46 protein-coding genes and 1 riboswitch (2 of these 47 only partly in view) are annotated in these 57,671 nt (G+C 67.6%); of the genes, 14 read left to right on the top strand and 32 right to left on the bottom strand.

The annotated features are described in order from the left end of the window. Together OG474_RS33030 and OG474_RS33025 are read right to left on the bottom strand one after the other, a co-directional pair. Positions 1-841, bottom strand: partial view of a pirin family protein gene (locus tag OG474_RS33030; RefSeq protein WP_405057524.1) — the 5' portion only. 167 nt of this gene lie to the left of the window's left edge; 841 of the gene's 1,008 nt are visible here — the first part of the coding sequence; it begins with the start codon at positions 839-841; the stop codon falls past the left edge of the window. After that, positions 838-1,881, bottom strand: coding sequence for a PHP domain-containing protein (locus OG474_RS33025; RefSeq protein ID WP_405057523.1), 1,044 nt, complete (start codon positions 1,879-1,881; stop codon positions 838-840). Before OG474_RS33025 ends, OG474_RS33030 begins: the two co-directional genes overlap by 4 nt. 145 nt (positions 1,882-2,026) lie before the next feature. On the opposite strand from OG474_RS33025, the gene OG474_RS33020 reads away from it, so the two are divergent. From OG474_RS33020 to fabF, 5 genes are all read left to right on the top strand, one after another. Continuing rightward, entirely contained in the window at positions 2,027-3,232 is a 1,206-nt protein-coding gene (locus OG474_RS33020; RefSeq protein ID WP_405057522.1) for a PucR family transcriptional regulator, read from the top strand. A gap of 78 nt (positions 3,233-3,310) precedes the next feature. After that, on the top strand, positions 3,311-4,234 hold the full coding sequence (locus OG474_RS33015; protein WP_405057521.1) for an ACP S-malonyltransferase: 924 nt from the start codon (positions 3,311-3,313) through the stop codon (positions 4,232-4,234). After that, positions 4,231-5,226 (top strand): beta-ketoacyl-ACP synthase III, encoded by a 996-nt coding sequence (locus tag OG474_RS33010; RefSeq protein WP_405057520.1) that lies wholly within the window; start codon positions 4,231-4,233, stop codon positions 5,224-5,226. Before OG474_RS33015 ends, OG474_RS33010 begins: the two co-directional genes overlap by 4 nt. 82 nt (positions 5,227-5,308) lie before the next feature. Next, positions 5,309-5,557 carry an acyl carrier protein gene (locus OG474_RS33005; protein WP_132170617.1) on the top strand — a complete coding sequence of 83 codons (249 nt, stop codon included), beginning with the start codon at positions 5,309-5,311 and terminating at the stop codon, positions 5,555-5,557. 106 nt (positions 5,558-5,663) lie between these two features. Further along, positions 5,664-6,899, top strand: a complete 1,236-nt coding sequence (gene fabF, locus OG474_RS33000; protein WP_405057519.1) for a beta-ketoacyl-ACP synthase II — start codon at positions 5,664-5,666, stop codon at positions 6,897-6,899. Between the two features lie 267 nt (positions 6,900-7,166). Here the strand turns inward: fabF and OG474_RS32995 are convergent, their stop codons facing one another. Further along, a complete protein-coding gene (locus OG474_RS32995; RefSeq protein WP_405057518.1) occupies positions 7,167-9,617 on the bottom strand; it encodes a right-handed parallel beta-helix repeat-containing protein in 2,451 nt (816 codons plus the stop codon). A gap of 208 nt (positions 9,618-9,825) precedes the next feature. On the opposite strand from OG474_RS32995, the gene OG474_RS32990 reads away from it, so the two are divergent. Then, positions 9,826-10,323 carry a DUF3145 domain-containing protein gene (locus OG474_RS32990; protein WP_132407265.1) on the top strand — a complete coding sequence of 166 codons (498 nt, stop codon included), beginning with the start codon at positions 9,826-9,828 and terminating at the stop codon, positions 10,321-10,323. Positions 10,324-10,557: 234 nt separating this feature from the next. On the opposite strand, the gene OG474_RS32985 is transcribed toward OG474_RS32990, so the two are convergent. The 4 genes from OG474_RS32985 to OG474_RS32970 are packed head-to-tail and all read right to left on the bottom strand — an operon-like array spanning position 10,558 to position 14,618. Then, positions 10,558-11,562: a LacI family DNA-binding transcriptional regulator gene (locus OG474_RS32985; RefSeq protein WP_405057517.1), complete on the bottom strand. Its 1,005-nt coding sequence runs from the start codon at positions 11,560-11,562 to the stop codon at positions 10,558-10,560. 43 nt (positions 11,563-11,605) lie between these two features. Continuing rightward, entirely contained in the window at positions 11,606-12,436 is an 831-nt protein-coding gene (locus OG474_RS32980) for a carbohydrate ABC transporter permease (RefSeq protein ID WP_405057516.1), read from the bottom strand. Further along, a complete protein-coding gene (locus tag OG474_RS32975; protein WP_405057515.1) occupies positions 12,433-13,338 on the bottom strand; it encodes a carbohydrate ABC transporter permease in 906 nt (301 codons plus the stop codon). The genes OG474_RS32980 and OG474_RS32975 overlap by 4 nt, the downstream gene beginning before the upstream one ends. Continuing rightward, positions 13,335-14,618, bottom strand: coding sequence for an ABC transporter substrate-binding protein (locus OG474_RS32970; RefSeq protein WP_405057514.1), 1,284 nt, complete (start codon positions 14,616-14,618; stop codon positions 13,335-13,337). The genes OG474_RS32975 and OG474_RS32970 overlap by 4 nt, the downstream gene beginning before the upstream one ends. Before the next feature lie 238 nt (positions 14,619-14,856). Between OG474_RS32970 and OG474_RS32965 the strand changes: the two genes are divergently transcribed. Beyond that, positions 14,857-17,040, top strand: coding sequence for a glycoside hydrolase family 9 protein (locus tag OG474_RS32965; RefSeq protein ID WP_405057513.1), 2,184 nt, complete (start codon positions 14,857-14,859; stop codon positions 17,038-17,040). Positions 17,041-17,046: 6 nt separating this feature from the next. On the opposite strand, the gene OG474_RS32960 is transcribed toward OG474_RS32965, so the two are convergent. From OG474_RS32960 to OG474_RS32950, 3 genes are read right to left on the bottom strand one after another with little or no spacing between them, the layout of a single operon-like run. After that, entirely contained in the window at positions 17,047-18,000 is a 954-nt protein-coding gene (locus tag OG474_RS32960; RefSeq protein ID WP_405057512.1) for a VWA domain-containing protein, read from the bottom strand. Next, the gene (locus OG474_RS32955) at positions 18,000-18,962 is read right to left on the bottom strand and encodes a DUF58 domain-containing protein (RefSeq protein WP_405057511.1); all 963 of its coding nucleotides are present in this window, start codon (positions 18,960-18,962) and stop codon (positions 18,000-18,002) included. The genes OG474_RS32960 and OG474_RS32955 overlap by 1 nt, the downstream gene beginning before the upstream one ends. Positions 18,963-18,991: 29 nt before the next feature. Continuing rightward, positions 18,992-20,026, bottom strand: coding sequence for an AAA family ATPase (locus OG474_RS32950; RefSeq protein WP_405057510.1), 1,035 nt, complete (start codon positions 20,024-20,026; stop codon positions 18,992-18,994). A gap of 177 nt (positions 20,027-20,203) precedes the next feature. Here OG474_RS32950 and OG474_RS32945 point away from each other — a divergent pair, with 177 nt between their 5' ends. Next, positions 20,204-21,034, top strand: a complete 831-nt coding sequence (locus tag OG474_RS32945; protein WP_405057509.1) for a hypothetical protein — start codon at positions 20,204-20,206, stop codon at positions 21,032-21,034. Here OG474_RS32945 and OG474_RS32940 read toward each other — a convergent pair. The 8 genes from OG474_RS32940 to OG474_RS32905 form a co-directional block, all read right to left on the bottom strand. Next, on the bottom strand, positions 21,031-21,285 hold the full coding sequence (locus OG474_RS32940; protein ID WP_405057508.1) for a hypothetical protein: 255 nt from the start codon (positions 21,283-21,285) through the stop codon (positions 21,031-21,033). The two genes, OG474_RS32945 and OG474_RS32940, sit on opposite strands and share 4 nt — an antisense overlap. 21 nt (positions 21,286-21,306) lie before the next feature. Further along, positions 21,307-21,374: riboswitch (guanidine-III (ykkC-III) riboswitch) on the bottom strand. Positions 21,375-21,395: 21 nt separating this feature from the next. Next, the gene (locus tag OG474_RS32935) at positions 21,396-22,193 is read right to left on the bottom strand and encodes an aldo/keto reductase (protein WP_405057507.1); all 798 of its coding nucleotides are present in this window, start codon (positions 22,191-22,193) and stop codon (positions 21,396-21,398) included. A 99-nt stretch (positions 22,194-22,292) separates the two neighbouring features. Continuing rightward, a complete protein-coding gene (locus tag OG474_RS32930) occupies positions 22,293-24,749 on the bottom strand; it encodes a LamG-like jellyroll fold domain-containing protein (RefSeq protein WP_405057506.1) in 2,457 nt (818 codons plus the stop codon). Between the two features lie 78 nt (positions 24,750-24,827). Beyond that, a complete protein-coding gene (locus tag OG474_RS32925) occupies positions 24,828-25,868 on the bottom strand; it encodes a lactonase family protein (protein WP_405057505.1) in 1,041 nt (346 codons plus the stop codon). Next, positions 25,865-27,421 carry a CocE/NonD family hydrolase gene (locus OG474_RS32920; RefSeq protein ID WP_405057504.1) on the bottom strand — a complete coding sequence of 519 codons (1,557 nt, stop codon included), beginning with the start codon at positions 27,419-27,421 and terminating at the stop codon, positions 25,865-25,867. Before OG474_RS32920 ends, OG474_RS32925 begins: the two co-directional genes overlap by 4 nt. A gap of 58 nt (positions 27,422-27,479) precedes the next feature. Then, positions 27,480-28,391, bottom strand: a complete 912-nt coding sequence (locus OG474_RS32915) for an oxidoreductase (protein ID WP_405057503.1) — start codon at positions 28,389-28,391, stop codon at positions 27,480-27,482. 38 nt (positions 28,392-28,429) lie between these two features. Continuing rightward, positions 28,430-29,890 carry a M36 family metallopeptidase gene (locus tag OG474_RS32910; protein ID WP_405057502.1) on the bottom strand — a complete coding sequence of 487 codons (1,461 nt, stop codon included), beginning with the start codon at positions 29,888-29,890 and terminating at the stop codon, positions 28,430-28,432. A 136-nt stretch (positions 29,891-30,026) separates the two neighbouring features. Beyond that, entirely contained in the window at positions 30,027-30,614 is a 588-nt protein-coding gene (locus tag OG474_RS32905) for a TetR/AcrR family transcriptional regulator (RefSeq protein ID WP_405057501.1), read from the bottom strand. A gap of 76 nt (positions 30,615-30,690) precedes the next feature. On the opposite strand from OG474_RS32905, the gene OG474_RS32900 reads away from it, so the two are divergent. From OG474_RS32900 to OG474_RS32890, 3 genes are read left to right on the top strand one after another with little or no spacing between them, the layout of a single operon-like run. After that, positions 30,691-32,145 (top strand): flavin-containing monooxygenase, encoded by a 1,455-nt coding sequence (locus OG474_RS32900; RefSeq protein WP_405057500.1) that lies wholly within the window; start codon positions 30,691-30,693, stop codon positions 32,143-32,145. Further along, positions 32,142-32,954, top strand: coding sequence for an SDR family oxidoreductase (locus OG474_RS32895; RefSeq protein ID WP_405057499.1), 813 nt, complete (start codon positions 32,142-32,144; stop codon positions 32,952-32,954). Before OG474_RS32900 ends, OG474_RS32895 begins: the two co-directional genes overlap by 4 nt. Positions 32,955-33,009: 55 nt before the next feature. After that, positions 33,010-34,095 (top strand): winged helix DNA-binding domain-containing protein, encoded by a 1,086-nt coding sequence (locus tag OG474_RS32890; RefSeq protein ID WP_405057498.1) that lies wholly within the window; start codon positions 33,010-33,012, stop codon positions 34,093-34,095. A gap of 52 nt (positions 34,096-34,147) precedes the next feature. Here OG474_RS32890 and OG474_RS32885 read toward each other — a convergent pair whose 3' ends face one another. The 9 genes from OG474_RS32885 to OG474_RS32845 form a co-directional block, all read right to left on the bottom strand. Continuing rightward, entirely contained in the window at positions 34,148-39,031 is a 4,884-nt protein-coding gene (locus OG474_RS32885; protein ID WP_405057497.1) for a fibronectin type III domain-containing protein, read from the bottom strand. Positions 39,032-39,468: 437 nt separating this feature from the next. After that, on the bottom strand, positions 39,469-40,305 hold the full coding sequence (locus OG474_RS32880; protein WP_405057496.1) for a M48 family metalloprotease: 837 nt from the start codon (positions 40,303-40,305) through the stop codon (positions 39,469-39,471). Between the two features lie 234 nt (positions 40,306-40,539). Beyond that, positions 40,540-41,691: a hypothetical protein gene (locus OG474_RS32875; RefSeq protein ID WP_405057495.1), complete on the bottom strand. Its 1,152-nt coding sequence runs from the start codon at positions 41,689-41,691 to the stop codon at positions 40,540-40,542. Between the two features lie 15 nt (positions 41,692-41,706). Next, entirely contained in the window at positions 41,707-42,489 is a 783-nt protein-coding gene (locus OG474_RS32870; protein ID WP_405057494.1) for a hypothetical protein, read from the bottom strand. Between the two features lie 159 nt (positions 42,490-42,648). Beyond that, entirely contained in the window at positions 42,649-44,640 is a 1,992-nt protein-coding gene (locus OG474_RS32865) for a hypothetical protein (protein ID WP_405057493.1), read from the bottom strand. Continuing rightward, a complete protein-coding gene (locus OG474_RS32860) occupies positions 44,637-47,492 on the bottom strand; it encodes an ATP-binding protein (RefSeq protein ID WP_405057492.1) in 2,856 nt (951 codons plus the stop codon). The genes OG474_RS32865 and OG474_RS32860 overlap by 4 nt, the downstream gene beginning before the upstream one ends. Further along, on the bottom strand, positions 47,489-48,067 hold the full coding sequence (locus OG474_RS32855) for a hypothetical protein (protein ID WP_405057491.1): 579 nt from the start codon (positions 48,065-48,067) through the stop codon (positions 47,489-47,491). Before OG474_RS32855 ends, OG474_RS32860 begins: the two co-directional genes overlap by 4 nt. Then, positions 48,067-48,354 carry a hypothetical protein gene (locus OG474_RS32850; RefSeq protein WP_405057490.1) on the bottom strand — a complete coding sequence of 96 codons (288 nt, stop codon included), beginning with the start codon at positions 48,352-48,354 and terminating at the stop codon, positions 48,067-48,069. Before OG474_RS32850 ends, OG474_RS32855 begins: the two co-directional genes overlap by 1 nt. A 49-nt stretch (positions 48,355-48,403) precedes the next feature. Then, a complete protein-coding gene (locus tag OG474_RS32845) occupies positions 48,404-49,495 on the bottom strand; it encodes a hypothetical protein (protein WP_405057489.1) in 1,092 nt (363 codons plus the stop codon). 646 nt (positions 49,496-50,141) lie between these two features. On the opposite strand from OG474_RS32845, the gene OG474_RS32840 reads away from it, so the two are divergent. Both OG474_RS32840 and trxA read left to right on the top strand, forming a co-directional pair. Continuing rightward, positions 50,142-51,017 carry an aldo/keto reductase gene (locus OG474_RS32840; protein WP_405057488.1) on the top strand — a complete coding sequence of 292 codons (876 nt, stop codon included), beginning with the start codon at positions 50,142-50,144 and terminating at the stop codon, positions 51,015-51,017. Positions 51,018-51,084: 67 nt separating this feature from the next. Continuing rightward, entirely contained in the window at positions 51,085-51,474 is a 390-nt protein-coding gene (trxA, locus tag OG474_RS32835; RefSeq protein WP_405057487.1) for a thioredoxin, read from the top strand. A 254-nt stretch (positions 51,475-51,728) separates the two neighbouring features. Here the strand turns inward: trxA and OG474_RS32830 are convergent, their stop codons facing one another. After that, entirely contained in the window at positions 51,729-52,994 is a 1,266-nt protein-coding gene (locus OG474_RS32830; protein ID WP_405057486.1) for an NAD(P)/FAD-dependent oxidoreductase, read from the bottom strand. A gap of 90 nt (positions 52,995-53,084) precedes the next feature. Between OG474_RS32830 and OG474_RS32825 the strand changes: the two genes are divergently transcribed. After that, entirely contained in the window at positions 53,085-54,623 is a 1,539-nt protein-coding gene (locus OG474_RS32825; protein ID WP_405057485.1) for a helix-turn-helix domain-containing protein, read from the top strand. A 209-nt stretch (positions 54,624-54,832) separates the two neighbouring features. On the opposite strand, the gene OG474_RS32820 is transcribed toward OG474_RS32825, so the two are convergent. The 4 genes from OG474_RS32820 to OG474_RS32805 all read right to left on the bottom strand — a co-directional run. Beyond that, entirely contained in the window at positions 54,833-55,414 is a 582-nt protein-coding gene (locus OG474_RS32820; RefSeq protein ID WP_405057484.1) for a DUF305 domain-containing protein, read from the bottom strand. A 118-nt stretch (positions 55,415-55,532) separates the two neighbouring features. Continuing rightward, the gene (locus OG474_RS32815; protein ID WP_405057483.1) at positions 55,533-56,546 is read right to left on the bottom strand and encodes an NAD(P)/FAD-dependent oxidoreductase; all 1,014 of its coding nucleotides are present in this window, start codon (positions 56,544-56,546) and stop codon (positions 55,533-55,535) included. Further along, positions 56,543-57,052 carry an isoprenylcysteine carboxyl methyltransferase family protein gene (locus OG474_RS32810; RefSeq protein ID WP_405057482.1) on the bottom strand — a complete coding sequence of 170 codons (510 nt, stop codon included), beginning with the start codon at positions 57,050-57,052 and terminating at the stop codon, positions 56,543-56,545. Before OG474_RS32810 ends, OG474_RS32815 begins: the two co-directional genes overlap by 4 nt. After that, a protein-coding gene (locus OG474_RS32805) for a type III polyketide synthase (RefSeq protein ID WP_405057481.1) crosses the window boundary here: on the bottom strand, positions 57,049-57,671 show its 3' portion. Its footprint extends 427 nt past the window's final position; 623 of the gene's 1,050 nt are visible here — the last part of the coding sequence; its start codon lies off the right edge, out of view — the gene reads right to left on this strand; the stop codon is at positions 57,049-57,051. The genes OG474_RS32810 and OG474_RS32805 overlap by 4 nt, the downstream gene beginning before the upstream one ends.

Below are 57,671 nucleotides of genomic sequence, written 5' to 3'. Positions count from 1 at the left end.
TGAAGTTCCACCACATGACGAGCTCCTCGGTGAACGGTTCGCCACCGAGCAGCAGGAAGCGAACTCCGTTGTCAGAGGCAACCAAGTCGACCGACTCGCGACCGGCGCCGAGGTAGGCGAGTTCACCGAAGCCCGGCGTGAGATCCCCGACGGTCAGCGCGCCGTCGACCACCAGTACGGCGTACTCGTTGGAAGGTGTCAGTGGCAGGCTCAGCGACCGGCCAGCCTGGATCGTGACGTCCGCACCGACCAACGGAGTGTAGGCCGGAGCCGGGGAGGTAACGCCGGCAACGGTCCCGATCATCACGATGATGCGCGCGCCGTCCAGGTCCAGTTGCGGAAGGTCGGCGTACGCGTTGAAGGCCGGCGGGGTCGTCGTGCGAACCGAGTCAGGCAAGGCGACCCAGAGCTGCGCCCCATGCAGTTGCAGCGGAGTGTCAGGAGTGGACACCTCGGAGTGCGCGATGCCGTTACCTGCGGTCATGATGTTCAGCTCACCGGGCCGGACCAACGCATGCGAACCGACGCTGTCGCGGTGTTCGATCTCGCCCTCGAAGAGCCAGCTCACCGTCTGCAGACTCGTGTGCGGATGCGGCGGGACGAGCATCCCCTGCTCGCCCGGCGCGTCGTACGAATCGACGCGCTGGCTCAGATCGTCGGGACCGTAGTGATCGACGAAGCACCACGCGCCGACCATTCGGCGGTTCTTGTTCGGCAGCAATCGCCGTACCTTCGTGGACCGGCCGAGCACCACCTCACGCGGTTCGAGCAGCTCGAAGACCGGTCCCTGATCGGACCCGGTGCAGACGACCTCGGCCGGGTCCTTCTCCAGATCGCTCATGATGCCGTCCATTCGAGGAGTTCGTCGCGGTCCCAGGTGTTGATGACGCGTTCTGGCGCGATCTCAGCACCCTCGGCGCGTTCGCAGCCGTAGACCTGCCAGTCGAGCTGGCCGGGAGCGTGCGCGTCGGTGTCGATGGAGAACACACAGTCCATCTCGGCGGCCAGCGCGAGCAGGCGCTTCGGCGGGTCGAGGCGTTCGGGGCGGGAGTTGATCTCGACCGCCGTGTTGAACTGACGGCAGGCCTCGAAAACCACCTCGGCATCGAAGTCGGACTCGGGCCGGGTCCCCCGATCGCCGGTGATCAGGCGGCCGGTGCAATGCCCCAGTACGTCGACGTGCGGGTTGGCGATCGCCTTGACCATCCGCTCGGTCATCGGCTCGGAGGCCATCCGGAGCTTGGAGTGCACGCTGGCGACCACCACGTCGAGCCGGGCCAGGATCTCGGAGTCGCAGTCCAGCGAACCGTCGTCGAGGATGTCGACCTCGATCCCGTTCAGGATCGTGAAGCCGTCCAGCTCCTTGGACAGCTTCTTGTTGAGCTCGGCAACGACATCGAGCTGCTGCAACCGGCGCTCCCGGGACAGACCATTGGCAACCGTCAGACGCGGCGAGTGATCGGTGAGCGCCATGTACTTGTGCCCGAGCCGATGCGCCGTACGGGCCATCTCCTCGATCGGGCTTCCCCCGTCGGACCACTCCGAGTGCAGGTGCAGATCGGCCTGCAGTGCCGCGCGCATCGCCGTACCGGCCTCGGTCAGCTCACCGGCGGAACCCTCCAGCTTGGTCAGATACGCCGGGGTCGCGCCGTCCATCGCCTCCAGGATCACGGCCTCGGTCTTCGGCCCGATCCCCGGCAACTCGGTCAACGTCCCCGCCCGCCGCCGCGCCCGCACCTCAGCCGCCGGCAACCCCTCGATCGTGTCCGCCGCCCGCCGATACGCCTTCACCCGATGCGTCGGCTGCCGATCCCGCTCCAGGTAATACCCAATAGCCCGCAACGCCTCCACCGCCGCCGCCACACCCGCACTGTCACTCATTCCCCCATCATCGCGCTATCTCGTGGGTTGACCCATCAGGTGGCGGGTTCTGGACCCCCATGAGAGTCCAGAACCCACAATCTGATGGGGGGAACCCATCAGATTGTTCGCGGTGGAGTGGGGGTCGTAGGGCTAGGGTCGGGGGGTGGGTAAGGCGGAGACCAGGGCGCATTTGGCGCGGGCGGATCGGCTGCAGGGGCAGACGGGGGCGCTGGCGACGGCTGCTACGGCGGCTATGGACGAGAAGCTGCCGTGGTTCCGGGGGTTGTCGGCGCAGGATCGGTCGTGGATCGGGCTGGTGGCGCAGTCGGGGATCACTGCGTTCGTGGACTGGTTCCGCGATCCGGAGGAGCACTCGTCGATGCCTACCCGGATCTTCGGGTCCGCGCCGCGCGAGTTCACCCGGGTGATCTCGTTGCATCAGACGGTCGACCTCGTGCGGACCACCATCGAGATGATGGAGACCGCGATCGACGACCTGCTGCCGCCGGACGACGTACCGGCGGTGCAGCGGGCAATGCAGCGGTATGCCCGCGAGGTCGCGTTCGCGGCCGCGACCATCTACGCGCAGGCCGCCGAGATGCGGGGAGCCTGGGATGCGCGGCTCGAAGCGCTCGTGGTCGACTCGGTGATCCGCGGCGAGGCCGACGACTCGGTCCGCTCGCGAGCGTCCGCGCTGGGCTGGACCGGAGCAGCCGGTACGACGGGATCCGCCGAAGTCGCCGTGGTCGTCGGGCGCGCGCCGGCGGCGGAGGGCAATGCGAACGTGGCCGACGCCGTTCGGCACGCTGCCCGCGAGGCGGGTGCTGACGCTCTGTGTGCGATCCAGGGTGACCGGCTGGTGGTTGTGCTCGGCGGTACCAGCAAACCTGTGGAGATCGTACAAAGGCTCGCCCACTGGTTCGGACCTGGCCCGATCGTGGTCGGACCAGTGGTGAAAGACCTGATGGCGGCCGTGACCTCGGCCCGGGCGGCAGTCGCCGGACTCCGCGCCGTACCGGCCTGGCCGACGGCTCCGCGACCGGTCCAGGCCGACGAGTTGCTCCCCGAGCGGTCACTCTCCGGAGACGGTCATGCCCGCCGGCAGCTTGCTACTGACGTCTACGGCCCGCTCACCGTGGGCGAGGGCGTGCTGCTCGACACCGTTTCGGCGTACCTGGACTCGGGTGGTTCGATCGAGGCGACGGCCCGGACGATGTTCATCCACGCCAATACTGTCCGGTATCGGCTGAAGCGTGTGGCCGATCTCACGGGGTACCAGCCGCTGAATCCCCGCGACGCTTTCACCCTGCGTGTCGCAGTCGCCATCGGCCGCCTGCTCAATCCGGAGCCGGGAACCACCGTTTTGTAGGATCTCCACAAACAGGGCCGGTCAGAATTCGTGCTGCATTCCGGCCCGCGAACGGCTCGGAACAGGGAGAGTGGTCACGTGCTCGTCATCGTCGCACCCGGTCAGGGTGCCCAGACCCCAGGTTTCCTCGAGCCGTGGCTGGCCGATCCCGCCTTCGAGAGCCGGCTCAACTGGCTCTCCGCGGTCGCCGGTCTCGACCTCGCCCACTACGGCACCCAGGCGGATGCCGACACCATTCGCGACACCGCGATCGCGCAGCCGCTGCTGGTCGCGGCCGGCCTGGCCACCGCGCCCGCGCTGTTCACGGACCCGTCGCAGGTCGGTGCGCTGGCCGGTCACAGTGTCGGTGAGCTTGCCGCCGCCGCCCTGTCCGGTGCGTTGACCGTCGAGCAGGCGATGGTCCTGGTCCGCGAGCGCGGCAAGGCGATGGCCGAGGCGGCCGCGCTGACCGCCACCTCGATGACCGCCGTACTGGGTGGTGACCGCGACGAGGTGCTCGCGAAGCTCGCGGAGTACGGGCTGACGCCTGCCAACGACAACGGCCCCGGCCAGATCGTCGCGGCCGGCACGGTCGAGGAGCTGGCCGCGTTCGCCGAGGACCCGCCCGCGAAGGCCCGGCTGATCCCGCTGTCGGTGGCCGGTGCGTTCCACACCAAGCACATGGAGCCGGCCGTCCAGACCCTGGCGAAGTATGCGACCGCCATCGGGACCGGCCAGCCTGTCACCAAGCTGCTCTCCAACCGCGACGGCCAGGTCGTCACTGACGGCGCGGACGCGCTGCAGCGGATCGTCGCCCAGGTGAACTCCCCAGTCCGCTGGGACCTGTGCATGCAGACCTTCACCGAGCTCGGTGTCACCGGCATCCTCGAGCTGCCGCCGGCGGGCACGCTGGTCGGTATCGCCAAGCGCAACCTCAAGGGCGTCGAGACCTTCGCCCTGAAGACGCCCGACCAGCTGGATGACGCCCGCGCGTTCGTCGAGAAGCATGGAGCCTCCGTATGACGGCAATTTCCGCACCAGGTGGAGCGCAGTACGCCGGAGTCCTCGGCATCGGGTCGTACCGGCCGCGCCGGGTTGTACCGAACTCGGAGATCGTCGAGCAGATCGACTCCAGCGACGAGTGGATCCAGACCCGCTCGGGAATCAAGGAGCGCCGCTGGGCCTCCGACGACGAGACCGTGCTGATGATGTCGGTCGCGGCGGCGAAGGACGCGCTGAAGGAGTCGGGCATCGACCCGGCCCAGATCGGCTGCGTCGTCGTCTCCACCGTCACGCACCTCTACCAGACGCCCGCGATCGCGACCCGGATCGCCGTCGAGGTGGGCGCCCCGACCGCAGCCGCGTTCGACGTCTCCGCGGCGTGCGCCGGGTTCTGCTACGGCCTCGCGCTGGCCAGTGACATGGTCCGCGGCGGCAGCGCGAAGTACGTGCTGGCGATCGGCGTCGAGCGACTGAGCGACCTGACCGACCGCAACGACCGCGGTACGGCGTTCATCTTCGCCGACGGTGCGGGCGCGGCCGTCGTGGGGCCGACCGACGAGCCGGGCATCGGCCCGGTGGTGTGGGGTTCCGACGGCACCCAGCACGCGGTGATCAGCCAGAAGGAGTCGTGGCAGGAGGCGGCCGGCAGCCAGAACTGGCCGCACCTCACGATGGAAGGCAACCCGGTCTTCCGCTGGGCGTCGTACGAGATGGCCAAGACGGCGCAGCAGGCGCTCGACGTGGCCGGCGTACCGGCCGAGGAGCTCGACCTGTTCGTGCCGCACCAGGCGAACATGCGGATCACCGACGCGATGCGCCGCGCCCTCAAGCTCCCCGAGCACGTCAAGGTCGCCCGCGACATCGAGCGGCAGGGCAACACGTCCGCCGCCTCGATCCCGCTCGCGATCACCGCGATGCGCGAGGCCGGCGAGGCCAAGAGCGGCGACCTCGCGCTCGTCATCGGCTTCGGCGCGGGCCTCGTGTACGCCGCCCAGGTTATTCGACTGCCCTAGCGGTCGGACATAGTTGTCCGGGGTAGCTCAGGTGGCTGCACCGGCTGAATCAAACGTCAGTACATCCGAAGGGAACACCGTAATGGCCAGCACCGAAGAGATCCGTTCCGACCTCGCCGAGATCGTGAACGAGATCGCCGGTATCCCGGTCGAGGACGTCCAGCTGGACAAGTCCTTCACCGACGACCTCGACGTCGACTCGCTCTCCATGGTGGAGGTCGTCGTGGCCGCCGAGGAGAAGTTCGACGTCAAGATCCCCGACGACGAGGTCAAGAACCTGAAGACCGTCGGCGACGCGGTCGCGTTCATCGAGCGTGGCCTCAACGGCTGATTTCAGCCGTCCCTGTGCTGGCCGGTGCTCATCGGGCTCAGAACCGATGAGCACCACCGGCCGGCCCTCCCGCTAACCCCTAGATCTCGTGAAGGATGAGGTACAGATGTCGAAGACCCGAGTCGTGATCACCGGGCTCGGAGCCACCACCCCGCTCGGCGGCGATGTGGCCAGCTCCTGGGAAGGCCTGTTGGCCGGTCGATCCGGCGCCCGCCGTCTGACCGACGACTGGGTGCAGAACCTGCCCGTCCAGATCGCCGCCCCGGTGGCGGTCGAGCCGACCGAGGTCATCGAGCGCGTGAAGGCCCGCCGCCTCGACCGGAACGCCCAGCTCGCCGTCGTCGCCGCTCGCGAGGCCTGGGCCGACGCCGGCCTGGAGGACGCGGGGATCGACAAGGAGCGGCTCGGCGTGGCCGTTGCCACCGGCATCGGTGGCCTGCACACCACGCTGTCCAACTACGACGCGCTGCTGAAGAACCCGCGCCGCGTCTCCCCACTGGCGATCCCGATGCTGATGCCGAACTCCTCCGCGGCGTACGTCGGCCTCGAGTTCGGCGCCAAGGCCGGTGTGCACACCCCGGTCTCGGCCTGTGCCTCCGGAAACGAGGCGATCGCGCTCGGCCTGGACCAGATCCGGCTCGGCCGCGCGGACGTCGTACTGGCCGGTGGGACCGAAGGCACGATCATGCCGCTGCCGCTGGCCGCGTTCAGCCAGATGATGGCGCTCAGCAAGCGCAACGACGAGCCCGAGCGCGCCTCCCGTCCGTGGGACGCGGACCGTGACGGCTTCCTGCTCGGTGAAGGCGCCGGTGTCCTGGTGCTCGAGTCCTACGAGCACGCGGTCGCCCGCGGCGCGAAGATCTACGCCGAGGTCGCGGGCGCCGGTATCTCCGCCGACGGTCACGACATCGCGCAGCCCGACCCGACCGGTTCCGGTGCGCGGCGGGCGATGGAGAAGGCGATGGCCGAGGGCGACCTCACCCCGGCCGACATCATGCACATCAACGCGCACGCGACCTCGACCCCGCAGGGTGACATCGCGGAGTCGCTGGCGATCCGGCTCGCCCTCGGCAAGGACGCCGACCACGCGATCGCGACCGCCCCGAAGTCGATGATCGGCCACCTGCTCGGCGCCGCCGGCGCGGTCGAGTCGATCGCGACCGTGCTCGCCCTGCACCACCGCGTCGTACCGCCGACCATCAACCTCGACAAGCTCGACGACCAGATCGACCTGGACATCGCCACCGAGCAGCGCAAACTCCCGGACGGCGACCTCGCCGCCCTCAACAACTCCTTCGGCTTCGGCGGCCACAACGCCGCCATCGCCTTCAAAACCATCTGATCCAGCACCCACACGCCCGCTCCACCCCATCCTGAGGGCGGAGCGGGCGTTGTCACGTCTGCGGGACCTGCTTAAGAACAGGACATAGAGACCTACTACCCGCCCCCGCACGCTCCGCCAGCCCGGCGGCCGGCGCTCAGTGGGCGTATACGTCCTGTCCTTCGGCAGGTCATGCCGTCGGGAAGGACATGGAGTGGTGGGGGTAGCGGGCGGCGGATGAGCGTGGGAGGTGGGCTGGGGGCGGACTACCTCATGTTCTTGCCGACATCAGCCGGCAGCGAGTTCGGCTAGTTGGAGGCGGTAGGTGTTGTTGTCATTGGGGTTGGGGCGGAGTTTGGGGGCGGTGAGGCGGAGGCGGGTGGTTGTGGTGGGGGTGAAGGTGTAGGTCTGCGGGGTGGTGGGGCGTGGGAGGGCGGTTCGGGTGAGGAGGGGCTGCCAGGTGGTGCCGGTCCAGGACTCGAGGGTTAGGTCGACCGGGTAGCCGTAGCCGGCGTTGGGGGCGTCGGTGCGCGGGGTCAGGGTGATGCTGCTGACGGTGCGGGCCGTGGGGTAGGACAGTTCGACGGACTCCGAGTGGTCGGTGCTGAGTTGGTTGTTGGAGGACCAGCCGGTGGAGGCGCCGTCGAGCAGGTTGAGGAGGTCCCAGCCGGAGCCGGGGGCTTCGTAGGAGCTGGACGCGGTGAGCTGAGGGCCGGACGCATTGCGGACTTCTACCTCCGCGAGCTGCATTCGGTAGGCGTTGTTGTCGGTGGGGTTGGAGCGTAGCGAGGAGCCGGTGATCAGCAGGCGGTCGGTCCATTGCGAGGGGAAGGTGACGCGCTGGACGGCGGTGCCTGGGTACGGCTGGTCGTTGCGCGAGGCAACCTGTACCCAGGACGAGCCGTTCCAGGCTGAGACCGTGTAGCTGCGGGGGAAGCCCTGGCCTTCGTGGCCCGGGTCGCTGCGGGGGTAAAGGTCAACGGTGTCGAAGTAGCGGCGACTGGGGAGGCGGACCTCCAGCGACTCGGCGTGATCCACACCGAGGCTGTTGTTGCTCGTCCAGCCGAGAGTGAGCGGGGTCGAGCCGCGCGTTCCGTCCGACGCTGCGTACGACGACCACTGGAAGTTCTCCAACGTGCTGGACGGAACCAGCTGCGCCTTCGCCACCAGGTTCCCCGCGACAGACGGTCCGACGCCGGGACCGGCGTACACGCCGCGGGGCGTCGTACCGATCGGGTTGCCGTAGAGATCCACAGCCGGCTGGTCAGGGACCGGTACGCCGCTGCCCAGGGCCGGTGAGCCGGTCTGCACGCGATAGCCGTCAAAGGTGCCAGGGGCAACGAACAGCGGCGGCACTGTCAGCGAGTCGGGGTCGAACGGCGGGCGGTCGTGGTGGCCGGCGAAGACGTTGCCGCGGAAGACGCCGGCCTGGGTCGGTGGGTGCTTCAGGGCGGCGCCGAGTTTGACGAAGATGTTGTTGGTCATCGTGAACGGGTACTCGATGAAGCCGTTCGGATCCTTCAGGTCGGACAGCAACTGGGTGCGTTCGGTGGCCGAGCCGACGAAGTCCACGTTGTTCTCGAAGCGCAGCGGCTTCGGCGCGTTGAACGCCTCCAGGCCGAAGCAGACGAAGCAATAGCCGTCGTTCTCGCTCACGTTGTACCGGACCACCACGTTGTTGCCGTCCGGGATGCCAGCACCCGTCACCGTCCCCCGCGTCACCAGCAGGAAGCCGGCCCGGTTGTCGTGGCTGTAGTTGTACTGCAGCGTCACGTCGTCCGATCCCCAGTCCACGTCGTACGCCTGCCCGTCACGCCCCTCGGCGCCACGAACCCCGCCGCCGGACACCTCGTTGTACTCGACCCGCGCGCCATCGGACTCGGCCATCCAGATCGCCACCGACGCGCCGTTGCAGTACCGCCCGTCCCCGCCACAGACCGAACGACGCTGCGAATGCCCGCTCACCTTGTTGTGATGGATCACCGGCGACTGGGTTACGAAGGTCAGGATCGCGTCCATGCCGATGTCGCTCAGGAGGTTGTTGTCGATCTCGACCCCGTTGGACTTCGGGAAGTGCGGATAGTCGGCGAGGTTGCCAGTCTGCTCGGTCGGCCCGACAAAGATTCCGATCCGCTCGACAGTCCGCACGGTGTTCCTGGTAATCCGTACGTCGTTCCACGCGGACGACGGCAGGTCCGCGACGACCGCGATCCCGGCGTTCATCCCGTAGTACCGGCCGAGCTCGTTCTTCACGTGGTGGACGTCGACATCGGAGATGTGGATGCCGGCCAACCGGCCGCCGCTGTTGTTGCGGACCCGGATCCCGCGCCGCTCGGCCTGAGCGGCCGCGTCGTTGGTGACGTCGAGCCGCGTGATGTCCCAGTACTGCTGGTTCTCCAGATAGACCGTGTCGCCCACCTGGCCGGCGCCGTCGATCCCCGGCCGCGCATCTCCCCCGTACGACGCGATCGTGATCGGCGCATTGGCGGCACCCGAACCCTTGGGCCACAACTGGCCGGTCCAGCGCGCCCCCGCCTTGAAGAGGATGCGGTCCCCCGGCCCGAACGTGGTCCCGTTCACCTTGGCCAGACTCCGCCACGCCGTGGTCGCACTCGTCCCGGCCGCGGCGTCGTTCCCCGCCGGATCCACGTAATAAGTGGCCGCCGGCGCCGCGTCGGCGGTAGTCGGGACCAGCAGGGCGGACAGAACAAGCAGAGCCAGCACTCCGAGGCGTCTCATGCCCCGCACCCTGACAAAGCGCCCGGCAGCCCGCCACCTGTTCGAGCGTGCACGAAGGCTGCGACACAGCAGTGATGTGGTTGACATGGCGAGGTTACTGGTGTTTGAGGGGGTCGTGGTGCAGGATGGACCCAGTTGCTCTGCTGGGATGGCCAGAGTTGCGTTCGAGATCGCTGGGGAAGGCGCCCCTCGAACACAGGAGGTCCCGGTGGCGACGACTCGTGGCGTTTTGTACGTCCACACGGTGCCGTCAGCGTTGTGTCCGCATGTCGAGTGGGCCGCAGGCGGCGTACTTGGTGTGCCTGTGAAACTCGACTGGACGCCGCAGCCCGCGGCACAAGGCACGTATCGGGCGGAGCTGTCATGGCAGGCCGAGGCCGGCACGGCGGCGAAGCTCGCATCAGCTCTGCGCGGTTGGCAGAAGCTGCGCTTCGAGGTGACCGAGGAGCCGACGAACGGCGTCGAGGGCGAGCGCTACTCGTTCACGCCGACGCTCGGGGTGTTCCACGCGACCACCGGGGTGCACGGCGACATCATGGTGCCCGAGGAGCGGCTGAAGGCAGCGATGCTGAAGGCGGCGACCGGCGAGGCCGATCTGACCGAGGAGGTCGAGCGTTTGCTCGGCCGACCGTGGGACGACGAGCTCGAACCGTTCCGGTACGCCGGAGACGGCGCTCCGGTTCGCTGGCTCCATCAGGTGGTCTGAGCCCTTGTCCTCAAGGGTTCCTGAGAACTTGAGAAGAAAGCTTTGAAGAGTACAGACAGACCCCGAACTTTTCGGGCAGAGTGAGCATCAGACATTCCACAAGGGTGGAGGGGCCGTGGCCGCTGGGCCACCGGGTGTCGGGACACCCCCGGTGTTCACAAACAGCGGCCGCACCACGTGAAGGGCGCGGATCCTCGGGACAGGATCCGCGCCCTTCGTGCGTCCGCAGTGTTTTCAGCTCGACGAGCGCTGCACCAAACGCGTCGGCAGGATCAGCGGAGTCGGCGACTCCCCCGCGATCAGCGCGAGCAGCATCCGCGCCATCTCGCGCCCCAGCGACTGGATCGGCTGACTGACCGTGCTCAGCGGCGGCTCCGTGTGCCGCGCCAGCACGACATCGTTGAAGCCGACGACGGAGACGTCCCCAGGAATCGTCCGCCCGGAATCCTTCAGCACGCGCATCGCGCCGATCGCCATCTGGTCCGATCCGACGAAGACCGCGTCGAGGTCCGGATACTCAGCCAGCAGCTGCGCCATCCCGCGACCACCGCCTTCCTCGCTGAAGTCGCCGTACGCGACCCGCCGCGCATCGAGCCCGGCCACCGCGAGCGCTTCCTGATAACCCTTGTACCGCGCTGTGCCCGCGCCCTCGTCCATCCGGCCGGTGATCGTGGCGATCCGCCGCCGGCCGGTGGCGACCAGATGCTCGGTCGCCAACCGCGCACCACCACGGTTGTCCGCGTCCACGTAGTACTGCGGGGCGAAGTTCACCGGCATACCGCCGAACACCACCGGTACGTCGGACTTCTCGGCGATCTGCGCGAGCGGATCGTCACCGTGCATCGACATCAGCATCACGCCGTCGGCCTGCCGGGTCCGCAGCATCTGCTCGAGCCGGGTCTGACCGCGTTCGGAGGTGGCCAGTTGCAGGATCAGCTCGAGCTCGGTCTCCTCGAGCACCGAACCCACCCCGACCGCGATCTCGGCGAAGAAGGGGTCGGCGAAGATCTGCGGGTTGTCGCTGGAGATCGCCAGCACGACCGCGCCGACCTGCTGGGTGGCCAGCGCCCGGGCCGTCGCGTTCGGCACGTAGCCGAGGTCGGAGACGGCTCGCTGCACCGCCTCCCGCTTCGCCCTGCTGACATGCGGCGCGTTGTTGATCACCCGGGACGCGGCCGACCGGGACACACCGGCCCGCTCGGCGACCTCGTCGAGTGTCACTTGCCGTTTCAGCGTCACTGGCGGTCCTTCTTAGCTGGTGGAGTGGATAGAGGGTAAGGCATCAGGACCGGACCGCGCCGTCCATGATCCCGCTGATGAGCTGCCGGCCGAACAGGATGAAGACCAGCAGGAGTGGCACGGTCGCGATCAGCGTCCCGGTGAACATCAGCGTGTAGTCGGTGTAGTACTGCGTCGCGAGCTGGCTGAGCGAGAACTGGACGGTCGGGTTGTCCGCCTCCATCACCGCCAACGGCCAGAGGAACTCGTTCCACGTCCCCATGAACGTGAACAGCCCCAGTACGGCGGCGCCCGGGCGCAGGGCCGGCGATACGACCCGCACGAACAGCCCGAACGTCGTACAGCCGTCCAGGCGGGCGGCTTCGATCAACTCGTCCGGGATCGCGCGTTCGGCGTACTGGCGCATCAGGAAGACGCCGAACGCCGAGACCAGGAACGGCACGATGACCGCCTGCAGATGGTTCTGCCAGCCGAGCTTCACCATCACCATGTAGAGCGGGACGATGCCCATCTGCACCGGCACCATCATCGTGGCCAGCACCGAGATGAGCAGCGCGTTGCGGCCGCGGAAGCGCAGCTTGGCGAACGCGAAGCCGGCCAGCGAGGAGAAGAACACCACCGAGATCGTGACGCAGACGGACGCGATCGCGGAGTTGAGCAGCCCGCGCGCGAAGTGCGCCTCCGAGGCCTCCGGACCGAAGAGCCGCTGGATGTTGTCACCGAGATTGCCGCCCGGGACGAGCGGCGGCGGAAACTGACCGACCACATCGTTGGAGCGGGTCGCGACGACGAACAACCAGTACAGCGGGAAGACCGACAGCACGAGGCTGACGAGCAAGGTCAGGTAGACGAGTGGATTGCGCTGCTGCCTCATTGGGTGCCTCCCCGCAGGCGACGGCCGATCAGCAGGTTGACGACGCCGACCAGCACGGTGAGCAGGAAGATCATCCAGGCGACCGCGGAGCCGTACCCGTAGTCGAAGTTCTGGAAGCTCTGCTCGAACATGTACATCGCGATGGTCTGGAACTGCCGCAGACTGCCACCGGACACGTCGCCCTGCCCGAACAGCAGCGGCTCGGTGAACAGCTGCATCCCACCGATGATCGACATCACCACGGTGAAGATCAGCGCCGGCCGGATCAGCGGCACGGTGATGTTGCGGAACTGCCGGATCGCTCCGGCGCCGTCGATCTGCGCGGCCTCGTAGAGATCGCGCGGGATCGCCTGCATGGCGGCCAGGTAGATCAAGGCGTTGTATCCCGTCCAGCGCCAGTTGACCATGCTCGAGACGGCGATCCAGGACGTCGCCTTGCTCGCCTGCCAGTCGATCGGATCGACGCCGACGAGCCCGAGTACGCCGTTCACCAGGCCGGTGTCGCGGCCGTAGAGCTGACCGAAGACGATCGCCACCGCGGCGACCGACGTGACGATCGGCGCGAGAACACCGAGCCGAAACAAGAGCAGTGCTCTCAGCGGCCGGTTGAGCAGGGCCGCGACGATCAGGGCGAGCAGCAACTGCGGAACGGTCGCCAGCACCAGCAGGCCGAGGGTGTTGACCAGAGCGTTCCAGAAGTCCGGGTCGCCGAGCAGGCGGCTGTAGTTGGCCAGCCCGACGAACCCGGCGTCACCGGTCAGGTCCCAGGACCGCAGCGACACCCACGCGGTGTACAGCAACGGGAAGAGACCGAACGCGGTGAACAACAGGAAGAAGGGCGCGATGAACAGGTACGGCGATCCGTGCAGATCGAACCGGTCCCAGCGATTCGGTCGGGTCACTTGCCGGCGGCCCGCTGTGCGTCGGCCAGAGCCTTGGTCCACGCCTCTTCAGACTTGAGCTTGCCCTGCTCGACCGCAGTCAGCGCGTCACCGACCGCGTCACCGACCTGCTGGTTCTCCGGGCCGAGGTAGACCGGCTTCAGCTCCTTGGCGGACTTACCGAAGATCTGACCGACCGGCGCGTTGTTGAAGTAGTCGTTCTTCGAACCGGCGACGACCGGGTCGTCGATGGCCTGCGGCGACGACGGGAAGGTGCTCTTCGCCTTGAAGGCGCCGGTCTGCCCCTCTGGGCTGGTCAGGAACTTCGCCAGCTCGGCGGCCTCCTTCGGGTGCTTGCTCTGTGCCGGTACGGCGAGGAACGAGCCACCACGGACCGCGCCCTGCCCCGGGACCCGGGCGACGTCCCACTTGCCGGCGTTCTCCGGACCGGCCTGGTCCTTGATGATGCCGAGCATCCAGGCCGGGCACGGGATGGTCGCGAACGTGCCCTTCTTGAAGCCCGCGTTCCAGGCCGGGCTCCACATCTGCAGCTTGCCGGACAGCCCCGCGTCGACCATCGAGATGGTCTGGTCCCACGCCTTGCGCACGCCCGGGTTGCTGTCGACGATCAGCTTGTTGCTGCGATCGAAGTACGTCGTGTCACCCTGCTGCATGAGGATGTTCTGGTAGATCGAGCCCGAGGTGTCGTAGAAGGTGGCGCCCGTGTTCGCACCGGTGAACTTCTTGCCGGTGGCAAGGTACTCGTCCCAGGTCGGCCACAGCGCGCCGACCTTCTCCCGGTCGGTCGGCAGCCCGGCCTTGGCGAACAGGTCACTGCGGTAACACATGCCCTGGGCACCGATATCGGTGCCCAGTCCGACGAGCTTCGAGCCGTCCGTGGTCAGCGCCTGCTTCCACTTCCAGTCCAGGAAGTTGGCCTGCAGGCTGCCGGCGCCGTAGTCGAGCAGGTTGGCGAACTGGTCGGGCTTGGCCATCAGCTTGACCAGGATGCCCTCCTCGAGCGCGACCACGTCACCGGCGCCGCTGCCCGCGGTCAGCCACTGCTGCAGCTTCGGGGTGTAGTCGGCGAGCTTGGCGATGTTGTCGGCCTTGATCTTGATGCCCGGGTGCGACGCCTCGTACTGTTTGTAGAGGTCCTCGTAGCCGAACTGGCTGAACGTCTTCACGGTCAGCGTGATCGTGCCGTCGGCCGCCTCGTCGGTGCCCGAGCCCCCACACCCGGTCACCGCCACCAGAGCCACGGCCGCACCGAGCGCGGGAATGAACCACCTTGCCGACATCTGATCCTCCAGGGAAACTGGTCGAAACTGGGAGCGCTTCCAGCAGACGGTAAGCGATTGCCCAGCGTTTGTGAACCCCCTGTTTCGACCGTGTCTCAGTCTTGACACGGCGATACTGGCTGGGCACCATGGCGCCACTTGGCTGCGGGATCCGTCCGGTTTCTGCAACCGCTCCCAGCTTCTCCCGGAGGCACCCTCGATGCCCACACGACGACACAGAGCCATTCGACGCAGGGCCGTGATCGCCGGCTCTGCCGCGCTCACCGTTCTCGGCGCGATCCTGGTCGCGTCCACCCCGGCCACCGCGGCCGATCCGCCGTACGAGCGAATCCTGAACGGGACCTTCGAGACCGAGAAGGAGCCGTGGTGGACCAGCTCGACGACACCGTCGACGGTCGCCGACGGGAAGCTGTGCGCCCAGGTCCCGGCCGGCACGGTCAATCCGTGGGACTCGATGATCGGCCAGGACGACGTACCGCTGGAGCAGGGGCAGCCGTACACGCTGAAGTTCGACGCGTCGGCGAGCAAGCCGATCAAGTTCGCCGCGGTCCTGCAGCAGCAGGGGCCGCCGCATGGCACGGTCATGAACAAAACCGTCACCGCCGGTACGACGATGCAGAGCTTCAGCTTCACCAGCAATTCGCCCGTGACCGACACGCACGGTCAGATGTCGTTCCAGGCCGGCGGCCCGCACGAGGCCTACACGTTGTGTCTGGACAACATCTCGGTCACCGGCGGAATCGTGCCACCTGGTGGGGTACGGGACTTCGGCTCACCGGTCCGGGTCAACCAGCTCGGCTATCTGCCCAGCGGTCCGCACCGCGCGACGTACGTGACGACTTCGACCACTCCCCTGGTCTGGAAGCTGGTTGATGCGGGCAACAAGACGGTTGCCACCGGCAAGACCACGCCGTACGGGCCGGATGCCTTGTCGGGCGACAGCGTGCAGCTGATCGACTTCGGCAGCTATCGGAAGACGGGCACCGGCTTCATGCTGGTCGTCGGTGACGACGTCAGCGAGCCTTTCGACATCGCGAAGAACCTGTACTCCGCCCTGCGACAGGACTCGCTCGAGTACTTCTACAACAACCGCAGCGGGATCCCGATCGAGGCCAAGTACGTCGGCGACGCGTGGGCCCGCGCGGCCGGTCACCTCGGCGTCGCACCGAACAAGGGCGACACCTCGGTCCCCTGTCTGCCGGGGACCTGCGACTACAGCCTCGACGTCCGCGGCGGCTGGTACGACGCCGGCGACCACGGCAAGTACGTCGTGAACGGAGCGCTCGCGGCCTGGCAGCTGCTCGACCTGTACGAGGAGTCCGATCGCAGCGTCGCGCTGAAGATCCCGGAGAACGCGAACCGGATGCCGGACGTGCTCGACGAGGCGAAGTGGCAGATCGACTTCCTGCTTCGGATGCAGGTCCCGGCAGGTCAGCCGCTGGCGGGGATGGTGCACCACAAGATCCATGACGCGGCGTGGACCGGCCTCGGGCTCGCTCCGGCGGCCGACCCGCAGCAGCGCTACCTCTACCCGCCGTCGACCGCCGCGACCCTCAACGTCGCCGCCATCGGCGCCCGCTGTGCGCGCGTCTACGCCCACTGGGATCACGCGTTGGCCTCACGGTGTCTGTCAGCAGCTCAGACGGCCTGGAAGGCTGCTGCCGCTCACCCGGCGATCTATGCGCCGGATGGTGGCGTCGGCGGCGGCGCGTACGACGACGTGAAGGTGACCGACGAGTTCTCCTGGGCCGCGGCCGAGCTGTTCGCTGCCACGGGCAAGTCGTCGTACAAGCACGCTGTCACCACCGTTTTGAAGGCCAGCGACGGGTTCTCCTGGCAGGAGACCGGGGGGCTGGCGGATCTCGCGCTCGCCCGGGTGGCGTGGCGGTTGCCGATCATCGAGCGACTCAAGCTGATCCACCGGATCTCGACCGTTGCCGACAGCTACCTTGCTGATCTGCGGTCACAGGGGTACGCGAACCCCTACAAGCCGACCGACGGCAAGTACGTGTGGGGATCCAACTCCGGTACGGCGAACAACGCGATGATTCTCGCGGTTGCGGCGGACCTGACCGGGCGATCGTCGTACAAGGCGGCCGCGCTGGAGTCGCTGGACTACCTGCTGGGGCGGAACGCGATCAACCAGTCCTACGTGACCGGCTACGGGGAGCGGGACAGCCACAACCAGCACCACCGGTTCTGGGCGCATTCGCTGAACCCGGCGCTGCCGTCGCCGTACCCGGGATCGCTGGCGGGTGGACCGAACTCGGGGCTGCAGGATCCCGTTGCCCAGCGCAACCTCGTTGGCTGCGCCCCGGCGAAGTGCTACCTCGACGAGATCGGTTCGTACTCGACCAACGAGGTCGCGATCAACTGGAACTCCGCGCTGGCCTGGCTGACGACGTACGCGGACGAGTCCTAAAGGGTCTCAGGGGAAGCGGGACGCCATCGCGACGCACGCACCGGCCGCGGCCAGCGTGAAGAGCATGGCGATCCCGGCGAACCGAGAGGTGACTTCCTTGTCCACCTCGTCGTACCCGACCGAGGAGCCGATGTCCTTGTAGACGTCCTCCAGCTCACCGGCCGACTCCGCGGTGTAGGCCTTGCCGTCGCTGATCTCGGCGACACTGCGGAGCTCGGCCCGGTCCGGTGGCACCCGCTGCCGGATCCCGTCCATCTCGATGAAGCCCGAGTCGGTGCCGAAGCAGATCGTGTAGACCGGGGTCTTCTTCGCCTTGGCCGCCTGCGCGCCTTCCTGCGCGGTGCGCCCGACCGTCCGCTTGCCGTCCGACAGCAGCACGATGCGCGCCGGGGCCGGGTCGTTCGGGTGGTCCGGGTCCGGCGGGACCTGGGTGAGCGCCTGCAGTGAGGTGAAGATGCCTTCACCGGTCGCGGTCGACTCGGCCAGGTCCAGACCGTCGATCGACCGCAGCACGGTGGCCCGGTCGGTCGTCGGCGGCACGATGATCGAGGCCGAGCCGGCGAAGTTCACCAGCGCGACGTTGAACTTGCCGGGCAGCTGGTTGACGAAGTTCTTCGCCGACTTCTTCGCCGCTTCCAGCCGGTTCGGGTCGATGTCGGTCGCCATCATCGACAGCGAGACGTCGATCGCGACCACGATCGTGGCCCGTTCGCGCGGCACCTTGACCTTGGCCTTGGGCTGGGCGAACGCGACCGTGCAGGAGAACGCGGCCAGCAGCGCGAACGCGACGGCCAGATGCCGGCGCCACTGCGGGCGGCGCGGGGCGACCCGGTCGAGCAGCGCGATGTTGGTGAAGCGCAGCGCATACTGCGCGCGACGGCGCTGCAGGTAGACATAGACCGCGATGACCGCCGGAATGACCAGCAGAATCCACAACCTGCCGGGAGACAGGAACTCCATCAGCGAGCCACTCCCTTCGGCGGTTGGTGCAAGCGGGGTGCCATCCGCCGGTAGGCGAGCACGAACCGCACGGTGTCGGCGACCCAGTCCCGGTCGGTCCGCAGGACGAGATGTCCGGCACCTACCCTACGCAAGGCGATCCGCGTTCGTTCCCGCTGTGCCAGTGCGGCCGTCGCGAAGGCCTCGCGGACCTTGCGCCGGCGGGTGTCGATCTCGCGGACCTGGCCGGTCTCGGGGTCGCCGATCATGACGACGCCCATGTTCGGCAGTTCGAGCTCCCGGGGGTCGACGATCTCCACGGCGAGCACCTGGTGCTGGGCGGTCAGCTTGCGCATCGCCCGCTCCCAGGACGGCTCGAGCCGGCTGTCGATCTCGCCGTCCTCGGGGGTGAGGAAGTCGGACACGACCACGCGCAGGCCGCGCTTGCGTTGGGTCCGGGCCATCGATTCCAGAGCCGCGGAAAGGTCGCTGCGGTGCGCCGAGGCCTCGGCGTTGAACTGCTCGGCCAGCAACGCGCGGAGCAGACCGTACAAGGCGAGGCGGCCGGAGCGCGCCGGCCAGCGCCGCAGAGCGGAGTCACGCAGCATCAGCCCGCCGAAGCGGTCGCCGAGCCGGTGGGTCAGGAAGCCGACGGTCGCCACCGCTGCCACGGCCAACTCGCGCTTCTCCAGCGTCGACGTACCGAAGTTCATCGAGCCGGACAGGTCCACCAGGGCCCAGGTCTCCAGCTCGCGGTCCGCGATCAGGTCACGCACGTGCGGGATCGTCGTCCGGGCGGTCACCGCCCAGTCCATCCGGCGCACGTCGTCGCCGACCTGGTAGGCCCGCGCTTCGGCCAGCTCGGTGCCCGGCCCCGGGAGCAGTCCCATGTGCTCACCGTGCAGAAACCCCTCGAGGCGCCGTACGACGGTCAGCTCCAGCCGCCGCAACGCCCGCTCGGGCGCGAGCTGCGAGATCGTCATCGCAGCTCGCGGGTCTTGACGGTTGGCCACTAGACGAACTCCGGGCGGCCGCTGCCGTCGGAGCCGTCGCGCCACACGGGCTGCGGCGGCGGGACGGTGGCCAGGATGCGCTCGACGACCGCGCGCGGGTCGATGTTGTCGGCGACCGCGTCGAAGGTGAGGCCGAGGCGGTGACCCATCACGTCGAGGGCGACGGTCTGGATGTCGCTCGGGAGCAGGTAGTCGCGGCCGTGGATCAGCGCGAGGGCCCGGCCGGCCGAGACCAGGCCGAGCGTCGCCCGCGGGCTGACGCCGAGCTCGATGATCGGCTCCAGGTCGGGCAGGTGGAAGTCGGTCGGCGTCCGGGTCGCCATCACCAGGCGCACGGCGTACTCCGCGACCAGGTTGTGCACGAAGACCTGCTCGGCCGTCCGCTGCAGCTCCATGATCGTCTCCGGCTGCAGCACCGGGCGCGGCTCGGGCGGGTCGACGCTCATCCGGCGGAGGATCTCGAACTCCTCGTGACCGCGCGGGTGCGGGACGTCGATCTTCACCAGGAACCGGTCCCGCTGCGCCTCGGGCAGCGGGTAGACGCCCTCGGACTCGATCGGGTTCTGGGTCGCGATCACGATGAACGGCTTCGGCATCGGGAAGGTCTGGCCGCCGATCGACACCTGCCGCTCGGCCATCAGCTCGAGCATCGCCGACTGCACCTTGGCCGGGGCCCGGTTCACCTCGTCGGCCAGCACGAAGTTCACGAACGTCGGGCCGAGCTCGATGTCGAACTGTTCCTTCGTCTGCCGGTAGATCCGGGTGCCGACGATGTCGGAGGGGACCAGGTCGGGGGTGAACTGGATCCGGGCGAAGGTCCCGCCGACCACGGCGGCGAAGGTGCGCACCGCGAGCGTCTTGGCGACACCCGGCACCCCCTCGAGCAGGCAGTGACCCTTGGCGAGCAGCGAGACCATCAGTGTCTCGACCATGTGCTCCTGGCCGACGATCACCCGCTTGACCTCGCTGAGTGCCTCACCGATCAGCCGGGACTGCTGCGCCACCGATCCAGCCGGCACAGTGGTTTCGGTCATGCCTGTCCTTCCGGGGTCCACAATGCGGACCTTGTCACTCCCCGATGCGTTCGACACCGGCCATTCCATCAGATCCACGGGTCCGCCGCTGCACGGCCCACCGCGCCCATCCTCCCTGGCCACTCAAATGCCGGGGAGTTGCAGCAGTGCTACCGGGGATGTGGTGGGATTGGGGTGATGACCGCGACCGAATCGACCACGGAGGTGCAGCCGGCCGAGCAGCCGGTGGAGGCACCTGCGGCGCTGATTCCTGCCGCGCTCCCGCTGCAGCCCGAGGATCCGCCGCGGGTCGGCGAGTTCTGGCTGCGTGGGCGCCTCGGGGCGAACGCGGCCGGCTATCTGTACACGGCCAGTGACGAGCGCGGCCGGAACGCCGTGGTCGCGATGATGACCGAGGGCTCGGCCGACGACGCGGCCGCCCGGGACCGGTTCGTGGTCGCGGTCGACTCGCTGCCCGAGGACGTCGTACTGGCGCACAACGACGAGGACGACGACGACCTTGCGCTCTGGGCCGCGTTCGGGCCGATCCGGGCGGACGACGGGACCAGCGCCGCGACCGACGAGCGGTTGCTCGCCGAGCGCCGCGGCGAGGAAGTGCTCTCCGCCGTGCTGATGGACCGGATCCCGCAGCACGGTCGGCGCCGCGGGCCCGACTTCCGGCACTACTGGGAGAACCGGCGGCGGCCCGGCCTGTTCCGGATCTGGCCGCTGCCGTGGCCGACCGCGCTGAAGCCCGCTTCCTGGTCAGCGATCTGGTACGCCTTGGCCACGATGCTGCTGATCATGGCGCTGGCGCTGTTCCTGGCCTGGCAGCTGTTCAAGGACTCGCCGCCGCTCGACCCGCCGCCGGTGATCCCGACGCCGACGAACACGGTCACCACGACGATCACGCCGACGACACCGCCGCCGGGCACTGAGTCGACGCCGGACCCGACCGCGAGCCCGAGGCCCGAAAGCCCACAGCCTGACGGCACTCCGACGGCGACCAACCCGGGCGACAAGTTCTAGACCTGTTGCGGTTCAACCTTCTTGCGGAGCGCGAACAGTCCGATCAGGCTGATCACTGCCCAGCTGCCTTCGAGCAGCAGGAAGCCCCAGGAGGATTCCTGGAGAGCGATCACGGCCAGCAGGCCGGAGCCGAGGAAGTTCAGTAGCTGGTAGCTGAGGGTGCGCTGACGCAGCCGTCCGGCCTGGGCGGCCGCGAAGGCGATCAGAATGGTCAGTGCACCGACGATTTCGAGAACGTCGACAGCATGCATGAGAGGTGCCCCTCCAGGGGGCGGGCGTCGTCTTGTCACCGACCGGGTACGACGCCACTCGTCCGGGGCCCGCAGGAGCGCGGGACCTCCTTCAAAGCTATCAAACGCCGCTACGATAGCAAACGGAGCAATTCCGGATCCCGCCACAGCGTCGCCGGCACCGGCTGCCGGACCAGGGCCGCGTCGGCCCGGATCTCCGCCGGACTTGCGGCCGAGATCAGCACCGAGGTGACCGCGGTGTGCCGAGCCGGGAAGGCGAGCGCGGCCTGCGGCAGCGAGACGCCGTACCGCTCGCAGACCGCGGAGATCCGCCGGGCCTGCACGCTGTCGTTGTGCAGCACCTCCGGGGACAGGACGCCGGACACGATGACGGAGACGCGGCGTGCGAGGCAGCGGTCCAGCAGGGGCCGCGCGCTTTGGTCCAGCAGGGAGAACTGGCCGGCCAGCAGAACGCAGTCCAGTTCGTGATCGCGGACGAGATGATCGAGCGCTTGCCAGTCGGTCGCGGCTGCGCCGATCGCCTTGATGACGCCCTGGCGGCGCAGTCCGTCGAGGATCGGGTACGACGCTGCGAACGCGTCCTGAACGAGGACGAGATCGACTCCGAGTCCCAGCCGCTCGCTACTCCCCCGGATCGACTCCTCCGCGTCCGGACCAACCACCTTCGTGGACACGAGGAACTCACCGCGCGGGCGGCGGGCGAGCGCCGTACCGAGTCTGGTCTCGGATTCGCCGTAGGCCGGGGAGGAGTCGAAGAAGCGGATCCCTGCCTGGTACGCCGCGTCGACCGTCGCGATCGCGGTTGGGGCGCCGTCGGGGTCGCCGAGTCGCGAGCCGCTGAGGCCGAATCTGGGTGGACGGAACTTGTGCACCGTCTGAGGTGCGAGCGCGTGACTTGGCGCTGCCATCGCACCCACCTCCCCTCGGTTGGTCCCCGCCGCGGAGCGGCCATTGAGTACCTTCAAGGATCGGTGGTGTGCGACGGCCTCGCATCTTCAGCCTGAGTGTCAGCGGCCCGAGTCGTACAGGGTCTTGACCTCCTGGTCGGTCAGGGCGCGGTCGTAGACGTGCACCTGGTCGACCGTGCCGTCGAGGAAGTCGACCTGGTTACCGCCGAACTTGGCCCGGCCGATCACCGTGTTACCGGTCGAGGTCGAGTCGAGGCTGCAGGCGGACTTCGCAGCCACTGGCTGACCGTCGACGTACAGGCGCAGCTCGCCCTTGGTCGCATCCCGTACGCCGGTCACGTGGTACCACTGGTCCGCGTTCGGCTTGGTCGGCGCGAGTGCCCGGACACCCGGGAAGCTCATCGCGAACCGCTGGTCGGAACCGGAGTACTGGAGGAAGAACGCGCTGTCGCGATCGCCGTCCTGGCTGACGAACGTCTGGAATCCGTCCACCTTGTTCAGCTTCACCCACGCACTGGCGGTGTAGTTGCCGCTGGTGTCGAGCAGCGCGGCACCCGTGTCGACGTACTGGTTGGATCCGTTCAGAGCAACGCCTTGGCCGTTCTTGCCGGGGGCAAAGACCGCGCCGTTGACCAGCGTCGCATCGTTGTTGCCGACGGCATCTTCGGCGTTGCCGTCGAGTGGGTAGAAGTGGATGCCATCGGCACCTGGTGTGCCCGGCCCCGGTTGCGGGCCACTGGTTCCGGTCCCGTCCGCGCCGGCGATGATCTGCTCGTTGATCGTGCGGACCTGGGCGAAGTCCATCTTCGGGACTTGCCGGTCGTAGGTGAAGAAGCCGTTCAGCTCACCCTCGACATCGGTGATCTGGGTGTAGACCGAGCCGCTGATCCCACACTGGTTGGCCGATTTCAGTACGTCGCGCTGGTTCTCGACGTACCGTCTGGTCAGCGTGGCCTTGTCCGGCGTCATCTCGTACGCGAACCCGTCGCCGAACCACATGTGGTCCTGGGTCTTGAGGCCGAATCCGCCGTGCTCGCCGTCGACGGCAGCTCGCTCGCCGGCCGGTGAAGGTGTGCCGGGGCCGAGGTACGCATGGTGGTCGATGAGGTCACCGCGACCCGAATCACCCTTCGAGGCGCAGCAGTTCATCCCGCTGTGCGCGTTGACGAGCCGGGACGGATCCTGGGCCTTGACCGAGTCGGCGATCTGACCGGTTTCGGTCTTGTCCCACTCACCCCAGCCCTCGTTGAACGGCACCCAGACGGTGATCGAGGTGAAGCTCTTGTGCTCCTCGATCATCTCGTGCAGCTCGGACTTGAACTGCGCGCGCCAGGGCTCCGGGATCTCCGCGGTCTTGGTCGCGGGCATGTCCTGCCAGACCATCAGGCCGAGCTTGTCGGCCCAGTAGTACCAACGGTCCGGCTCGACCTTGATGTGCTTGCGGACAGTGTTGAAGCCGAGCCGCTTGTGCTGCACGAGATCGAAGGCGAGGGCCTCGTCGGTCGGCGCGGTGTTCAGGCCGTCCGGCCAGAAGCCTTGGTCGAGCGTGGAGAGGTTGAACAGGACCTTCCCGTTCAGGCCCATCCGGAGCTTGCCGTCGGCCCCCTTGACCAGGCCGACCGAGCGCATCCCGGCGTACGAACCGACCTGGTCGACGGTCTTGCCGCGATCGATCAGGCGGACCTTGAGGTCGTACAGGAAGGGTTTGTCGGGCGTCCAGGCCTTCGGGTTCGGGATCGGGATCCGGAGCTCGGTGTCGGCCTTGCCGCGGACCTTGCTGACCTGACGACGGCCGTCGTACGCCGTCACCTCGACGTCGAGGTTCGCCGGTCCATCAGTGTCCGCGGTGAGTTTGATGGCCTTGCCCGGCAGGTCAGGAGTCAGCTGGAGGCGATTGATGGCGGCGGTGTTGACCGGCTCCATCCAGACCGTGCGCCAGATGCCGGAACTGCCCTGGTAGAAGATCCCGTGGTCGCCGACCTCGCGCTGCTTGCCGATCGGCTGGAAGGTCTCGTCGGTGAGGTCCTCGGCCCAGACGATCAGCTCCTGCGGGCCGCTGCGGTGCAGGTAGTTCGTGACGTCGACGTCGAAACCGTCGTACCCGCCGCGGTGAGTGGTGGCGAGGCGGCCGTTGACCCAGACCTTGGCGTCGTAGTCGACCGCGCCGAAGTGCAGGACGAGCCGCTGGCCCTTCCACTGCTGCGGAACGGTGAAGGTCCGGCGGTAGAACATCCGGTCCTCGTGCCGCTGGACACCGGACAGCGCGGACTCGATCGGGTAGGGCACCAGGACCTTCTCGCCGAGCGTGCGGCCGATCGGGGGCTGCTCCCCCGGCGCCGCGGCGGCGAACTCCCACAGGCCGTTGAGGTTGCGCCACTCCGGGCGGGTCAGCTGGGGACGCGGGTATTCGGGGAGGGCGTTGGAGGGCGAGACATCGTCGGTCCACGGCGTACTGAGCGGTGGGGTGCCGACATGCCACTCGGCCGGGGCCGCTTGCGCGGTCGGCACAAGGGTGGCCGCGGCCGCTAAGGCGGCCGCGGCGACAAGCTTGAGCATTGAAGCTCCCTTCGGGGCGGTGAAAGGGCGCTCCAATGGAAACGTTTTCAACGTGAGAACGCAAGACCTCGATCAGAATCAAACATTGACGCACACCGGCGTCGGGGTGCTGAACGAGCTCTTCTGGGTCAGCTCGCCGGTGGCGACGTTGACCGCGAAGGTGACGATGTTGCCCGAGTTCTGGTTCGAGACGAACAGCAGACCGCCGGTCGGATCGATGATGCAATGCCGCGGCCAGACACCGCCGGCGCTCGGCGTCCACTTGAGCTTCAGCGCGTTCCCACCGGTCAAGACCTCGAAGACTGCGACGCTGTTGTGACCGCGGTTGGTCAGGTAGACGTAGCGGCCGTCCGGGGACACGATCACCTCGCCCGGGTAGTTCGTCGGCGAGCCGGTCGGGACGGTGCTCTGGCTGTTCAGCGCGGTGAGCTTGCCGTCAGCGTAGCCGCAGACGGTGATCGTGCTGTTCAGCTCGTTCGCCACGTAGGCGAAGTTGCCGGACGGATGGAAGGCGAGATGCCGCGGACCGGAACCCGCCGCCAGCGTCAGCTGCTGCTTGAGTACGAGCTTCCCGTCGACCAGCGTGTAGGTGTAGATCGAGTCGGTGCCGAGATCGACGGCCAGGATGTAGTTGTCCTTGACGACGATCTGGTGCGCGTGCGGCGACGAGCCGACGTGCTTGACGAGATCGGTCTGAGCGCCGATGCCACCGTCAGCTCTGAGTTTGTGTACGGCGACATCACCGGAACCGTAGTTGGCGCTCAACAGGTAACCGTTGGCAACGGCCAGATGGCAGGGGCCGGATCCCTTGTTGGTCTGGCGATTGATCAGGTGGAGCTTGCCGGGGGCATCGACCGCGATCGCACTGACAGCCCCGGTCTCCTGCTCGTTGACGGCGTACAGGATGTTGCCTGAGCGGATGACGAAGGACGGGTCGGCGACCCCCTTCAGTACGCCGGTCGACGTGATCTTGCCGGCGGCGTCGTACGAGGCGATGCCGACACCGTCGCCGTACTTGCCGTAGTAGAGGTACTTCGTTGCCGCGGCGTTGGCTTTGAGCGGTACGGCGGCGACGGCGGCAGCGGTCAGGCCGAGGAATCCTCGGCGGGTGGTGGTCACGAGGCCACCGGGACGCTCAGCGACGACGGGTCGCCGGCCGGGGAGCTGAAGGTGACCGAGCTCCGGCCGAGGTAGCGCGGGTCGACGGTGTCGACGGCGAGAACGAGGTGGTGACCGGCCGGAACCTCCCAGCTGGTGGCTTCCATGCGCAGATCGATGGTGACGGCTTTGCCGGGGGTTGCCCCTCGCAGTGTGAGCGGTTTGTGCGAGATCAAGGATCCGACTCCTAGCGCGTTGACGTCGTAGAGGTACGCGAAGAGTGAAGTGTCCTTCACAGAGGGTGTTGCTGTGAAGTGCAGTCTCGGGGATCCGTTGATCAGCGTGCTTTCCGGAGAGACCTCTCCCGACCAGACACCGGCGAATGATCGATCGATCAAGGGCGTCACCACTCCCGTCGGGATCGACAGCAGCCCTTGCAGCGCGCCGGAAACCAGCGCGATACCGCTGTCGGCGACGGTCGGCACACCGGCCGCGATGCCCTTATTCCAGCCTGTTGCCGGGTTGGACTGGAGGTTTCCCTTGCTCAGGTACGTCGTCCGCGGCTGACCGACCGCGGCCCAGTTGCTGTAGCCGCGCCAGGTGTTGCGCTGGGACTTCAGCTGGACGGGCGACTCGGCGTCGGCGCCGTTGTCCGCGCCGGTCAGGTAGTGACGCATCCAGGCGACTAGCTCGTCCCAGGTCTCGTTCGGCAGGCCGATCGCGCCGGTCACCTCGGGCGTGGCGTGGTCGCCGTGGGCGAACTGGAGCCGCTTCGGACCGGTCAAGGAGGTGAAGAAGTCGGTGTACTGCGTCGGCGGGAAGATCGAGTCCTCGAAGGCGTTCGCGAGGAAGACGGCCGGCTTGTTGGTGTTGAGTTTGCCGACCACGGTCTGCGCGGAGCAGACCGGGCCGAGGACCTTCGCCTCGGCGATCGCGTCGTCGTACCGGCCGGTCAGGAACTTGGTCTGCAGCGACTGCATCTCCGGACCGGGGCGACCGGTGATGTTGCCAGCAGCAAGCAGTCCGGCGACGGCCTGCAGGGAGACGGTCTCGTTCGGGTTGATCGATCTGACCAGGTCGGCCCAGCCACTGAGAGCGCCGACCACCTTGATCCGGGGATCCTCGGCGGCCGCGAGCAGCGACGTACCGGCGCCGTACGAGATGCCGACCGCGGCGACCTTGCTGGTGTCAGCAGGGGTGTTGCTGGCGGCCCAGTCGATCACTTTGGAGACGTCGGCGACGGTGGGCGGGCCGGACACGTCGATACCGCCGCCGGTGTCCCAGAAGCCGCGGCTGGAGTACGAGATGACCTGGAAGCCGGACTTGGCCAGTTTGGCGCCCTGACCGACGTACTCGACGTTCGGGACGCCCCAGCTGGACGGCATCACCACCAGTGGGAACGGGCCGCTGCCCTGACCGGTCGGGGTGAGGACGACGGCACCGATCTGGATACCGCCTGCGCCCGGGATGCGCTGGTACGCCGTACTGAAGCCAGGCTGGGCGGCTTGAGCCGGTGGACCGAGGGCTAGTGCGGCTAGGAGAGCTACAGCTAGGGCGGCGGCAATTCTGCGCACGGGGCGACCTCCGGCTGGGAAATTACCGGAAGGTAACCACAAGATTGCCGCTCTGTCACTACCTCGGCACGGTGAGTGCTGGGTCGACGCCGGTGGCCTCGACCGACCACGCCCAGAGGCGCTGCGCGAGCTCCGGGTCCTGTGCGGTCCGGGTGGCCTGGACGACCATCGGTGCGCCGCGGAACTCGAGGAACCGCGGACCGACGTACGTGCCGGGACGCAGGTCGGGCTGGGTGGCGGCGTACAGGCTTGGCTGCGCACCTGCGGCGGCGGACTGCGCGAACAGGTTCAGACCGGCCCACAACTTCGCTGTGAGCTTGGCACCGGCCAGCTCTGGTCCGGCGGCCTGCAGGTGCGTGGAGGCGTAGCCGGGGTGCGCACCGACACTCAGCACTGACGGGACGCGGCGACCGAGCTCGAACATGAAGAGAAGGTTCGCGAGCTTGGACATGCTGTACTGCGGCCACTTCGAGTAGTTGCTCGCCGGCTGGCGCAGGTCGCTCTGCTGGAGGACGCGGGCCGACTTGTGCATGAACGAGCTGACCGTGACGACCCTGCCGGTCTGGAGCAGTGGCATCAGGCGGGCTGTGAGGGCGAAGTGCCCCAGGTGGTTGGTGCCGATCTGCAGCTCGAAGCCGTCGATGGTCTGCCGGTACGGCGTCGCCATCACGCCGGCGTTGTTGACCAGGATGTCGAGGCTGTCATAGGTGTTCGACAGGTGCGTGGCGGCCCGCTCGACACTCGACAGGTCTGCCAGGTCCAGCTCCAGCTCGACCGCGTTGCGTCCCGTTGCCTGGTGCAGACGCTGTGCGGCGTCGGCGCTCTTCTGTGGATTGCGGGCCGCGATCAGCACCTCGGCGCCGTGCTCCAGCAACACTTTGGCGGTCTCGTAGCCGAGTCCGCTGGTGGCGCCGGTGACGAGCGCCCGTCGTCCGGTCAGGTCCGCGATGTCCGCCGTACTCCAGGTCATGGGGCCCACCGTAGCGGGCCCCTGACCCAACGTGGGTACTACAGGATCTTGCGGGCCTTGAAAGCGTCCGTGACCTTCTGGGCGTCGGCCTTGCCGTAGAGCAGGCGGGTGGCCTGCACCGTGACCCGGGCGGCGTCGGCGAAGGACGTGTCGGGGGCGTAGAAGAAGGTGCCCTCGAGGATCGCCTTGTTGGCCTTCTCGCGGCCGAGCGCGTTGTGGATGTCCCACAGCGCGTTCGACCAGATCTCACCGTCGTCGTGCACCTCGCCGACGATGTCGTCGGTCGTCTTGCCGGTGTCGGTACGACGCAGGCAGTGCGGCTCGGTGGACGTGTACGACGTCGCGTCCCAGTCCATCACGCACGGCAGGTTGAAGCCGTTGCTGACCGGGATCGACATCGTGACGGCCCAGTAGTCACCGAAGCCCTCACCGATCGAACCGGCCTCGAGCGACTCGCCGAAGCCCGGGACGACGTCGTCCTGGATCGCGTGACCGTACTCGTGCCAGATCACCTCGGCGTCCTCGGCGTCGTCGACGCCACCCTCGCCCATCGTGATCACGTCGACCGAGGGGTCGTAGAACGAGTTGTCCCCGGAGAACGTGTTGATGGAGAAGTCCTGGGACTCGTTGTTCACCTCGGTGAAGCCCAGCTGGTGGATGTACTCCTGGGTCTGGTTGACCTGGTAGTACGCCTCCACCTGCTCGAACTTGTCGTTCGCGCGCTGGTAGACGAAGTTGTTGTTCTTGTTCTGCGCGACCCCGCCCTTGGCCTCCGCGATGTTCACGTAGGTGCCGTTGAGCTTGCCGGAGCCGTCCAGGTTGCGCAGGATGACGTTCTTCTGCGCCAGGAACAGTTCGTCGCTGTTCTTGTCGTTGTTGTCGACGAGCTGCTCGTTCTGCTCGCTGACGACCGGGTTCGGGTCGAAGACCGAGCCGTGCCCGTTGACGTTGTCGCTCAGCACCTTCGACTCGACGACCGAACCGCTGTCCGCGTCGACCAGGCTCCGGGTCGAGCCCTCGTTGGAGCGGCTGGTGACCGCCCAGACCAGGCGGGCGTTCGGGCCACCGACGACGGCCAGCTGCGCCGTGCTCTTGCCGGCGGCCGGGACCTTCTCGGCCTCCTTGTCCGCACCGGCGATGCGGGCGCGGGCGGCCTTGGCGTTGATCGCCTCACTGGCCTTCGTGTTGGCGCTCGCTGCCGGCAGCTTCGCGGAGACGTCCAGGTTCGCCGGGATGGCGTCCCGTCCGTCGGCGATCTGCACCGCGCCGGACTTGGTCTCGTGCTTCGCGTAGTACCCGTTGACGACCGGCAGGCCCTTGAAGGTCTGCTGGTACCAGTAGTGCTTGCCGAGCAAAGATGTCTTGGTCTTGACCAGCTTCAGGCTGCCCAGGGTGGTGGCTTCCGGCGCGGCCCCCGCGGCGCTGGTGACGGACAGACCGAGCGAGATGGTGGCCAGCCCGGCGGTGACGGCCACGATCGCCTTACGGCGGTTCGACATACATTCCCTCCCACAGTCGGCGATTCGTTCAGGTTGCGTGACGCAACCACTACGATCCGTCGAGACCCTAGTTCGCATCGGTACCCGGAGGGAAGCAGAACTTCGCGGCAATCTGCGGCGGCAAGGGAAAACCTTGTCAATGTCCGGCCAGCAACCGGATGACACTGGGCAGTACGTCGACGCCGACGCCGGGGTCGATCGCGCGCTGGACGCCGAGGCCGACACCGAGACTGAGCAGTGCCGTTGCGCAGTCGGCGGCCGGCATCGGCAGCGTGATGCCGAACTCGAGCGCATGGGCGCCCAGCATCAGTGCCGCGGCGTTGCGGATCGCCGCGTTGCGCTCGGCCAGCTCGTGGCGCAGGCTCTCGTCCTGGCGGGCCCGCGTCGAGAACTCGACCTCGAAGACCGTCCATCCGACGTCACCGATGGTCTCGTCGGCCCAGCGCTGGAACCCTTCGAGCATCACCTCGAGGGTCTCCGCGCCGTGCAGCGCCTGCGCGAGCTTGGTTGCCTGGTCCTCGCGGATCGCGTCGACGACCGCGAGGCAGAGCTCGTCCTTGTTGCGGAAGTTCGAGTAGACCGCGCCCTTCGAGAAGCCCGCCTCGTCGGCCACCTTCTCCAGCGAGGTGGCGGCGTACCCGTCCTTGAGGAACAGCTCGGTCGCGGTCGCCACCAGGGAATCTCGGGTCTGCGCCTGGCTCTCCGCGCGGGTCATCCTCGCCATGACGCCCACTCTAGATCGTCGGGTATTGGGATTCTGTCAGTATTCGGATACTCTCGGTCTCTGGAGGTGGTCTTCCATGGACGTTGTGATCATTGGGGCCGGCGCATCCGGTCTCGGGGCGGCGATCCGGCTGCGGCAGGCCGGGATCACGGACTTCGCCGTACTGGAGAAGGGCGCTTCGCTCGGCGGGACGTGGCGCGACAACACGTATCCCGGCTGCGCGTGCGACGTACCGTCGGCTTTGTACTCGTACTCGTTCGCGCCGAACCCGTCGTGGACCCGGGCCTTCGCCGGCCGGGCGGAGATCCGGCAGTATTTGGAAGACACAGCCTCTCGGTACGACGTAGTGCCGCATCTGCGCTTCGGCGTCGAACTGCTGAACGCCACCTGGGATCCCGTGCGCGGGGTCTGGTCGTTGGAGACCTCGACGGGGGCGCTCGAAGCCCGGGTGCTGATTACCGCTACCGGTCCTTGGCACGAGCCGTTGATGCCTTCGATCCCCGGATCCTTCGACGGGCCGGTCTTTCACTCGTCGCGGTGGGACCACTCGATTTCCCTTGCTGGGAAGCGGGTTGCGGTGATCGGCACGGGCGCCTCGGCGGTGCAGTTCATCCCGGCGATCCAACCTTCGGTTGCCGCGCTGCATGTCTTCCAGCGAACCGCCCAGTGGGTCCTTCCGAAGCCGGACCACTATGTTCCATCCGCCGAGCGTTGGCTGTTCCGGACGTTCCCGTTCGCTCAACGCCTGCTGCGTCGAGCGGAGTATCTCGGGATGGAGGTTCTCGGCCTCGGCTTCCGCCATCCGCGCCTGATGCGGTTCGTCGAAGCCGTCGGCCGCTTGCACCTGCGCCGCTCGGTGCCCTCGGCAACTTTGCGGTCAACGCTCACCCCGACGTACACGCTGGGCTGTAAGCGGATCCTGATGTCGAACACGTACTACCCAGCCCTTGCCGCCAGCAACGTCTCCGTCCACCCCACTGCGGTCGCCGGCTTCGACGGCTCCACGATCATCGGCTCGGACGGGACTCGCATCGAGGCCGACGTGGTCATCCTCGGGACCGGGTTCAAGATCCTCGACCTGCCGATCGCCTCCCGAGTCCACAACGCGGCCGGCCAGTCCCTGGACGACGTCTGGCAAGGATCACCCGAGGCCTACCTGGGCACCGCCGTCAGTGGCTTCCCGAACGCCTTCAACCTGCTCGGGCCCAACCTCGGCACCGGCCACACCTCGGCGTTCATGATCCTCGAGGCCCAACTCGACCATGTGCTGAGCGCGGTCTCAGCCCTGCTCAACCGGAGGTGGTCCAGTCTCGACGTCCGCCCCGAGGTCCAGGAAGCCTTCGTCTCCTCGGTCCGGTCCGCCCTCGCCGGCACCGTCTACGAGACCGGTGGCTGCGCCAGTTACTACCACGATGCCAACGGCCGCAACTCGTTCAGCTGGCCCTGGTCCACGGCCCGCCTGCAACGCGACGTCGCCCACTTCGACCCGACCCACTACTCGATCTCCAAGCCTCTGGAGGTAGTCCGATGAAGGCTCTCGACCTCAACGGCGCTGTCGTCGTAGTCACCGGTGCAGCCCGTGGCATCGGCCAAGCCACCGCGCAGGCCTTCGCCACCGCTGGCGCCACCGTCTATCGCGGCGACCTCGATCCAGGTGCCGATCCCACGGTTCACCCGCTCGATGTGACGTCCCGCGATTCGTTCGCCGCGTTCGTCGACGCCGTCCTCGGCGAATCCGGGCGCATCGACGTACTGGTCAACAACGCGGGCGTGATGCCCCTCGGCCACTTCCTCGACGAGGCCGACGAGATCAGCCGGGTGACGATGGACGTCAACGTCTGGGGCCTCATCCACGGCATGCGCCTGGTCGTCCCCGGCATGCTCGACCGCCACCACGGCCACGTCGTCAACATCGCCTCCATGGCCGGGAAGATCCCCTTCCCCGGCATGGCGGTCTACAACGCCTCCAAGTACGCCGCCGTCGGCCTGACCGCCGCCGTACGCCGCGAGCTCCACTGCACCGGCGTCACCGCCAGCGCCGTCCTCCCCTCCGCCGTCCGCACCTCCCTCTCCGCCGGCGTCCGCCTCGGCGGCATCCTCCCCACCGTCGACCCCTCCGACGTAGCCACCGCAGTCCTCCGCACCTGCCGAACCCGCCAACCCGAGCTGGCCGTCCCCCGCTGGCTGGGCGGCTGGAAGACCCTCGACGGCCTGACCCCCACCCGCCTCATGTCCCTAGGCCGCCGCCTCGCCGGTGACGACCGTGGACTCCATGCCGACCCCGCCGCGCGATCGTCGTACACAGAGCGTGTGACGACCTTCAGCGCATCGCGACAGTAGCTGCTGATGGCTTCTGTTCCTGGCGCATGGACCGCTGACCGGGAGAAGATCGGCCATGTCGAAGTTGAGCCTGCAAGCCCAGAACCGCGCCACCCTGCAGCGCCAATGGCTACTCGAACGCAACGACGCGACCACGCTCGAAGCGATCGAGCACCTCGTCGGCATGCAGGCCCAGCAACCCCTCGCGCCGTACGTCGGCCTCTGGACCCGCCTCACCACCTTCCAGCCCGACGACCTGGTCAAACTCCTCGAAGGCCGGGACGCGGTCCGCGGTTCGATGATGCGCGCCACGATCCACCTCATGTCGAGCCGCGACTTCCTCGCGTTCCGCCCGCTCATCCAGCCCCGCCTGGACCGCGAGGTCTTCCAGAACATGACCTTCGGCCGGCACCGCCTCGAGGGACTGGACATGCCGGCCGTCCTCCAGGCCGGCACCGACCGCCTCACCGAGGGCCCCGCGACCGCCGTACAACTCCGCGAGCACCTGTCTCCGCTCTGGCCCGACCGCGACGCCGCAGCCCTGGCCCACGCCGTCCGCTGCCTCCTCCCCACCATCCAAACCCCACCCCGAGGCATCTGGGGCAAAGGCGGCAACCCCGCCATGTCCCTCCCCCACCTCTGGCTCGCCGCCGACCTCGACCCGGCACCCGACCCCGAGTCCCTCGTCCTCCGCTACCTGGCCGCCTACGGACCGGCCTCGGTCATGGACGCCCAGTCCTGGTCCGGTCTGACTCACCTCGGCGAGATCTTCGACCGCCTGGACCTCCGCACCTACACCGACGCCGACACCGGCCGCACCCTCTACGACCTCCCGGGCGTTACGCTCCCCGACCCGGACCTCACTCCCCCCACCCGCTTCCTCCCCGAGTACGACAACCTCTACCTCTCCCACGCCGACCGCTCCCGCTGGTCCAGCACCCCGAAGCAGCTCCAGTCCCTCTACACCCAAGGCACCGTCCTCCAGAACGGCGAACCCACCGCCACCTGGCGCATCCCCAAACCCACCAAACGCCGAGCCACCCTGGAAATAACCCCCATCACCAAGCTCCCCAAGAAGGCCCAGTCCCTCCTCGAACCCGAAGCCCAAGCCCTCCTGAACTTCACCAACCCCGGCGCAACCCACGACCTGAAGTTCCTCTGAACGAAAACAGCCCAGCCAGAGGCTGGGCTGTTTCCTGAACTGCCCTCGGACATCAGCCGACGGCCGCTCCTCCGGGATTGCCGACGAAGGCACCGCCATCGCCGACGGCGCGCCAGGAGACCGCGGCCCCCGAGGGAGCCAGGTCCACGAGGTCGTCCCGGTAGTAACCGGCATTCGGCACGGTGGGAGCGGTCCAGTTGGTCTTCGTGGAGCGCGAGTACACGTGCAACCGCTTCGGATCCGGATAGGTCCCCGAGTTCCACCCGTCACGCCAGGCGATTCGTTCGCCGTCATTACTGATGTCGAACCCGTCCGAGGTGCCCCGGAACAGGACGTCGCCGACCACGAACGGTCCGGTACCGAACTTGCGGGCCGCGAGCGTGTACTGCGGATCGAAGTCGTCACCAAGTTTCACCTGGACGATCATCCAGGACGCGTCGGCGCTGTACACCGCGCTGAGGAACGGCAGCCCCTTGTCCATGTAGGGCTTGGACGTCGCGCCGGTCGGGACATCCAGCACCATCACGCGGTTGGTCGCGCTGCGATACGGGCTCGCCGGGTCCTCACTCTCGAAGTCGTACATCACGGTGTTCCCGTCAGGTGTCACGCCGAGGTTGAGCGCCGAGCCGGCGCCGCACGACTTCGGGTCGATGCACCCATCGAGCCAGACAGCGTCCGGTTTGCCCTTGGTGGCTTGCCAGACCCTGCGATTCGCGGTGCCGCCGCTTCCGGTGATGTAGGTGAGCTTGGTGCCATCGTTCGAGATCCTGAAGGTCGAGACCTTGAACGGAGTCACCGGAGACATCCAGTGTTCCCCGGTCTGTACGTCCCGGACGGCGATCTGGTCGTTCGTGTTCACCGAACCCGCCGCCGTGCGATAAGCGACGTACCGGCCCTCACCGGACGTTGCGTAGTTCGGAGCGGTCAACTGACTGCTCACTTCAGGGAAGTCGGCCGCGATCGGCTCGGGCGTCGTACCGTCCGGCTTGACCGACACGATCTGGTCCGAGCGATCCGCCAGGTCACGCCGTACCAGGTAGAACTGCCGGTCGGCGGGCTTCTTGACGCCGAAGAACGCATACCGGCCGGAGTCCGAGAACACGACCCCGTCGATCCCCGGCTCCTCCCCATCGACCCCGGCCGTGATGTCGCCGCCACCCGGGTCGGCCAGCGTCGTCGTACGGGGCGTGAACGTGCCGGACGTCCCGGGTAGGCCGACGCCGTCCGCGTTCACGGCCGACACCGTCAGCGTGTAGTCGGTGTTCGGCTTCAGGTTCCGGAGCGTGATGCGGTTGCCGGCCGCGACCGGGACCTTGACCGCGCCGGTTCCGGGCGAGGTGCTGACGACGTAGTGCGTCACCGGGACGCGGCCGGAGAACTCCTGGGGATCCCAGGTGACCTCAGCGGTCCGGATGCCGGCCGTCGCCCGCACGTTCCGCGGCTCCGAGGGCAGGAAGCCGCTGACCGTGACTTTTGCGATGTTCTTCAGTTCGTCGTGGAGGACGTTGGGCGCGACCTTCGCCTCGATCTCGACCAAGCCGTCGCCGGTGGCCTGGTAGAAGCCGGAGGAGTTGATCGTCCCTGGCCCCTTGATCACCTTCCAGCTGAACGGCTCGGTGTCGGGGAACCTTTTCAGACTGGCTGTGAACTGCTGCGAGCCGTTCGTACCGATGTCGGCCGAGCCTGGCTCGATCACCACTCCGGAGTACGGCCCGGCGGATTCCCACAGCACTACCTCGAACTTGAGCACATCGGGTTTGACCCAGCGGACAACCTTGCGTTGCAGGAACTTGAACTCCAGGCCGCCGCCGATCTGCACTCCGAAGACCACCTTGATCGCCTTCTCCGCGGCGGTGTCGATCTCGCCCTCGAGGTAGGGAGTGACCTCGAACTCGGGACCGCCCTGGCCGTAGAAGGCCACGATGACCTTGCCCGCGATCCCGGCCGACGCCGCGACGTTGCCGAAGACCTGGGGGACCTTGACCTGGAACTCGTCATCGGCAATCCGCTCGCTGATGCCGGTGGGGGTGACCACCGGGCCGACGACCTCGAGGTCGAGTCCGAGCCGGCGTTTGTACTTCACCTCGAAGGCGAGCCCGGCCCGCCCGTCCGCCTCGACCACGAGCTCGACCTCCGCCCGCGGGCAGATGACGACCGGAGCGCCGCCGATGCCGACGGTGATGCATCTCAGGAACATCTCTCCCAGCCGGAATCGCTTTAGCTTGAACTCTTCCGCCGCACCCAGCGCCAGGTCGAACCGGAACGACGAATCGGTATCGAACGCGACCTGGAAATGCGACTTCGGCAGAAAGCCGCTGCCACTGATCGTGAGATCGAACTTCGGATCGAGACTTGCCTGACCGGTGATCCGCGAGCCGTACTTGATCTCCTTCTCGACCTCGACGACCAGCTTGCCGTCCTTGAGGTACAACTTGCCCTCGTCCGGATTCACTCCCTTGGCGAAGCCACCCTGCTGCCGGGTCTTGCCGCCGGCCGTCGGCGCGGCCAGCCGGATCCCCGGCCCGTCCGGGACGAACGAGGCGACATCGTCCGCAGTGGCCTTGAACTGGGTCGCCATCGCCATGTCGCCGTACACATCCATCAGCGCGGCGTCCTCGGTGTTGAGCACCAGCAACCCGCCGACGGTCTGCATCTTGGTGATCTTGCGCAGGAAGCCTTCCGGTGTGGTCGGACTGGCATCTGCCACGACTGTCTGGCCCACCTGCAGACCGGACAGCTGACTCGTCGGCGTCGCGACCACGATCGCAGTCGGTGTCAGCGAGCTGATCTGTTGCCGGGACTCCGGTGTCAGGACGATCGGCGCCACCTTCGTGGTCAACGCGGGCTTGATACCGGTCGTCGGCGTGGTGGCGACGCCGGTACCGGCCGCGTTCTTGGCCGCGACCGCGAACTGGTACTCGGTCGCGGAATCCAGACCGCTCACAGTCGCCGACGGCGCGGTGACGTCGAGGACCTGACCGCCCGGCGTCACAGTCACCCGATAACCGGTGACCGCAGAGGTCCCAATGTCGATCGGAGCCTTCCAGCTGAGCTGTACGACGCCACTCGCCGACGGAGCCGCCTTGACATCATCCGGCGCACCCGGTGCACGGGCCGCCAACGGCGTACTCGACGTACTGGCAGCCTCGCCGTACCCACCCTTGTTGTGCGCGCGCACCTTGATCGTGTACTTCTGCCCATTGGTCAGGCCGGTCAACGCCGTGATCGTGGTGTCAGCCGCGATGGTCTGCGTAATGCCGCCCGGATCCGCCGTCACCTCGTAGTTGTCGATCTCCGCGCCGCCGTCCGCGGGCCGCACCCACTGAACCTCCACGCGACCGTTCAAAGCAGTCACCGCGTTGATCGGCGGCGCCAGCGGGACCTTCGCCAGCACGGGATTCGCCGGCCGTGGATCCGACGTACCCGACCCGTAGGCATTGGTCGCCTTCACGGTGATCGCATACGTCGTGTCGTTCGTCAGCCCCTTGAGCAGCGCTTCACGCGCCGTACCAGGCACTGTCATCGTCACGCCACCAGGCATCGCCGTCACGGTGTAACTGGTGATCACCTCGGGCAACCCAGCGGGCGCATCCCACGAGACGAGGGCCGCACTGTCACGCGAGGTCACGGCAGTGATGAACGGCTGCCCCGGCGGAGCGGGCGCGGCGGGGCTCACCGCCGTACTGAGAGCAGCAGGCGATCGCCCGGCAGCGTTCACCGCGACCACGTTGAACGTGTACGTCGTATCGTTGACGAGCCCAGTGATCGTCGTACTGGTCCCAGTCACCGTGGTCACCACGTTGCCCGGCGTCCTCGTGACCTCGTAGCTCTTCAGCGCCTGATCACCCGTGTCCGCCGGCGCGGTCCACGACAGCTTCACGCTCTTGTCGGCCGGAGTCGCCTGTACGTCGGTAGGCGCGGCAGGCGCCTTCGGCTTGAGCGCATACCCAGTCACGTCGAGGTAGAACCGGGCTCCGGCGTTCGTACGGTTCAGGATCGTGATCTCGCCGGCCGCGTTGGGACGCACGACGACCTGATTGAACGAGTAGTGCGTCGGCAGCGCAATCACATCCGTCGCGAACGGCGCGGTCTCGCCACCCGGATAGGCGACGACGTCACCACTGGTCGCCTTCGTCGACACGATCAGATTCGCCGAGACCGCCGCCAGCCCCGTCGCGGGCAGACCGCCAAGACCAGCCACCTTGAAGGTGTGCCCGAAACCCGCCGCGATCAACGTCGTACCGCCGGTATCGAGAACCCGCGCCGCCGTCGGCAGCGTGCTGATCCGCGACGACGCCGCGGCACTGTTCGTCGCCGTCGTGTAGTAGCCGGTGACCTCAGCCAGAAAATGCACAGCCCCAGCCGAACTGTTCACCAGCGTCACCTTGCCGTCCGCCGCAATCCGAGTCACCACAGTGCTGCTCTTGGCCCGCCCAATCGGCCAACTGCCATGCGCCACCCCCGGCTGAGTCGCACCAGCCGGATACACAACCATCCCGCCGATAGGCCCTCCCGGCGGCGGCGACGCCGGCACCAGCGCGGTCAGCGTCATCGCCACCGAAGTAACCGCACTAGCCGCCGGCACCCCACCAACCCCAGCGACCGGGAAGCTGATCTTCTCCTTCCCCGGTACGGCGGCAGTACCCGGAACACCGATCTTGTTCCGGGTATCGAGGATCCGCGTCTGCTTCACCGGCACATACCGCGACCCACCAGCCGTCACCTCATCAGTCGTGTAGTAACCAGCCACATCGACGATGATCCGCACAGTCCCCGTACTGGCATTGAAGAACGACGCCTGCCCGCCAGCGTTCAGCCGCAGAATCGAAGTCCCACTGGCATAAGTCTGCCCAGCCGCGAACAAAACCCCCGACACCGAAGGCCGAGCCGCCCCCGCCGGCCAAGCCACCAAACTCCCGCTGACCGTCGGATTCACCACCGTCACATTCACCGAAACCGCGGCAACCCCAGTCGCCGGAATCCCCCCACGCCCAGTAAACGTAGAAGTCACCGGAGTCGGATTAGCCGCAACAGGCGTAGCCCCCGTATCAACCAACCGAGCCTGAGTAGCAAGAGGCACATACAACCCACCCCCTTCCCCCGGTCCCACAACAGCCGCCGGCACGGCAGCGGCCACAGGAGTAGCACTAGCCTGATCCGGAAGGTGGCCAGGAAGCAACAAAGACAAGAGAAGCGGCAACAAGAGCAGGCGGAATCCGCGACGCACAGTTCCTCCACGACAGGCCCTCAAGGGCCGCAGCAGTTGGGCAGGACCCCAAGCTTGCGTCCCACACCCCACGCCACGTAAGGAACCCCACCACATTTGCACGAACCTGCAGCCGCCCGTCCAACAGACCGAGCTCCGTGCGCGGCTCAGACTTGCGAGGTCAACGTCTCCAAGGCTCGGACCCGCTCAGCCGGCGAAGGCGTACTGGACATGAGCTGGGAACGACGGCTGGTGTCTCGACCGAGCATCTGCTGATGCTGGACCTGCCAGCCGTACAACACTTGAATCAAGGTCGCGCCGTATCCCATCGCCGCTGCACGCCGATCGGCCTGCAGCACCTCCCGACGACTCAGCCAGGCAAGAATCGGCGGTGCAACGAGAGGAGTGAGGAAGAGGAACGGCAGCACCAGACTGTCGTCGAAGGTCAGGACGGCAACCAGCACGCCGACGTAGCCGATCAGGAGGAAGCCGATCACCGCACATCCGACAGCCGGAACAGACTTCATCAGTCGACCAAGTGCTCGTACGCCGATCAAAGCGCAACGAGCTGGAATCGAGTACCAGAAGCTCAGCAGGCTGAGCCAGTCCCGGCCACCAAGGTGATGTCCGAGCTCGTGCGCGAGCACAGCTTCGAGGTGTGAGGGCGGAAGGTTGTAGAGCGCCCATCTGGTGACGCCCACGGTGTGGCCCGGCGTCGGAACCGCGTTCGGCTCGTCAGATTCCTGAATCCAGAGCTCATAGCGCTTCTCGGGTACGCCGGCCCGGCCGATGACCTGCCACCAGATCGGGCGCAGGCGCTGCTCTTCGACCAAGGTCGGCAACCTCAGCCGAAACAAGTACCGCGCGAGAAACTCTTCGACCGGTCGTACGAATACCACCAGGCCAGAGACCAGCCAGGCGCCGACGATGACCCAGCCCCACCCGAAGCCGAGCAGTCCGACGATCCACGAGACGACCGCAAAACTCCAGAAGAACCAAGGCACTGCGGACAGGAGCAACGCAGCTGTCGAAACCTCGACACGGGGTGCGCGGTTTGCCGACGAGGATCCTGGTGAGCCCGGCAACTCCGGGCGGCGCGGGGGCGGAGGCATGGCGTTTTGTCCTCCGTAACCACCCTGGAACGGCGGTTCCCCTTCGCCCCAGGCACTGTCGCGGTCACTGGGGTCGCCGGGGCCGCTCATCACTCGCTCCTTCTGTGGTCTCTCGGTCGCGTTGGTCTACCACATGGACACGTGCACGTGGTCGAAGTGGCCGCCGGTGGCGTCGGTGGGGACGTAGACGCCACCGCCGTTGTAGGGGATCCACGTGCCTCGGCGGGCAGACCAGATCTTGCCGTACCAGATCACGTAGTGCACGCCGGTTTGGCCTGCTGTTTTCACGGCCCAGTTGGCGATCTGATCGCCGCGAGCACGTGCCGCGGCCGAGCGTCTGGAATCGGCTCCGACCATCACGTCACAGGCTTTGCCGCGGGGATGGTCGCTGGTCGGGTTCCAGACATGAGCATCCCAGCAGCTCATGCTGAGAGTGCCTAGGTTCTTGCGCGCCTCGGCGACCCAGGCCGCCGTCCGCGGAGTCAGCAGTCCGCCAGTTCCCGTCGGGTCGGTAACCGACTGGGACTGCTCGGGCCAAACACCATTGACCGGTTGTCCGCTTTCCAGGCCTCCACCACCACTGTCACAGGTGTCCTCGTCCGGAGTCCCGTCGCCGACCGAGGCGCCTGGCGGTAGATCATCCCTACCGGCGTAGGGGTTTCCACGCCGTTCGAGATCGATACCTGCAGCTGCGGCAATCTGACGCGCCTCGCGCTCGCGTTTGGCATAGCGCTCCGGGAACGCCGACACCTGCACTCGCTGGGCCGCGTCCCCCAACGACATCGACGGCCAGCCGTTGATGTCTACCAAGCCGGGAGGAGCTGGGTCATCCTTACCGCCGAAGAAGGCCTTGATGGCATAGTCCGGATGCTCCACGATCTGCTTAGCATCGCCCCATCCGGCGTCGGGCCGCTGCTGAAAGAGCCCGACAGAATCCGAATGGCCGTAGTCCAGGTTCTGAAGATTCGACTCCACCAGGGCAGTCATCAAGGCGATCAAGGTCGCTCTGCCCGGTAGACCACGTTCTACCGCAATCTGATCGATCAGCTTCGCGAACCCGATCTGCGACTCGCGCAACGGCCCCGACTGGAACGGCAGACCGGGCTGCCCAGGAGCCCCAGGTAAGCAGGCGGCCTGCGACGTACTGGTGCCCCCGAAGGGCGCAAGGATCAAAAGACTTGTCAATCCGAGTACCGCCAGCGCCGCGGCGCCTTTGGCCAGCGTGCTCCTGCTCGCAACAGCCATCAACCCGCGCCCGAGATCACGCTCGTCGAACATGGCGCCCCCTTGCCCTCATGGTCCCGTGCCGCCGGAGACGTCACCAACGAGCCATTGGTTGTTCTGGCTGGTCAATGTGATGAGCAGGGGTACATCGAAGCGCTGAGGCTTCTTACCGGTTACATCAATTGTGACCTTTACGAAGCGCGTGATGCGGTCCGGAGTATCAACTGGCGCATCGGCACTGGCCGGCGGGGCGCTGACAGGAGCGGCGATGACCGTCGACTTGCCTCCGTCATTCTTCAAGGCGTCATAAGTTGGATCACCTGCTGACGTGAAGCTCGACGCCACGTCCGCTGTCATGTACTTCGCACTTTTCGCGACCAGGGCCGCATAGGTCTCGACACCGGGGTCCCGCGTATAGAACACCCGAGCCCAAGCCCCTACCACGTCAGCCGCCAAGGCAATCGAATCGGCCGATGGGCGCTGGGTCTGCGGTGGTGGCGGAGTCAGAATGGCGGTCGTCGTCGACGTCGGCTGACCACTCTGACCGCTCGTCGGCGCAGTCGGTAACACAACGGACCGGCCGGGCGTCAGCAAGTTGATCGGAGCGCCGTCGTCAGTGCTCTTGCCACCGAAGAGGCGCGGCAGGCCGCCCCCGAGTCCAAGAATCACGATTGCCACAACCACGACAAGAATGAGGATCGCTACCGGACTGGTCGGTTCGGCCTGGCGCTGGTTCCGCAGCCAAGCCATCCGCTGCGCGTGGTCGTCGCGGCGCCAGTTCCGCTTGGCGCGCCTGCGGTCACGTCCGTTCAGCTCGTCCAGCTCATCCGGGTAGTCATAGTCGTTGCTCATCAGAGAACGCCAGTCGTCCGGGGCATCCGGACGACTACGAGGAGTCCCCTGATCTCTACCGGCGTCTGGACGCTCCGGATCCTCGGATCGGTGACCCGAGCGGCTTCTCGCGCCTTCTCGGCGATCGTCTGGCGAACGCGATTTCCTGGCCATCCGGGATCACCTGCGCGGTACTTGCAGAGTGACGCCGTCCTTGGTGACAGCTGAGTACTCGCGGAACCGTCGCTGTGGCGACGAGCCCGAGGCCCGCCGGGAGCGCTGTGCTTTGGGAGGGCCTTCGCGAAGGCTGGCCGACTGACTGTGCACTCTCGGTTCGAATCGGTTCTCGTTGGCAGGGGCCGATATCGGTCGTCGGGAGTGCCGGGCCTTCTGCGACTCCGCAGTCACCCGTCCACCGGTCGTCGGTGCCGCGCCGCCTGTGGCCGCAACACCTGCAGCCGTGACAGAAATTGTCCGTCGACCTTCTGCTCTGCTTTGTGCGCGTGAGCGGGACAAGTTCCCTGCAGAAGTGCCACGGGACGGCGCCGCATTCGCAGCCAACGTCCCGCCTGGTCCGGCCTGGCCGCCTGGCCCACCACCGGCTGACGCAGTATCCGTCTTCCGCCGCTCGGAACCGGCGGTCAACTCGTACGGTGATCCTCCAGAGGCACCCGCACGACCGAGGGCGCCCGACACCGGCGCCTGCCGATAGACACGGACCGACGACACACGCTGCGGATCAGCATCCCCAGAGCCGAGGCGACCGCCGCGGCGTTCAGTCAGCGCGGGCGCTGCACTCCTGCTACCAAGCGAGCCGGCCAAGCGCTTGAAGGCCCCCATCGCGCCACGCCTGGCCAGACCACCGAGCAGGATGCTGCCGGATCCGGGACGCATCATCGACGTCAGGTTGTCCAGCAAACGCCGCAGCCTGAATCCGGCGATCAGAACCGCAATCGCGAGTCCTGACACAGGGAGCCAGCCGAGGGCCCCTGTCAGGCTGAAGACCGCGGTGACCAAGGTCAGTGCAGTGCCAAAGACCAGCATGGCGAGGAACGATTGGATCACCAGCCCTATCAGGGCTTCGAACCAGTTGAGGCCCCACTGCCGCGGCCTGCCCGGAATGATCCACAAGCAAGCAAAGAACACTCCGACGACCAGCAGGAGCAGGCAGCCGACAAAAGCCATCAGCGCAGTGAATGCGAGAGATACGTTCAGGAAAGCGAACAACGTGGCGGCAATCGCGGCGAGCATGACGACCGAGATACGCCCGAAAGCATTGTCGCCCTTGACCCACTTCACCGTAGGCGCATCATTGCCGCCCTCTGCGGGCGCGATCACCGAATCGATGTACTTCGACCGAGCATCGGCATCCGTGCCCGCATCGAGCATTCCCTTGCCGTAGCGCCCACATGCTTCCAAGGAACCGAACTCCGCGATGCACCACGGTGTGACGGCGAACCCACGCCACGTCGCGTCAGCTGACTTCCTGAGCATCGTGTCCTTCGCCGTACCGGTGAAGCCCGGCTCCGGCCACGGCAGCGGGCTCTGCATCGTCGGCCCCATCGCATCGGCGGAGGTCGTCATGATCGTCTCCGCGCCCATCTGACGCGCACCATCGATGCCACGAAGCCAGGTCGCCGGCGCCACCGCGAAGCTGACTGCTAGCACCCCCGCCACGAAGATCCAGACCATCTGTCCCATAGCGCTGCCACCCGACCGCCGCTGCATGTACGCCGCGACCGCCCCGAAAGCGAGGGCCGACGGCAACAACCACCCGATCAATTCGTTGCTTGAGGCACCAATCGTCGCCGAGGTCGCATCCGTCAGCGGCTTCACGTCTGTGAATGAGAACAGCCACCAGCCGACTGAGATCGCACCACGAGTGATAGCAACGATGTACATCATCACCAGGTGCGCGTAGCCGTTGAACACCGACTCGATGGGGTCGCGAATGCTTCTCTCGAAGTCGAGACCGTAGACCATCGGGCTGTACTGCTCGAAGATCGTCCTCGTGTCGCCGTGCGTCAGGTCCGGCGTCGGGAGCAGGTCACCGAATCCGGTCGGATTCGTCGGCCCCTGGTTCGGATCAGCCGCCAACGCGAGTTGAGCAGTCACCACGAAGGAGACACACAGGACGGTCACCGCCGTACGAAGACGGCGAGCCCATCTCATGCGACGTGCTCCTTTTTGGTGGGGCGGTCGTCGGGGGGTGGGGCTGGTTGGTACATGGCTTCGTTGTAGTCGGGGGTGTCGGCTTCTTGGTCGTAGACGTCGTCGGGGCCGATGGGGGTTTCGTGGCGGGTGGGGGGGTGGTGGCCGTTGGTGGTGGGGGCGGGGGGTGGGGGCGGGGTGTTGAGGACCTCGGCCTGGGGTGGGGTGGTCAGGGGCTCGGGCTGGGGTGGGGTGTTCGGGACCTCGGGCTGGAGGGGCGCGGGGTGGGTGGTGTGGGCTTCGGATTGGGCGGTGGCGGTGGCGGCGGGTTCGAGGAGGTCTTGGGGATCTTCGTCGTCGGCGAAGGGGTCGGCGGGGGTGGGGGCGGCGGGGAGGGCGGGGGCCGGTTGGTTCGCGTGTTCGGATTCTGGGGTGGTGCGGAGGAGGGCGGCTACGCGCTGGCTGGGGATGTCGATCTGGACGGTGGCTACTTCGTCCCAGCGGTCGCGCATGATGCAGTGGCCGTGGCGGATGGATTTGCCGTTGGCCGCGGTGTTGATGCCTCGGACCAGGGTTTGGTACGGCGCGGTCTGCGGGCGGCCGAGTAGCTCCAGGAGGGAGTCGACCTGCTCGCGGGAACGGAGGCTGAAGGCGAAGAGGGTGGTGATCTGCTCGACCAGACCCGGGAGCTTCAAAATTGACGCCGGGTCCTGGGTGTCGAGGACCAGGGAGGCGCCGAGGGCGCGGCCGACGCGGGCGATGTAGTCGAGGAAGGAGGCGCCGTCCGGCGTCTTCGTCAACAAATGCACCTCGGGGACGATGACGACCTTGGAGCGGCCGCGGAACTCGCGGCGGCCGGTGGTGCGGACCATCCAGGCGAGGCAGCCACGGAGGCAGGCCATGCCGACGCGTTCGATCGGGGACCAGGATTCGGGCGCCGATTCCGGGGACGGCAGGGTGAGGCCGGGCATCTGGACGACCCAGAGGCCAGGGTTGGTGGTGAGGGAGGAGAGGCCGGAGGGCGGGCCGGCGACGACGGAACCGAGGCCGGTTTCGACGAGGTCGCGGAGGGCGAAGCCGACGGTCCGGATGGTTTCGGACTCGGAGTTGCAGAGGCGCTGGATGACGCCCCACGACGAGGGATCGGGTGACTGGATCTCGGCGCGGGTGGCGGCCATCACCGGGGCCTCGGCGGCGCCACGGAGGTGTGGCGGCAGGAGGAGCATCAGCTGCGACGGCGCCTGGAGAAGAGCGTCGTCGACTGGGAGAACGCGGAGCAGGTCCGCGGCACCGGAGAACTGTGCGGTGATCTCGATGACAGCGGTCGGTACGCCGTACTCGGCGGCGACCGCGGAGACGCCGGCCGCGTCACCCTTCAGGTCGAGGAGCGGGACCCAGGCGCCGGCGAAGGCGGAGTCGAGGCCGCCCAGCATGGCGGCGGTCGTCTTGCCTCGACCCGAGCGGCCGAGGAAGAGGGTCGTCGTCGCGTCGCCGAGGGCCGAACCGGCCGCGGCGTCGAAACGCACGAGGCCCGGCGTGGAACCGGTCAGATACCCGATCGCGGGACCGGTGGCGTCACCGATCGACGCACCGCCCCAGAACCAGGAACCGAAGAAGGCGGTCGACTCGCGGACGTGCCCGAGGTCGGGGACGCGGAGCTGGTCGCCGGGGAGCGACTCGAGCCAGAGGTCGCGCTGCTCGTCGGCGCCGGGGGCGACGGTGATGCCGCGGTCGGCGTAGTGCGCGACGACGGCGTCGACGTACGCGTCGAGGTCCTCGCGGGTGTCGGCGCTGACCAGGAGGCGCGGGTGGTCCTCGACCAAGGTCAGGCCGCTGCGGCTGATGTCGCGCTTGACCTCGCGCATGACGCGCTCGGTCTCGACGATCTCGTCGGCGGTCTCCTCCGCGGTGCCCTTGGCAGCCGAACGGCGCTGCTCCTTGGCGCTCTTGCGGGTCTCGTCGACGAGGTGCCGGGCGGACTTCTTGGTCAGCACGCGGAAGCGGACCGAGGCCTCGACGGTCACGTCGATCTCGTCGCCGTCGTCGTCGATCGCCTTGATCTCCGACAGCGTGCGCAGCCACTCCCCCGGGCCCGGGGTCTCGAGCTCTTCGGGGAAGTCGGTCATCGCGAGGACAGTCGTGTACGCCGCGATCTGGCCGCGCGAATCGTAGATCCGCAGGTGATCGGTGTACGGGACCACGCGGCCGGAGGTGAGCCGGGCCAGGGAGGCGCCGGTGATGAGACCACGGCGAGGCGCGGCGACGGCACCGCGGTGCATCTCGCGGCTGATCAGCCAGGAGATGACCTCGGCGGGGGCGGTGTGGGCACGCCACACGGTCGAACCGAGCTGGCGGCCGAGCTTGCGGACGCGCTCGTCCAGGTGGGCGAGCTCGCGCGCGCTCACGCGCCAGGAGGTCGTCCCCAGGGCGTCGCTGATCGACCCGCGGACCTGGGCGGTCGCACGGGGATCGCGGTCACTCAGGTGCACGCCGAGAGCGACATACCGCTCGGGCATCCGCATCTCGTCGATCCGGTCGGCCCGGGTCTGCGCCCAGGCGTCATGGTCGCCGAGGCGGTAGTGGCCGGCCACGGAGTCGAGGTAGTCCTGGCCGGTGGAACGGCCCCAGACCACCTTGAGGTGGCTGAGCCGGTCGCCGAGAATGGTCGCGGCGGCACTGACCGCTGCGTCCAGAGCGGCGTCCTGCTCGGCCTCGGTGGCCAGGTCGGTGTTCGCCACCGAGATCAGGAACCAGGCCTCGGCGCTGCGTTCGGTGACGAGCAGTCCGTCGGCGATGGCCACCAGGCGAGGCGGCGGCAGGCCGCGCTCGCGGCCGACGCCCACCAGGTTCAGGAGCTTGTCAGCGATCTTCATTCGTGCCCCTCGTTAACCAATCGGCTGCCTGACGACGTCCTGCGACTGACCCTCTGCACGTGGTCCGCCCCGAGCAGGCGGGCGCGCTGGCTCACGGTGATGTCCGCACCGGCGCGGACCATCGGATCCAGCTCCACCACGGCCTCGCGTTCCCATTCCGGGGTCACTCTGGCCTTCGCCAGGTTGGCCACCTTCTGGGTCGCGACGCGCTCACGCCATGGCAGGTACTCCGTCTTGTCGGCGGCCCGCGCGCCGAGTCCGATGATCGGGCGGTGGGCCCGCAGCGCGTAGCGGACGGCCAGCGCCCACTCGGTCACGCGACGGCGCCGTTCGTGGAACTTGCCCGGTCGCCAGCCGAACGCCGTGATCACGAACGGCGGTACGACGTACAGGCTGACGGTCCCCTTCTGGGGGATCCCGATGAACGGGAACAGCAGCGCGATCCAGGCCAGGATGATCACCGCACCGAAGATGATCATCCGCCGGCGCGCGCCTTCACCGAGGTCGATCCCGAGCAGGTCGTACTGCCGGGTCTCGATCTCGAAGTGGTGGGTCAGGGTACGGCCGACGCGCATCAATTACCCCCGGAGAGCAATCCCCAGAAGCCCTTCAGGACATTGATGGTCTGGTTGTTCGCGTAGATCAGCCCCCCGACGAGCACACCCGCGGCGATGTGGCCGAACAGCTCGCCCCACTCGCGCTTGAAGTAGTGCCCGATCGCGCGCAGCACGAGGATCGCGATGAAGATGTTCCCCGCGATGACCAGGACCCAGTCCTTGAAGTCCGCACCCGTCGGGACATTGGGATTGGCCAGGGGCGCGGCGAGCTGAACCACGCCCGCGGCTAGTTCGTAGCTGGTCATAGCGGTGTCTCCCTTGGTGCCTCGGTCATCCGACGGCGGGTTGCTGTTGTCATCCGACGGCAGCCACTTGCCATCGCTGTGCTCCGTCCGTGGCGACAGTACGCCGTAACGTGAGCGTGTACGTCTGGTCCAGAGTGGTGTCTCCCGCTCCGTTCCAGGTGACGGCGGCGGTCGCCCGCCGCTCGTCGTCGTTGCCTGTGTAGACCTGCCAGTCCTTCAGTACGCCGAACTTCACGGCACCGTTCAGACTGCGGATGGTCGAGCCGGGGGCGGTCACGGCCGACACCTTGTTGTCGGATTCGGCATACGCACCGAAGAACGCTTCGGCGTCCTTCTTCGTTGCAGCCGTCAGGTCGTCGTCCGGTGCGCCGGGCCCGGGCATGTTGTCCGGCAGCGCCGCACGGCTGTCCGGCACGAACGTCGGAGCGCCGGACGCCACCACTCGGGACGCCGTCCGCGCGACCGGCACGGACAGCCGCTCCCAACTGAAGGCGCCGGGCGTCAGGTTGCGGCCCTTGCGGTCGTACTGCTGGATGTACACCCGGACGTCGACGGCGGCGGCCACGCCACCGGGGTCGACCTTGACCTCACCGGGGTAGGCCAGTACGGCGACCTGCTTGCCGCGACCGTTCCAGCCCGTACGTCCGTCCAGACCGGCGGCCAGGTCGAGTCCGACCTGGGCCGGGCGGGCATCGGGATTCGCTTCGTCCCAGGTCAGGTACGAGATCGAGTACCGCGTCGCGATGGCGCGCGCCTCGTCGACCGGGAAGCTGGTCTGGCTGCCGACGACGGTGTTGGGAGCGCGGTTAGGGCTGATCCAGGATCTGATGCCACTGATCGCCGCCAGCAGCAGGACCGCGACCACCAGGCCGCGGAAGAATCGCCGCGCCCAGGTCGAGAACGACGACTCGGGCTCGGTCGCCCAGGGGGTCTGACCGGGCTCCAGCACCTGACGGGCCGGGCCGGGGGCCGCGTGGGCGCCGTGGGGCGACCGCTGCCGCAACCGCTCGGGCTGACGCTGACCGGGCGCGGGGGCAGGCTGCTGATCCCCGTACACCGGCTGGCCGGGCTGCGGGTGACCTTGCAACGGTTGACCGGGCTGCTCCGGCGGACGCGATCCAGGACGGCGCGGCGGAGCCATCACTCCGCCGGGCGGCGGAGGGGTCTGGGGTGCGGCGTACTGCGCGGCTACACCCTGTGCCTGGCGAGGGGTGGGTGACACCGGACCATCGGGGTGGGCCCACCACTCCGGTGCGGTGTTCTGTGGACGTCCGCGGGCCGCCTTCTTGGGCCGCCGCTGGTCCGACCAGTGTTCACCTTTTGGCGGCAGATTCAGCACTGTTCGCCACCAACTCATCGCTACCCGCCCCTCAGACAGCAGTTACGCGGACAGTAGCCGGGAGAATACGGCAAGCAACTGTCCACCGGGAGACCTGAGACCAGGATCCGGATGCTCCATCGCTCCCCGCAGCCATACTGTTACCCCACTCGCGGGCAGTGTCACCCTCGAACTCCAAGCGTGACACCTTCGGTACCGTCGCCATAGCTCCTCTCTCAGCTGCATCGTCGTTCGGGGCGTCGTCGATCGGGCAGCGCACACCCTGCCACACCGCTCGGACAGATTCGAAAATCCGTGCGAACAACATGGTAAAAGACCGCACCAACTGATCACGCATAGTAACCGATTCGCGGACCTGCCTGTGGAAAACTCTCCCGTGGCGAGGGGTCAAAACCTCTCCGAGCGGGCATAGGGTCGCAGTACCCCCTGCTACCCCCGGAGGACCAGGATGGAAACTCGCCGACTCGGCCGGCTCGGCCACCAGAGCTCGGTGCTGATCTTCGGCGCCGCCTCGCTCGGCGGCGTCGACCAGGACCGCGCCGACGCCTCGATCCAGGAGGCGCTGGACGCCGGATTCAACCATTTCGACGTCGCCGCCGACTACGGCGACGCGGAGCTGCGGCTCGGCCCGCGGATGCCGGAGATCCGGGACCGGATCTTCCTCGCCACCAAGACCGGGCGCCGGACGTTCGAAGAGGCCTGGAGCGAGATCAATCGTTCGCTGGAGCGGCTGCAGACCGATCACGTCGACCTGATCCAGATGCACGCGGTCTGTGATCTGGAGAACCTCGACCTCGTCACCGGCAAGGGGGGCTCGCTCGAGGCCGCGATCCGGGCAAAGGAAGAGGGCCTGGCCACGGCCATCGGGATCACCGGCCACACCGCGCAGGCACCCGCCGTGCACCGCGAGGGGCTGCGCCGGTTCGACTTCGACAGCGTGCTCACCCCGCTCAACTACCACCTCTCCACAGACCCCCAGTACGCCGCGGACTACGCCGAGCTGGTGTCCGCCGTACAGGCGTCGGACGCCGCGCTGATGACGATCAAGATGATCGCCCGGCGGGGCTGGCGGGACGGCGAGGAGAAGACGTACGACACCTGGTACCGGCCGTTCGACGAGCAGCGTTATGTGACGGCGGCCACAGCCTGGCTGCTGAACGGGCATCCGGAGATCACCGGGCTGGCGACCGCGGGCGAAACGCGGTTGCTCAAGCAGATGATCATCGCCGAGCGCGAGCGGGCCGACCTGTCCGCCGAGGACGCCGCGTCCATCCTCCAGGAGGTCCAGGACTACGCTTCTCCGTTCATCGACATGCCGATCTGAGCGATGGGAACACTCGCGGGTGGTTCGGTGTTGAAGCGCGTGTAGTCATCTAACTTCGGAGGTCGTAGTGGCAACGGTCGAGCTGTCCCAGGAGAACTTCGACGAGGTCGTCAGTGGTGAGGGCCTCGTCCTGGTCGACTTCTGGGCGGAGTGGTGTGGTCCGTGCAAGATGTTCGGGCCGGTGTTCGAGAAGTCGTCCGAGGAGCACGGCGACATCAAGTTCGCGAAGGTGGACACGGAGGCCCAGCAGGAGCTGGCGCAGGCCTTCCAGATCCAGTCCATCCCGACCTTGATGGCCGTCCGCGACGGCGTCGTCCTGTACTCCCAGCCGGGCGCCCTGCCGGCACCGGCGCTGGAGGACCTGATCAAGCAGCTCCGCGCTGTGGACATGGAAGAGGTCCGCGCCCAGATCGCGGCGCACGAGGCCGAGCACGGCACCGAGCCCCACACGCACTGACGTCAAACGAAACGAGGCCCCGGGATCACTCCGACAGGAGTCCGGGGCTCGTTCGTTGATGGGAGCGGGCCCTGGGCAGGAGATCAGTGGCCAGGGCCCGCTCCGATTGCTGACCGTGGCGGTGGAACGAACCCTGGTGGTTGCCGGGCGGGTGAGGTGTCCGTCCGGAAGTGGTTCGTTCGACTGCTCTTATGAGGTGCGGTCAGCGGGGAGGCGAAGGGACCGGTCGACGCCGGTCCCTCCTTGGAAAAGTTTCAGCGCAAGGGGTCGAACGGGGCGAGCTCGGCCGGGGCGCGGCCGGTGGTGATGGTCTCGGCCAGCAGCTGGCCGGTGATGGGGCCGAGCGTGATGCCCCACATGCCGTGACCGCCGGCGGCGAACACCCGCGGTGACTTGGTGGCGCCGATGATCGGCAGGCCGTCCGGGGTGCAGGGCCGCGGGCCGACCCACTCGAAGGTGCGGGCGTCCAGGTCGGCATCGCGCAGCAGCGGCCGGGCCGCGTTCACGATGGCGTCGATCCGGCGCGGGTCGAGCTTCGCCTCCGGCTTGCGGAACTCCATCATCCCGGCGACCCGCAGGCGGTCGCCGAGCGGCGTACAGGCGACGCGCTGGGCCGGGAAGTAGACCGGGCCGGCCGGGACATGCGCGATCGGGACGCTGAAGCTGTACCCACGACCGGCCTGTACGACGGTCTTCACGCCGAAGTCCTTGGCCAGATCGGTCAGCCACGCACCAGTGGCCATCACGACCGCGTCGAACGGGTCGGTCTCGCCGTCACCGGTGACCAGGCGGACGCCGCGGATCTCGTCCACGATGTCCTTGACCACGACGCCGGTGATGATCTGGCCGCCGCGGGCGACGACCGAGTCGGCCAGCAGTTGCACGTATTCGCCCGGGTTGATGAAGCGCTGACCGTGCAGCCGGATCGCGGCACCGATCTCGTCGGACAGCGACGGCTCGATCTCGCGGGCGTCGTCACCGGTGATGGCCTCGAACTCGATGCCCTGACCGGCCGCGTGGATCTGCTCGATCTCCTCGAGCAGGACGCTCCGCTCGGCCTCGGTCCGGTACGCCGCCAGGAACGACTTCGCCTCGTACGTCTGCGCCTCGACCCCGGCGTTCGCCAGGAAGTCGAAGGCCGGAAGCGCCTGGCGGTTGATGCCGACCAGCGACTCCATCGCGGTCTTCCAGCGTCCGGCGGTGCTGTTGCGGGCGAAGCGGGTCAGGAAGTTCAGCAGCCGCGGGCTCGCGGTCGGCGGGACGTACACCGGCGAGGAGGGGCTCAGCACCGCGCGAACGCCGTACTTGAGGACGGCGGGCTCGGGCAGCGGCGTGGCCAGGCCGGGCGTCAGCCAGCCGGCGTTGCCCCAGGACGCACCTGCGGCGACACCTTCACGGTCGAGCACGGTGACCTCGACGCCTGCCTCCTGGAGGAACCAGGCGGTGGCCAGACCAACCATGCCCGCGCCGACGACGGCGACGCGATCGGGGACGATGTGGGTGGAGACAGCAGCGACCATGTATCGATGGTGCGTCCGCTTGAAGCAGCTGTCATGGTGCGATCACACCATTCACGGGACAAATGACTGTGCTCCGCGCACAATAACTAAATGATCACCGCGCCTGACCTGATCGTCGCCGTCGGTCCTGCCCTGTTCGAGGTGGTCGTGCCCGGCAAGGGTGACAGTGAGGTCCGGGACGTCTTCCTGGCCGATCCCCAGGAGCCCGCCACCGGTCACCGGGGCGATCTGGTCCTGGGGCTCGGTCTGCGCGACGCCGAGGACGCGGTGGAGTTCGTGGAGCGCTGCGCCGCCGGAAACGCCTCTGGTGTCGTTCTCCGTACGACGCTCGCCCGCGACCCGGCCGTGGTCGCAGCAGCCGAGCGGTGGCTGGTCACGCTGGTCGCACTGCAGCCGAGCGTGGCTTGGGCCCACGTGGTCTGGTTGCTGCGCGGCGTACTCGACCGGGCGGCCGCACCGGACTCCCCCGTGGCCGGTGACGCCGGTGTGCACCAGGAGCTCTTCGCACTGGCTGACGCGGCCAGAGCGATCGTGGACGCGCCGGTAACCATCGAGGACAACCAATCCCGGGTGCTGGCCTACTCCTCCGGTCAGGACTTCACCGACCCGGCCCGGGTCTCCACCATCGTCGGCCGCCGGGTTCCGCCCGAGGTGATCGCGCACTTCCGGGCCAGAGGGGTGTTCAGACGGCTCGCTCGGTCCAGTGAGCCGTTCCTGGTGCCAGAAGGTCCGAACGGGATCCGGCCACGCCTCATCGTGCCGGTGCGGGCCGGTGGCGAGTGGCTGGGCTCCATCTGGGCCGTAGTGAACGGTCCGGTGAGTGATGAGGTCATGACCGAGCTCAGCAACGCGGCGTCGGTGCTGGCGCTGCACCTGCTGCGACTGCGGGCTCAGGCCGATGTCGCGCGGCGCAGTGCGATCGACAGGCTCCGGACCGTGCTCCGCCAGTTCTCCCCCGACAATCCGCTCGATGTACGCCTCCCACCGCGACCATGGCGGGTGGTCGCACTCTCCTCGCCTGAGGGGTACGACGTACCGCAGCAGCTCGATCTGTGGGAGTCGACCGGGCGGCGGCACGGCTGGAGCGACCCGCACCTCGCCGACCTGGACGGGACCGTACTGGCGGTCGTCACGGACACAGACGGGCCTGGCTCGTGGACCTGGCTGGCCAAGCTGGTCGCTGACCACGCCAAGGGCTCGATCGCCGCGGCCGGTGGTCCGGCGCGCGGACCGGCCGATCTGCCGAGCTCACGGGCCGAGGCGGTCGAACTGCTCGGCCTTGTACGTCGTGGGGTCGCACCCGGACCGGTATTGCGGGTCGAGGAGGCGTGGCACGTGTTGACCGTCCACCGGGCGGTCATGTCGCTGGACGTGAACAAGATGGACGGTCCACTCGCGACGCTGCTGCGGCACGACATCGAGCACGACACCGGGTTCGTCGAAACCTTGCAGGCGTGGCTGGAGTATCCGGGGCAACCGCAGCGCGCCGCCCGGGAGCTGCATCTGCACACCAACACCCTGCGGCACCGGATGAAGCGGATCGGGGAGATCGCCGCGCTCGATCTGAGTGATCCACTGGAACGACTGGCATTGCAATTGCAGATCGCGGCGGTCCGAACGGAGCACTGAGCACTGAGATCTATGCCACAGGCCCATGTAACAAGGCTTCATGTACCGGCAATGGTTGAGCAACATCCGGCTGACAGAGTCTTCCTTGTCGCCGATCGGACCTTTCACCAGGAGGCCCGAGGGGTGACCGGGTCCGAGCTCTTCACCAGGGAGCTCGGGCTCACTGGGCCCGGCGGTTGTCTGAGCGACCGCCGGGCCCACACACGTTTCTAGAGAGCTGCCAGCTGCTTCAGCTGAGCTGCACGGCTGGTCTGGATCGAGACCGCGAGCTTCTTCGTCGCGGGGTCCTTGCCGCTCTTGGTGATGTTCTTCGCCAGCACGATCGTCTCCGTCAGGTGCTCCTTCAGGTTCGTCGCGAAGAGCTGGTCGAAGGCGGGGCCGGAGGCTTTGCCAAGGGCAACGATCTCGGGCTCGGTCATCATGCCGGCCATGTCGTGCCCCTCGTGCGGGTTGCGGACCGGGAGCCCGGACCGGGTCCGGGTCGCCTTGAACTGCTCGACCTCGGTCCGGTGCCCGCCGGCCACGGTGGTCGCGAACGCCCGGACGGCCGGGTCGGCGGCCTGCTTCTCCGCTATCCCCACCACCCGCAGCAGCTGGTCGTCCATCACGATCATCAGCTCGATCCAGGCGAGGTCGTCGGCGTTGAAGGACGGATCGATCTTCCACTCGGTAGCCGGCGTACTGGCGACCGACGCGGGCGGAGTCATCGGGACGGCCGGCGGGGAAGCGGCGACCGAGGACCCGCACCCGGTGAGGACGGCAAGCAACGCGACGACGGCAAGAGCTCTCATGAGCGACTCCTCGGGCGGAAGGAGGGGGCGGTAGTGGGGTGAGGATACCGAGCGTGGCGAGTGGGGTACAGAGGGTGGCGGAAAGCCGACAGGTGCCCCCGCGGGGTCCTTTTGTTGCTCAGGACAACCGGTTGACGATGTGCGCGTAGACACCGGGCAGGCGGGCCGCGGCCGGGACGATCCGCGGCGCGACCAGGCGTCGGTTGCGGGCCCACAGCAACGATGCGGTCAGCAGACGGCACTCACGGGAGACGCGGCGCCAAGCGGCCTCATACTGCGCCGGACGGTCAAGAGCGATGCAGTCGACGAGTTCGGCGGAGGTGCGGAGCGCTACGGCGATCCCCTCGCCGGTGAGGGCGTCGATGTATCCGGCTGCGTCGCCCACGAGGAGGACCCGGCCGGATACACGGCGCCGAACGTGCTGGCGCAGCGGACCGGCACCCAGTACGGCGGACGCGGGCGCGGCGCCCGACAGGCGGCGCTGCAGAGCGGGGAACGCTTCGAGGTGCGAGTCAAAGGTGCCCCGGGCAGTGGTGAGGACTGCGACGCCGACCAGATCGTCGGCTACGGGAGTCACGTACGCCTCCCCCAGCTTGCTCCAGTAGACCTCCACCAGGTCTGTCCACGGCGACACGTGGAAGTGCTGACGGAGTCCGCGGCGAGCAGCCCCTGTCGTACCGCCCACCTCCAGCTGGCGACGGATAGGTGAGTGAAGGCCGTCGGCGGCGGCCAGGTAGCGGGCGGTGTGGCCAGCGGCGGTGACCGACACATCGGTCTGAGTGATCGGACCCACGCGGGTGTGGTCGATGGGGACGTTCAGCTCCGCCAGGCGGTCGAGGAGCGCTTGGTGGAGAGCGGTCCGGCGGACGCCTAGACCAGGTCCCGCAGTGAAGCGAGCGTCCACGCAGTTGTGCGCGTCCAAGTAGCGGATGCCGTGGAAGGGACGACCGGTGATCGGTACGCCCAGGCGGTCCAGGTAGTCGACTGCACTGTGGGCGATGCCTTCGCCGCAGGCCTTGTCGATCGGACCCGTGCGGGGCTCCAGTACTACGACGGACAGGCCGGCCAGTGCGGCCCGGATAGCGGTCGCAGCCCCAGCAGGGCCGCAGCCGGCAACCAGCAGATCGATCACTTGACCAGCGCTGCGTTGAGTGCGGATTCCTCGGAGCGGATGCGGACAGCGAGCAGCGGAATGTTGAGCAGCGTGAAGACCACGGCGGTGATCCACCCGGTGTGGACGAGCGGTAGCGCGATCCCCTCGATCACCACGGCTACGTAGTTCGGGTGCTTCAGGAACTTGTACGGTCCGCGCGCTACCAGGTGCAGACCCGGTACGACGATCACTCGGGTGTTCCACTGCTGTCCCAACACGCTGATGCACCACCAGCGCAGCCCCTGCGACAGCAGCACCAGCACGAACATCGTCCAACCGAGCGCGGGGACGAATGGCCGGTGGAACGACTCAGCGAGGCATCCGAACAGCAGTCCGGTGTGCAGGACCACCATGAACGGGTAGTGCCCCTTCCCGGACTCCACACCGCCCTGGGCGAAGCTCCACTTGGCGTTGCGCAGCGACACCACCAATTCGGCGACGCGTTCGAGCCCGACGAGTACTACGAGGACGACGTACCAGTTCATGACCACTCCAGCAGTACGAGCTCGGAACAGAAGCCAGGGCCCATGGCTAGCAGCAGGCCCGTCCCCGAAGGATGCAGGCTGAGCGTGTCACCGAGGACGTGCAGCACCGACGACGAGGACAAGTTCCCTACGGCGTCGAGAGACTTCCAGGTCAGGTCCAGCGCACCAGGGCGCAGCTCGAGTGTCTCGGCTACCGCCTCCAGGACCTTCGGTCCGCCGGGGTGACTCACCCACGTCCCGATCTCGGGCACGGTGAGCCCGTGGTCGGCCAGAAATCCCCGTACGTCGCCGCCCAGGTACTTCCGCACCACCTCTGGAACATCCGCGCCCAGCACAATCCGGAACCCACCGGAACCGACATCCCAGCCCATCACTCGCTCAGAGTCCGGATAGAGCCGACTCCGCGTCGCCAGCACGGACGGACCGGCGGCTGCCGGGTGTTCGGACCCGGTCAGCACCACAGCGGCCGCACCGTCACCGAAGAGCGCTCCGCCGACCAGATTGGGCAGGCTGGAGTCGTCACGCTGCAGTGTGAGCGAACAGAGCTCAACCGACAGCAGTACGGCGACCTGCTTCGGCCAGGCCAAGAGGTAATCGTGCAAGCGCGCTATGCCGGCTG

This window comes from Kribbella sp. NBC_01505 (assembly GCF_045040285.1).
Classification (GTDB): Bacteria; Actinomycetota; Actinomycetes; order Propionibacteriales; family Kribbellaceae; genus Kribbella.
The sequence above is the reverse complement of the archived record's forward strand: the minus strand, read 5'-3'. Positions and strand labels throughout refer to the sequence as shown.

What these genes read in the sequence shown, in the direction of transcription:
- OG474_RS32845 (WP_405057489.1), bottom strand. Translation starts at nt 49,495, where the DNA reads ATGGCTCCGCCGCGCCGTCCTGGATCGCGTCCGCCGGAGCAGCCCGGT.
- OG474_RS32935 (WP_405057507.1), bottom strand. Translation starts at nt 22,193, where the DNA reads ATGGCAGCGCCAAGTCACGCGCTCGCACCTCAGACGGTGCACAAGTTC.
- OG474_RS32910 (WP_405057502.1), bottom strand. Translation starts at nt 29,890, where the DNA reads ATGTCGAACCGCCGTAAGGCGATCGTGGCCGTCACCGCCGGGCTGGCC.
- OG474_RS33010 (WP_405057520.1), top strand. Translation starts at nt 4,231, where the DNA reads ATGACGGCAATTTCCGCACCAGGTGGAGCGCAGTACGCCGGAGTCCTC.
- OG474_RS32850 (WP_405057490.1), bottom strand. Translation starts at nt 48,354, where the DNA reads ATGACCAGCTACGAACTAGCCGCGGGCGTGGTTCAGCTCGCCGCGCCC.
- OG474_RS32895 (WP_405057499.1), top strand. Translation starts at nt 32,142, where the DNA reads ATGAAGGCTCTCGACCTCAACGGCGCTGTCGTCGTAGTCACCGGTGCA.
- OG474_RS33005 (WP_132170617.1), top strand. Translation starts at nt 5,309, where the DNA reads ATGGCCAGCACCGAAGAGATCCGTTCCGACCTCGCCGAGATCGTGAAC.
- OG474_RS32855 (WP_405057491.1), bottom strand. Translation starts at nt 48,067, where the DNA reads ATGCGCGTCGGCCGTACCCTGACCCACCACTTCGAGATCGAGACCCGG.
- OG474_RS32870 (WP_405057494.1), bottom strand. Translation starts at nt 42,489, where the DNA reads ATGAGCAACGACTATGACTACCCGGATGAGCTGGACGAGCTGAACGGA.
- OG474_RS32830 (WP_405057486.1), bottom strand. Translation starts at nt 52,994, where the DNA reads ATGGTCGCTGCTGTCTCCACCCACATCGTCCCCGATCGCGTCGCCGTC.
- OG474_RS32860 (WP_405057492.1), bottom strand. Translation starts at nt 47,492, where the DNA reads ATGAAGATCGCTGACAAGCTCCTGAACCTGGTGGGCGTCGGCCGCGAG.
- OG474_RS32865 (WP_405057493.1), bottom strand. Translation starts at nt 44,640, where the DNA reads ATGAGATGGGCTCGCCGTCTTCGTACGGCGGTGACCGTCCTGTGTGTC.
- OG474_RS32890 (WP_405057498.1), top strand. Translation starts at nt 33,010, where the DNA reads ATGTCGAAGTTGAGCCTGCAAGCCCAGAACCGCGCCACCCTGCAGCGC.
- OG474_RS32945 (WP_405057509.1), top strand. Translation starts at nt 20,204, where the DNA reads ATGACCGCGACCGAATCGACCACGGAGGTGCAGCCGGCCGAGCAGCCG.
- OG474_RS32960 (WP_405057512.1), bottom strand. Translation starts at nt 18,000, where the DNA reads ATGGAGTTCCTGTCTCCCGGCAGGTTGTGGATTCTGCTGGTCATTCCG.
- OG474_RS32930 (WP_405057506.1), bottom strand. Translation starts at nt 24,749, where the DNA reads ATGCTCAAGCTTGTCGCCGCGGCCGCCTTAGCGGCCGCGGCCACCCTT.
- OG474_RS32970 (WP_405057514.1), bottom strand. Translation starts at nt 14,618, where the DNA reads ATGTCGGCAAGGTGGTTCATTCCCGCGCTCGGTGCGGCCGTGGCTCTG.
- OG474_RS32955 (WP_405057511.1), bottom strand. Translation starts at nt 18,962, where the DNA reads ATGACGATCTCGCAGCTCGCGCCCGAGCGGGCGTTGCGGCGGCTGGAG.
- OG474_RS32905 (WP_405057501.1), bottom strand. Translation starts at nt 30,614, where the DNA reads ATGGCGAGGATGACCCGCGCGGAGAGCCAGGCGCAGACCCGAGATTCC.
- OG474_RS32915 (WP_405057503.1), bottom strand. Translation starts at nt 28,391, where the DNA reads ATGACCTGGAGTACGGCGGACATCGCGGACCTGACCGGACGACGGGCG.
- OG474_RS32980 (WP_405057516.1), bottom strand. Translation starts at nt 12,436, where the DNA reads ATGAGGCAGCAGCGCAATCCACTCGTCTACCTGACCTTGCTCGTCAGC.
- OG474_RS33025 (WP_405057523.1), bottom strand. Translation starts at nt 1,881, where the DNA reads ATGAGTGACAGTGCGGGTGTGGCGGCGGCGGTGGAGGCGTTGCGGGCT.
- OG474_RS32810 (WP_405057482.1), bottom strand. Translation starts at nt 57,052, where the DNA reads ATGAACTGGTACGTCGTCCTCGTAGTACTCGTCGGGCTCGAACGCGTC.
- OG474_RS32825 (WP_405057485.1), top strand. Translation starts at nt 53,085, where the DNA reads ATGATCACCGCGCCTGACCTGATCGTCGCCGTCGGTCCTGCCCTGTTC.
- OG474_RS32900 (WP_405057500.1), top strand. Translation starts at nt 30,691, where the DNA reads ATGGACGTTGTGATCATTGGGGCCGGCGCATCCGGTCTCGGGGCGGCG.
- OG474_RS32940 (WP_405057508.1), bottom strand. Translation starts at nt 21,285, where the DNA reads ATGCATGCTGTCGACGTTCTCGAAATCGTCGGTGCACTGACCATTCTG.
- OG474_RS32875 (WP_405057495.1), bottom strand. Translation starts at nt 41,691, where the DNA reads ATGTTCGACGAGCGTGATCTCGGGCGCGGGTTGATGGCTGTTGCGAGC.
- OG474_RS32820 (WP_405057484.1), bottom strand. Translation starts at nt 55,414, where the DNA reads ATGAGAGCTCTTGCCGTCGTCGCGTTGCTTGCCGTCCTCACCGGGTGC.
- OG474_RS32840 (WP_405057488.1), top strand. Translation starts at nt 50,142, where the DNA reads ATGGAAACTCGCCGACTCGGCCGGCTCGGCCACCAGAGCTCGGTGCTG.
- OG474_RS32950 (WP_405057510.1), bottom strand. Translation starts at nt 20,026, where the DNA reads ATGACCGAAACCACTGTGCCGGCTGGATCGGTGGCGCAGCAGTCCCGG.
- fabF (WP_405057519.1), top strand. Translation starts at nt 5,664, where the DNA reads ATGTCGAAGACCCGAGTCGTGATCACCGGGCTCGGAGCCACCACCCCG.
- OG474_RS32995 (WP_405057518.1), bottom strand. Translation starts at nt 9,617, where the DNA reads ATGAGACGCCTCGGAGTGCTGGCTCTGCTTGTTCTGTCCGCCCTGCTG.